The organism is Halodesulfovibrio aestuarii DSM 17919 = ATCC 29578, from assembly GCF_000384815.1.
GTDB classification, from domain to species: Bacteria; Desulfobacterota; Desulfovibrionia; order Desulfovibrionales; family Desulfovibrionaceae; genus Halodesulfovibrio; species Halodesulfovibrio aestuarii.
On the sequence record NZ_ARQF01000021.1, the window covers coordinates 1,091,941 to 1,149,611 of the forward strand.

A 57,671-nucleotide genomic window follows, 5' to 3' on the forward strand; every position below is an offset into this window, starting at 1 on the left:
GTATTTTTTTCGGCCTGCTCACTGTGGAATTGTTTTTTGCCTGCATTTCCTCTGTCTGTCGAGCTGCATCCTGTATAAACCGGCCGGTAATACCGAACTCTTTCAGCCCCTCAATAAGGTCTTGCAATCCTGCCTGCTTACGCGGAATAGAAAGGATATCCTGCGTTCCTCCGGGATATCCTTCAATAACTTCTAGACCATGTGCCCTGAATTTTTCCGCCAGCCCCATACCCCGCTGCGTCAACTTCTGCATACTGGGAATAAGACACGGGTAACTTGAAACTCCGCGCTGCTTCAACTGCCGTTCGCATTCACGCGTAATACCGCACTGCTCGCGCATCGGGTCGTCATCCCAGAATGATGTTCTGCCATGCGGGATACCGAGCGGCGAATCTATGGAAACAACATCCGCTCCGGCAGAAAGTGCCACTGCAATCATCTCTTCATCCGTTTTAACACGGGATGTTATAGCCGCATTGCCATGCAGAATGCAGAAGCCTGATTCCCGTTTTTCAGAAGCCACAAGGTCAATCCCGACAACGCACACATCATCAAGCGGTCTTTCCGCTTGCAGTGTACCATATGTCACAGCAGACGCCTGTTCACTCTTATACGCAGAGACGGTAATGCCGGAACGGGGTAACGCATCTTTCGTTTTTGCCCATCTGATTACACTTAATGAATCAGCAAAACGGACAGAAGACTGTACAGCATCGGGAATGGAAGCCTTGGCATACATGCGGCGAATACAGGCGTCCAACAACACTTTCTGCGCTTCAACATCCGCATGGTTATAGGTGATCATCCGCCGCAACGCAGAGTTGTTCCCGCGGCGATACCTGTGCCATAGCACTGATGCGGTCTCCGAAGTAGTCAGACGAACCAGCCCCGCAGCCTGTTCGATGGCACTTCTGCCACCGGAAAAACCTGCACGCTTTGCACTGTATCGCAGATCAATATGCACAACGGGTAAAACCAGTTCCGGAAAATGCTTCTGTATAAATTTGCAGTCATGCTGCGTGCCATTAAAGGTCACAAGAACCTTTGCGCGCTGTACAGCCTCCACAAAAGGAGCTGGATCCTCCCCTTCAACATACACGCCGTAGGAACTGCCAAACGACCAGCCAACCATGGTCAGAGAATCATAATACAGGCTGGTTCCTGTTGTTTCGGCACACAGAAACATCACATCATCAGGAAATCCCAAGGCAATTCTATACAATTCCGTCCCCGGCAGAGAACGCGCGAAAAAGTTCACGTTTCCCGTGCGCAGTGCATGGAAAGAATTCTGCAATGCCGGCACACGAGACTTCGGCGCTACGTTTTCATACAGCGCCCAGTCCGTTATCCCCTGTTCCCATAGGGATTGCTCCTGCCGTTTGCTGATTCCTTTAATATGAAGGAAGGTGTGTGTGATCATCGTAGTTGTGTTCGGTACGCCTATATCAGGTTAGGTGACGAAAGTTTTTTCAACGCAATAAAGATTATACAGGAAAAAACGGCCAAAATTGATGCGAGCACCACTGCCCTGTCAAATTCTCCGCTGAACACGGCATTGTAAATTTCAAGGGACAGCGTATTGGTTTTGCCAATAATATTTCCCCCCAGCATAAGGGTAATACCCACTTCACCCAATCCTCTACCGAGGGCAAGAAACCAGCCGGTAGCAATACTGCGCCGGATGTTGGGAAGAAGTACCAGCCAAAAGGTTTCCCAGTCGCTTTTACCCAGCACATGGGCTAGTTCCGCCAAACGGCGAACATCCCCCCGCAATGCTGTTTCAACAGATTTTACCATAAGCGGCAGCCCCGCAACAAATGATGCGATGACCACACCTGTAAAACTGAAGACTATATCCACAGGAAGCGCATGACCGATAAGGCCGGAACGCCCAAGCAGCATCAGCAGCACAAATCCCGTGGCAATAGGTGGAAACACCAGTGGCAGCGTCACAAGAAAATCCACAACAGAGCGCATCATGCTTTTTTTACTGGTAAGATAATAGCCAAGCAAAACGCCGCTTACTAAGTGCAGCAAACCAACAAGCCCCAGAGTCTTAACAGTAAGATACAAAGGAGCCGTGGTTTGCTGCTCTGATAAAATTGCAACAAAGTCCATACAGACTACAGTCCATGTTTACGAACGATAGCCTGTGCTTCCGGCGTGTTGAGGAACTGTAAAAAGTCCTGCTGCTCTTTTTTCTGCGATGCATTGGCAAGCACACCTACAACGATAGAAATCGGGGAATACAGTGAGTCATCCACCAACACATATCCGCCGAGCTTATCAGCAACATTCAACGCGTGAGTAAGGTTCAGGAACCCCATATCAACCTCGTTGGTTGCAATGTAGGAAAATACCTGAGGAACGGTGGAAACTTCCAGCAGTTTAGGCTGAATAGAAGGGAGCCTGCCACTGGACTGCAAAAATTCACGTGCAGCTTTTCCGTAAATAGCCTTTTTTGCATCAGGCAGAGCAATGCGACTTACGTGCGGGTTATCCAGATCTGCAACGGTTGATGCCTTTACAGATTTTGAAAATGCCAGCACAAGTTTTCCGCGACCGAGTTCCTGTGCAGATTGCATCGGAAGATGTGCTCTTTCCAAAAAGCTGCTGTCACCTAGAACCAGACCGACTTTATCTTTCTGTTTCGCCAACGTGGTCACACGGGCCATATTACCGAAAATAAGGTCAACAGTATGCCCAGTCTTCTGCGTATACGCAGAAGTAAGTGCAGTTACCATTTTTTTATATCCGGCACCGGAAGCCAGAACAACAGTATCTGCCCAGCCTGTTGTTACAGATGAAACAAGCAGGAACACGCCCAAGATCGCAATCCGAAGTAAATTCATAGTATTTGTCCTTAGATAGATACAAAAAAAATGACGGTATACTGATCATTTTCTATGTAAGGACAACCATGAAGACAACGGAGTCACGTAAACAATAAAAAACGTGACATTACTCTTACGACGGTTACTACAGGCAAATAGTACGACACAAAAGAATTTCTTCCCTTCTGTTTCTTCCCCCACAAAACTAAATGCCGCCTCCACTATATGAGGAGGCGGCAAAGGGCTGCAGGAGGAAAAAACAAGCAGCCGGTACGGAACAATTAGCCACATAAGTTGCATATGCCTCTTTCTGCCACAAGAGGCTCATGCAGTTACGTGTCCGAGGTAAATTTGTAATCTGCTTCTGTGTCAAAGAGACACGCGGAGCAGGTTCCGCTGTGGTATTTTTTTATAGGTTACTTGAGTAGATAGAACTTCTTTGAACTCACAACAAAAGCCTATAAAAATAGGCTCATAATGTAATCGAGCACGAACCAGCACGCACCTAGCAAGGCAAACAGCAAGACAACTTTACCAATTGCATTCTGCGGTTTTACCAGTTCAATCAGCTGCTTTTCGTCATCAATAGACTGCACGGTGTAATAGCGCGGCTTTTCGGACTTCATTGCAAACACAACAAGCCCACCCTTTACAACCTGAGACTCAGACAGCACCATATGGTCAAATTTCCGCTGCTCATTTGCGTCTACATCCATAAATGTGTAGGCGCTATACTGCATATTCTCCTGAGAAAGAGTATCCAGTTCTTCTACAGTCTCACATTCTTCTGCTGCTACACTTACGCTCATTGGGCCTGCTCCTTTACGATAAGTACGGGACACGCACTGCTATATACAAGTTTATGTACTACCCCGCCCACAAGAAGGTGGGAAAGCTTACTGCGTGAACACGCCCCTATGACAATCAACCCTGCATCACTCTTCTGAGCCTCTTCTACAAGAACCTCGTGCGGAGGATTGCCGTAGCGCACTGCCACATCAAAGTCTCTCACATCAGCAGAAGCAACGATATTTTTTATAGACTCCACGGCCAGTTCTGTTTTCTCGACAGCGGCACTTTCTACAACCGGAGATAGGCTGAACGCCTCCATATCCATTTCGTAAGCGATTCCAGCCGTCAGCCGTGAGCCATACCGTTCTGCCAGAGCACAAGCCTGACGTGCGGCAATGCCAGCTTCTGCACTTCCGTCATACGCTAAGAAAATGTTCTGCACTGACAATTCCTTGTCTCCGGTAATGATCAGCAGATCAATATCCGAATGACGCACAACCGTACCGGCAACTGAGCCGATCACAACAGAATGTAACAGCTGGGAAGAGTGTGTACCAAGGGCAACTATGTCACTGCCAAGAGCTTCTATCTGCTCTGCAAGCACATCCGCAGGGTTGCCCGTTAAAAAATGTCCCCGCACCTGCACACCATCTGCTTTGCACATGGCGACAGCATCATTAAGAGCGTTACGAATGCTGTCGTACATTTCGTACAACACACTTGCATCGCCTTGGATACGCAAATTCCCCTGATATTCCGGACAAACCGTAACAATATCAACTATGGAGTTTTCAGAACGTGCAAAGCGTGCTGCCTGCCGAACTATGTCCATTGAGGATTCTGCGCCGTCGAAGGCCACAAGCATTTTTTTATACATTCGTAACGCCCTTCTATACTTAGATGAGATCAAGCTTTATACGTTGGTACCAGCAGCCATTGCCATCTGACGTTCTTTTCTGCGTCCTACAATCATTGCTTTAAGAATGATGAATGCACCAACACCGAGAGCAAAACACATAAGACCGAAGCTGGTTTTACTCATGCTGGAGATAAGAGTTGCATCCCAGTTAATAGCTTCAAGTTGCTTGAGATATTTAGGAATTGCAAGACCGCGGCTGAAAGCAACGATTAACATAATGGTCGCCATTACGTATTTGATTACATAGTCTTTTACGTACGTAGTACCGATAGCACCAAGCTGTACGCCGAAGAGAGAACCTGCGAGGATGATGAGGGTAAGGCGAATATCTACCATTCCGTAGAATGCCCAGATAAGTGTACCGCCGAGTCCCATAACAAACGCTACAACAAGTTCGGTTGCGGATGCCATAAGGCTGGACATACCGATGATGTAAATCATACCCGGTACACCTGCGAAACCGCCAACAGCGATGGTTGCTGCAAGCAGACCAGCGGCAAGGCCAACCGGTGCGGTAAACCAGAATGAAATGCGGATGTTGCTGCCTTTAAAGTTTACCATCGGCCACAGTTCAATGCTCTGCAATTTCTTAGCAATGTTGGTTACTTTTTCTTCGCCACCATTACGTTTAGTGGTGATAGCATCTTTCATAACAAAGCTGCCCACTGTAACCAGAACAAATACAAACGCTAAGGAAACATACAGGTTTGAACCGGCAGGGCCCCATAGTTCCAGAATAAGCTTCTGGATCTGGATACCAATCTGAACACCGACTTCAGCAGAAACGCCGACAATCAGTCCCAATTTGATATCTACCTGCCCGTATTTGTAGCGTTTTAATGCACCTACAAGAGCTTTAGGAAATTTATGACACATGTTACTTGCTACAGCTACAGGTCCCGGAACACCGAGACTCATCATACCCGGAGTAAGAACAAATGCACCACCGGAGCCGATAAAGCCACTTACCAGTCCGCCAACAAATCCAACGAAGAACAAGAACAGCACACCCACCAGAGACAGGTCTACAAAGCGTGCGCCATCTAATAATAAATCATGCATGGTATATCTCCTGACTACTTGCCACTAAGCATTAACGGTGGCGCGGGTGCGGGTCTCTTTACGAGGGGTTGCTTCTGCAGCCTTAGTCTTTCTGCCTGCACTTGAAGAAGCTTCAATGCCAAGGGCTGTCCAGACGTTGCTGGCAAAGTTGCCATGAACATAGGAGAACAAAAATACGGTAGCAACAGGCAGCAGACAGTATGCGCCACCTTTTGCGTACAATTCTACCATTGGATCTGCATAGTAAAACGCAGCAGAGTATAAAGCGACACTTACTGCGCCAAATAACAAGGCATTAATTTTAGCTTTTTTCTTTCTATCATGAGCGGTATTCATAACTTCTCCTTCAGTACTACCTGCGCTATGGTATTACGCACGCATTTGGGGTCTTTTTCTTGCGTTCTCTGAAGCCTGTTTTTTCGATGTTGCTTTCTTTCTTTTCTGCTCGTTGACGATAAGACTTGCCATCTCACTATCGCCACTCTCAGCAAATACGACTGCTACAAATAATCTTTCTAGCGTCTTAAACAGATTCACAACGCCCTCCTTTTTCTAAAGCGTAGGTCTCTGTATTACTCAGCAGTTCCGTTCTGCTAAGTATTCGTCATAAAAAAATAGGGCACATCTATGTGTAATTGAGCCGGTTTGCATTCCTCGCATCTTAGAATAACAAACTCTACTTCTCTCGTTTCATTGCAAATATTTCGCACTGCCTCGTTAAAGCTCGAAAACACAACAACCTGCCTAGCATGTATGGTTGCTATTGAATTTGGTAATTTCGCGACCTCCTCGCTGAAAATTCGTTTAAAAGAACGGTTCGAAGATTCAAGAAACTGTTTGCCCAGCTGCTCTGCTTTTGCTTTACCCTGCACGCATGCAAACAAAAGTTCGCACTGCAAACGTGCTGCAATTGGCAACGCAGCCTGAATAACCTGCCGTTCGGCTGGCTCTCCGTCATAGGCGACGATAATCTTTTTCTGCTTATCATCGGCCTTCATCATGTCCAAAGCCGTATCCCACTCGCCTGCTTCTGCAAAAGCGGCTGCTGTGGTTATGGACTCCAACATTTTCATTATCTTCATGAATTATCTCACCATTCTCCTCGTGGGTATTGCTCACTAGTTAGCAGCATTCATGCCAACTAATAATATACTGTTTTATTTAACTTTATTCTAAAGGTGCGTTTTTGCAGCATCAAAAACTGTTACAAATTACAGCAAACACAACTCTTCCGCTGTAATTTGCAGCATTTCGTTTGCAACATTGGATGATTTCATAGAATCATTGCTGCAATTTACAGCAACAGAATGCGTAGATTTACAAATATCAACCTGATATACATAGATAAACAAAAGGCGGGAAAGATGAGATTTTTTAGCAAACCAGAGGATGTAGCTCCTGTACCGGAACCGACACTGACCATGCAGGAAGAGCTGCGTATCGCCGTCGAGAAGTCAAAGCTTCCTGAAAACGTACGGCATATAGCACTCGAAGAACTCACCAAGCTGGACAGAACAGATTCTTCCTTTGCTGAATTCGGGCTGGGCGTAACCTATGTAGAATTGCTACTCTCTCTTCCGTGGAATATTTCCTCGCAGGATAATCTGGAACTTGAGCACGCCGTCACAGTTCTCAATCAGGAGCACTTCGGCCTGAATGGCGTTAAGCAGCGCATTCTGGAATATCTGGCTTCCAACATCACATGCCATATCAAAAAAAGCACTGTGCTTGTTGTGGATGATGAACAAATTTCCCGCGACAATATGGCCTATTCCCTCGACAAACTTTCCTGCGAAGTGCTTACGGCATCAAATGGTCTGGAAGCTGTGGACATTCTGGAAGAACGCAATGTGGACTGCATTGTAACCGACCTCAAAATGCAGAAGATGGACGGGCTGGAACTGCTCAACTATGTTCAGGAAAAATGGCCGGACACTAAACTTATTATCGTTACGGGGTACGCAACCGTTGATAACGCCATCGGTGCGCTTAAAAAAGGCGCGTTGCACTACCTTCCTAAACCCATCAATTTAGAAATTCTTCGCAATGCCGTTCAGGAAATTCTTGAACAGCAAAAGCAAGCGTGCTCCGTTTCCGGCCCTATCCTCTGCTTCACAGGCCCTCCGGGAACCGGAAAGACATCCATCGGCAAATCCGTTGCAAATGCTCTCTCCAGAAAATTCATCAGGTTGTCTCTTGCGGGCATGCGTGATGAAGCCGAGCTTCGCGGGCACAGGCGTACGTACGTAGGCGCAATGGCAGGTCGCATCATCAGCGAACTGAACAAATGCGGCGTGAATAACCCGGTATTTATGCTGGATGAAATAGATAAGATAGGTCAGGACTTCAGGGGGGATCCCGCCTCTGTCCTGCTGGAAATTCTTGACCCTGAACAGAACAGACACTTTTTAGACTACTATCTTGATACTCCGTTCGATCTTTCAAAGGTAATGTTTATTACAACGGCAAACATGGTGGACAATCTTCCGGCACCATTGCGCGACAGAATGGAGATTATTCCCTTCTCCTGCTACACACTGAACGAAAAAAAACAGATCGGGCTGGATTATCTTGCCCCGCGTCAACTGCGCACACTCGGATACTCCCAAAACGAAATCGCTTTCACACCGGAGGCCATGTCCACCCTCATTTCCGGCTACACCAGAGATGCGGGACTGCGCAGCGTGAACAGGGAAATAGGTAATGTCTGCCGCAAGATCAATTTACAGATTCTGCAACAGCTCAAAAAGCCGCCAATCACTATTTCAAGCGAAGACATTGTCTCCCTGCTCGGATATGAACGATATACATTTGAGGCCGCTACTGCGCAGCCGCTTATCGGTGTCACAACGGGACTGGTGTGGAGTGAATACGGCGGGCAGCTTATCTACATTGAGACAGCCAAAATGAAAGGCAGCGGTCGATTGATTATGACCGGCTCACTGGGAGAAGTTCTGAAAGAATCCGCCCAGACTGCACTCAGTTTTCTGCGGAGTAATGCCACAAAATTCTCAATAGATGAAAATCTGTTCGAGCAAAGGGATATTCATGTGCACATCCCTGCCGGTGACATCTCGAAAGATGGCGCATCAGCAGGGGTAACAATCGTCATGGCATTATTGTCACTGCTTACCAAACGGCCGGCAAGAAGGGATGTTGCGCTGACAGGGGAATTCACCCTGAGCGGAAGGATATTACCTGTAGGCGGACTGCGTGAGAAAATTCTGGCAGCACAACAGGCCGGTGTACGTGTAATTCTGCTGCCGGAACGCAATAAAAAGGAAGTTCAGGTAATGAATGATGAGGTGCGTAATGCAGCGGAACTGCACTTTGTATCGTCCATCAACGAAATAGTTGAGCACGTGTTGCTGCCATCGGCAGACTAGCTTTCAAGCCCGAGCCGCTTCATTTTTCTCCACAGGGAACCTCTGTTCAGACCCAGCAGTTCTGCTGCACGGCTTTTGTTGCCGTCTGTCTGTTCCAGTACCCAGCTAAGGTAGCGGCGTTCATTGTCCTCCAATGACACTATATCATCAAATTCAACAGGAGCTTTAGGTACTGCTGCCGGAATCAGATGGTCTCCCCACAAATCGGGAGGTAACTGCGCAACGCGAATAACCCTTCCGTTACAGAGCACAACTGCGCGTTCCATCATATTTTCCAGTTCCCGTACGTTACCGGGAAACGCATAGTCACTCAGGATATTGAGCACGTCATCGTCAATATCGGTAATGTTTTTCTTGAACACGGACGCAAACTTGTTCACAAAAAAACTGGCCAGCAGCGGGATATCGTCTTTGCGCTTACGAAGCGGAGGAACCTCCAGCGTTATTACGTTAAGCCTGTAATACAGGTCTCGACGGAACGTCCCATGCTCTACCATGCTCAGCAAATCTCTGTTTGTTGCGGCAATAATGCGCACATCTACCGGCACCTCAATTGTGCCGCCTACCCTGAGCAGTTTTCTGGTTTCCAGAACCCTCAGCAGGTTTGCCTGCATACTCAGCGGCATATCCCCTACTTCATCCAGAAAAAAAGTACCATGATCCGCAGATTCAAGAAGCCCTTTCTTGGCACTGTTCGCGCCTGTAAAGGCTGATTTTTCATGCCCGAACAGTTCATTTGCCAGCAATTCTTCATTAAATGACGCGCAGTTAATGGCAAAAAACAAGTTGTTTCGTCTAGGACTTCCCATATGCAGGGCTTTAGCCACCAGTTCTTTGCCTGTTCCCGTTTCCCCTTGAATAAGCACAGTACATCCAACAGCCGCAACCTGATCAATCTGATGCTTCAGCTGAATAATAGGAGCACTGTTGCCGATTATCCTGTCGGAACCGGATGCCTCAAGCTGAGTCCTCAACATGGCGACTTCTTCTTTCAGTCTCTTTTTTTCCAATGCCTTCTGGGTCAGCAACGTAACTTCATCCAGACGTACAGGCTTTGCCAGATATTGAAATGCCCCACTCCCCATAGCCTGCACGGCGCTATCCACAGTGGCATATCCTGTTAATATAATAACCTCTGTGTCCGGCGATGTTACCTTGATAAACTGAAGCAACTCAAGCCCGCTGATATCGGGCATACGCATATCGGTTAAAACAACATCGAACTGCTCTTTTTCGATAGCCGCCTGAGCCTGTGCCCCGTTCTCGACAGCGGTTACAGTCGCTCCCTGCTGAGTTAACACATGCGCCAAATTTTCCCGAGCAATCAGCTCGTCTTCAGCAATCAATATCTTTGCATCAATCATAACGCCCTACAGTTACTTTTGAGCCGAATGCCACCAAACATAATGACGACTAACAGCCCAGCGTGAATGACTCTTTCAGGCAACACTCTAATCGTGGTGTCTCAATGGTAAATCTATATAAAATCTGGAGCCGGCACCGAGTGTACTTTCAACACGGATTTCGCCGTCAAACTCTTCGATGATGCCATACGCAACAGAAAGTCCAAGCCCTGTACCTTCTCCCACATCCTTGCTGGTAAAGAACGGGTCAAATACTTTAGGCAAATCCTCTTCAGGTATGCCTTCGCCGGAATCGGACACAACAAGTGTGACAAAGTCCTCAACCTGCTCTTTGAGAACAGAAATAGAAATGAAACCTGAAGTCTGTTCTTTCATAGCCTGCGTGGCGTTGATAATAAGATTAATCAGCACCTCGCCCATTCTCTGCGGATCAAGGTGCACAAAAATATTGTCCGGTACGTTGACCTCAAGAGTAACACCCGAGGGTATCTGCGAAGAAACAAGTTGAACCGCGTTATCCACAACGTTCTTTAATGAAACAGTACGCAGCGACAACTCTGTGCATCGTGCAAATTCCAATAAGCCGCGTACAATATCCCGTGCGCGTGCTGTCTCTGTTTCAATATTATCAAGGAGCTTTTTGGCGAAGGGATTAATGGATTCCTTCAGTTCGCCCTGAAGGATTTGTGCTGAAGTGGAAATATTATTGAGCGGGTTGTTTACCTGATGTGCGATTCCCGCACTCAAGGTACCGATAGAGGACATTTTCTGCGCCTGTACTAACTGCGCCTGTCGATGCTCCAGCTCGGAAACCATACGGTTAAAGGCAATCTGTACCTTGGATATTTCATCAGACATATTTTTCACATCTACATGGGCAAAATTCCCTTGCGCAATTTGCGTTGTGGTTTCTTCAATAACCTTCAGCGGCCCCACAATGCGTTTAGTGATAAAATACAGGGTACACAGAAATAAAAATGTCACTGCCAAAATAGAGAACAGCAGCTGCTTACGCAATTGTCTGTTAATTTTAAGAATATTAGCACGTTCCAAGTCCGCAATACTTTGCGCTTTAAAAACAAGCTCCTGCCCTATTTCACGCAGCTTTCCAACTTCGTCATCAAGATTACGTTTCTGCTTGGTTGCAGCTGCATACATGGCAACAATACGGTCTCGATACTCGGAAATAGTTTTTTTCAACTCAATGATGCTGTCCGTCATAGCTTCATCAAAATTCAAATCAGCATGTCCACCCAGCAATTCAAGCGTCTCTTCTATTTCACTCAATGCAAGCTGGTAACTGCTCTTTTCTCCATACAGCAGATAGTTCTTTTCCTGCCGACGAAAATTCAAAATAGAGCTTTCGACATCATCAATAAATTCAACAGAGTATGTTTTATCTTCAACAAGCAGCAACTGTTTGTAGGAAAAGAGTGTCTGCCCCCCTAAACAAATCGAGAGGATGAGAAAACCTGCGATAATCCGCTGTCTAACATTAAGTCTCAACATCCACCCTCCTCTTGAAAGTCATACAAGACATTGAATTTATTATATCAGAATAAAAAAGACTATATTGTGATTTTTAGCACAAAGTCAAGTTTCACAACAACAATTTATGACTGTTTGCAATCAAAAATACAGCTGTCTGCACACCGTATACACAGCCCTTCCTCCAAGTAAGCAAGATTGTACAATACGGTAAAGCACACCGCAGCTACCTTTAAAAAAAACACTAAGGAGAATATCAATGAATGTTTCTACTATTGCAAACAATACTGTATACTTTTCACATGGTTCAAAAGATCTTACTGACGTGGCGTGGGTTGACCATCCCAAGTTCAAAGGGGTTCAACTGAAACTTTTGCTCTCCGGTGCGGACACTGGCAACACCTTCAGCTCTCACCTTATAAAAGTTGACCCCTTATGCGGTCTGGAAACACACTGCCATGAAGACCAGAAAGAGTTGCATGAAATTGTAGACGGGCACGGAGAATGTGTTTTAACCGGAAAAACAATCTGTTATACTTCAGGAGTTATGACGGTTATCGACAAAGGTGAACTCCATCAGGTGAAGGCTGGCTCTGACGGACTTCTCATGCTGGCAAAATTTTTTCCACCGGCTGCTTAATGATGTACGTGGGCAAGGATGGCGAAAGAGAAAAGCGAAATACGCACTATCAACCTTTCTGAAGAGTTAGGGATTGAGGCAATATTCGGCAAGCGGATACGCAACACCTTTCAACGCCACATCCACGCAACATACCTCTTTGGTCTTGTTGAGAAAGGAACGCGTGACATCACATGCGGCGGCTGTACAGAATCCGTTTCTGAACAGGAATCGTTTGTGCTGCAACCTGCACAGGTTCACACATGTACATGCAGTGCCGATCATTGCTACAGCATTCTCAGCATTAAGCCGGAATTTGTGGAAGCACTTGCAGTGCAGCTCTTTGGAATCGGGCATCCACCACCTTTCTTTCCATATGTCTGCTGCAGGGACAAACTGCTTTCTAAACAACTTCAGGCTATCTTTACCCTTATAAAAAAACAGGGCATGAGCGATCATGCCCTTGCTTCAATACAACGCTATATCTCTACCCTGCTACAGCATCAGCCGCCGATACCGCACAAAATCACACAACAGGATGAATCTGTTGTAGACAGCACCTGTGAGTTCCTTCAAAAGAACCATGCACAAAAGCTGCCTCTTTCGTCCCTTGCGGAACACGCCTGCCTAAGTCCGTTCCATCTCCAACGGCTTTTCACAAAACGCATGGGAATAAGCCCTAACGATTACCTGCAAGCCCACCGTGTTGCCGAAGCACGGCAACGATTACGCATGAACATTCCGCTAAGCGAACTTGCACTCTCGTTAGGCTTTTACGATCAAAGCCACTTCACGCGCACATTCCGGAAAGTAATGGGCGTATCCCCGGGAAGTTATCGTAAAACTAATTCCAACTAGTACGTATCCAAGAGAAAAGCTCCCCCGACCGGTACACGGCTGAAGGAGCTTTTTGTTTTTATATCAAAACGGGTAGAAACGACACGTCTACACCTTCACACACAGTGTTTTGAAATAGGTCTTGCCGCCCTTTTTGAACCGTTCAACACCATGTATGTCACTCTCGTAGCCCGGGAACGTGTTTTCAAATGCTTCCCGAGTCCTCAGGTATTCCAGAATCGGCTGTGCGGCGCTGTCCACAGTTTCCCCGCCCATAAGAATCGGGATACCCGGAGGATACGGAACAAGCATAACGGCTGCCACACGGTTATGAAGATCTTTGAGTGCAACATATTCCACATTCTTTTTAACCACTTCCTGATAGGCATCAGACGGCTTCATAACTTGGTGCGGTATAATCTCAAACGCATCATGCATTTTTCCCAGCAGGTCATGTTCTTTGTAATAGGCATGGATTGCGTCACAATGCTCCCGCAATCCCAGATGCTGATACGATTCCGGATACTGCTTTACAAGATCCGGGAAAACATCCTGCATCGGCATGTTCTTATCGTAGCATTCTTTAAACTTCAGTAATGCCGTCAGTAACGTTCCCTGCTTGGCCTTTGTCGTACCTATGGAATTAAGCAGCAGGAACGAATAATAATCTGTCTTTTCACACACAATACCGTGCCTGATTAAATAGTCTGTCACGATCATAGCCGGTATGCCTGACGACTGGTACGACCCGTCTAAATTCAATCCCGGTGTGGTAATTGTCAACTTGATGGGATCGAGCATAACGAAATTGTCTTCAATATCAGTAAATCCATGCCAGTTATTTCCAGCATCAAGCACCCACGGTTCCTGCGTCGTGCTCAGATACGTTGCCGGAACCTTTGTGAACGGAACAAGCGCATGCTCAAACTCTACGTCCTCCGGTTGCCACATGGAAAAGAACCAACTGCCTTTCTCTTTCATTTCCGCCGCAATACCGGCAATTTTCTGCCTCAGCACCACCGCAGCATAAATACAATCAGAAAGAAGAATTGTGCCGCTGTCTTCCATTATCTTTGTGGCAACATCCAATGATGCAATCATACTGTACTGAGGAGATGTAGAGCCATGCATCATATATGATTCGTTCATTTCAGCCTGATCGATCTTCGTATGGCTGCCGTGTTTTACATGCAGCATGGACGACTGGGAAAATGCTGTAAGAAGCTTGTGCGTTGACTGAGAGCAGAAGATCGGCGGGTGTTTTTCATGCGGCGTTTCCGCCATTCCAAAATGATTTGCATATATTGGATGAAACTTTGCGTACGCATACCATGCTTCGTCAAAATGCATGTTTTTAACGTTCTTCTCCAACTGCTCCTTGATAGTCGAAACATTGTAGCAGAGACCATCATACGTCGAGTTTGTAAGGGCAGACATAACAGGCTCGGCACGCTTTTTCGCATCCGGAATAATCGGGCTTTTTTTGATGTTCTGCTGAATTGTCTCTTTGCTGAACTCTTTGAGCCTGCACGGGCCTATTATTCCGAGCTGGTTGCGCCGCGGCTGCATGTAGACAGGATAAATATCTGTGATAACCATGGAGTAATTCAGAGATTTATGACAGTTTCTGTCCACAACGGCTATGTCATCACGCACCGCCTGCGAACGCCATATTATCTGATTTGCATTCGAGGTACCGTTAAGCACATAAAACGTTAAATCTGCCCCGAATACTTTTGCAGACTTTTGTTCTGCATCTCCTACCACTCCGCTATGATCGAGCAGCGACCCAAGCTCCGGTACGGAGATGGAGAGGTCTGCCCTGAAAACATTTTCCCCGAAAAACTTATACATCCCGACTCCGGCCGGACTTTTCAAAAAGCCCTCGCCGCCCATATGCCCCGGAGTATGCCATGCATACTTATATGCCTCGGCGTATTGAACCAGCGTCGAAAAAAAGACAGGGTTAATCTGTTTAATATATTCAAGCAGCAGGGTTTCAATCCTTCCTGCCAGAAAATCAACAGTATCCGCGTGCTTCCATAGCAACTCATCAAGCATTGCCAATAGGTCAGTTGCAATACTGTGCCGCCCTGCACTGTCCGTCAGCAGACAAACCGGAATACTCTTGTTTCGTGCCCGAATCTCTTTCAGCAACGTCTCCGGTCTTCCACACTGAATTTTTGTTTCATTCCCGATTTCCCAGTCGATAACAATCACACCCAGATCCGCACGATTATGCACGATACTGGCAGCATCGTCATAACAATACGCCCGAATCACGCTGCAATTCTGCTCTGTAATAAGAGCATGTTCCAACTCGCGCATTCTGTTACCTGCATCATTATTTGCATCAAACAGGCTGGATACAATAAGCACCGGCCAATCTACTTTTGTAAGTTTCATTCAGCTCTCCTGTCTTTCAACAACGTCTATCGTATCCAAATTATTTTGATTTTGCGGCAAAAACTACAACATACCCCGCAAGGGCGATCATTACACATGCAATTACAAGCCATAATTCTGCAAAATTTGCTGACTCAAATGCAGAGAGGATGAAGATTGAAGAAAGCGTAACTATTGTAATGTCAAAATATGAATGTTTTCCTGTCTCAAACCCTTTTTTAACAAGAGCAATTCCAGACCAGAAATACGGAAACAGCACAAGAAGTACGGAGATAGTCACGGTCAGATTAAACGCCGCAGCAATATTACTGCCTAAAAACATAAGACCAAGCTCAACAGCAGTCATGATGGCTGCGTTGAGTAACAGCCCGCGGCTGCCGACATTATATTTGTTGGTATAGGAATACAGTTTAGGCAAAAAACCGTTATCAGCACTTGTTTTCGCAGCGCTGACCACAGAAAGGTTCCACACAAGGAAACTGGAAAGGCACGCAACAGCCATAACCAATGATGAAATCTGGCCGAGCAGTTTAGATCCGAAAATATGGGAAATAGAGAGTGAGAACGTCGCCGGTTGATTCTGTATAACCTTTGCGGTGAACATTCCCTCAAGTACCGTGGTTGAGACAATGTATAGAATCGCGACGATAACGAATCCCACGATGGTCGCAATGGGCACATTCCGTTTAGGATTATTCACGAGTTCATAGTTGTTGGCGACGGCTTCAACGCCCACATAGGAAAAAAGCAGTACCGCAAAACCGGAAAGGACAGCTTTGCCCGGAGGCAGGCTGGTGACATTCCAGTTCTGTTCAAACAGATGCACATCAAATGAAAACCAGCCAAGTAAGGCTGTCAGAAATACGGATATAAGAAGAAGAGTAACGGAACAGGAGACAACAAGCGTAACAAACTTGGCTCCGCGTAGCGCAAGGAGGGTAAACACCCATATCAGGGAAATAACAACCAGTCCCAATACCATGGGATGATTCAATGAAGGGACAAAGTACGTGAGGTAGCCGAGTCCGGCTATGAGGATAGATACATTAGAGATAAGGTTTGAATACACATAGAACAAACCGCTTTTCGCACCGAGAATCGGGTTCACGTATGCGGAAAGACCGGTCGGGCTGGGGTCATCAAACAGTGCCCCTGCTCTTACGTATACTAAAGTCAGGCATAACGCTCCTCCCGTTACAAGCAGAAACGAAAACAGCGTTATTGAACCAATTGCCGCCAGTTGCTGCGGCAAGGCAATTACGCCGCTGCCTGCAAGGCTTGCAACAATAAAGAATGTTGCCCCGACAAGTCCGAGCTTGTGTTTTGATGCTTCCATGGCCAGCCCTTTGTGGGTTAGAAATCAATCTACAGATTTCTAATCCTACGGCACCATGGGAATTACATCCTTTATTACTGAATCTTACTGGGCTGCTGTTCTCTGAATACCAAAAGCTCTCGCGTCGATTACGCGAAAGAACTCACAGCCCATACATCACGGGCATCCCGTAACTATGCAGGAGAGCCTGCCACCTCAAGCGTTCGTTACTACTAACTCAAGCGCTCAATATCTATGAAGTCAGGAGTGATCGTATGCACCCTGAACTGGTGTCCTTTAATCGTGATTATCGGAGTTCCAAGAGGTACGGATACGGGCTTCCTGCTCATTACACGGGGTCTGCTACCGCCTTTGAGTGTTCTGACTTCAAACAACACGGACATACCTTCCTTCTTCACAAATTTGATTACATAATGTGTTTCGGATTCAGGCACCACTTTACTTCTCGTAATGCGCCTGAAGGATACATCGGCAGGTTTCACTGTCACCGGAATCTTTTTGTATACTCCGGAGCTGACTGTCGGCCTGTAGACTTCTTTTACAAGGTGGCCTTCTTTATCGAGTGCAGCAAACACAGTATCCAGCAGTATTACACCGTCAGAAATTGATGAGGATAACACCTCATATGTGACATTTGAGTACCCGAAGATAGTTACGCCCTTATCAGAAGAGGATGAAGACGGGGTGCTCAGTGTGATGGTAAAATCTTTAGAGGCACTCATTTTAGGTAACTCGAGCACTTCTTCATTATAGCGGAGTATCCGTAAGACATCACCGCCTGCAACGACGGTTTTACGTTCCCCGATCTCCATTGTCTGAGTTCTTGTTTTGCGGATACGGTCTTTTTGCGGCCCTTGCGCCAGATCAACACGCATTGCCACTTCATCCGCAGCAAGAGCTGGAGCCGGAGGAGCAACAGGTGTAATTGTCCTCTTTTGCAGGCCGGCACACCCTGTTACAAAACATGAGCACGCTATAAAAACGCATGCGTACAGCATGTGCCGCCCAAAATTATGAACCAAAATTTTCCATTGCATACTGTACCCGTTGTGTTTCAGATTGCAAATTATGGTGAACCGCCTCGACCTTGTCTAACCTGCTTTGCAAACCTGTCTTGTTCGCAACCTGAATAGCCAGTCCGGGACGGGCGTTCAGTTCCAGAATCAACGGGCCAAGATCTTTATCAAGCACGATATCAACACCAAGATAGCCCAGACCGGTAACTGAATACCCTAACGATGCCTGCCGGAGCAATTCTTCCCATCCGGGAATTTGAACACCGGAAACAGGCTGCAAAGTATCAGGATGCATCTCGTGATTTTCATTTTTCCATACGGCATGGGTGGTCTTTCCGGTGCATATATCAATACCGCACCCCATAGCTCCCTGATGCAGGTTTGCTTTACCGTCTGATTCACGGGTCGGCAGCCGCAACATCGCCATAGTCGGAACACCCTTGTATACGATAATACGTATGTCTGGAACACCCTGATATGCGATACCGTTAAAGACCGGATCGAATTTAACACAATATTCAATCAGGGCCTTGTCCGGCATTCCACCGAGACTGTACATCCCGCTCAGAATATTTGAAATATGAAAATGAATTTCCTCTGTTGAAACAAAGGAGTCATCCGGTTTCAGAAAATGAGAACCGAGCTTTCCTGTAATTACCAGAATCCCGTTGCCACCGGCACCGCGTGCCGGCTTAATCACAAAAGAATCATGCTTTTCAAGCAGGTCAGGCAAGAGTTTTGTTTCGTGTTGTGCGCGGATAACTCCGTACATCTCCGGAACATTCAATCCGGCATCCTGAGTAAGACGCTTGGTAGTCTCTTTGTCGTCCACAAGAGGATACAGCCTGCGAGGGTTATTAGGCAGCACATATGCGGCATTGCGTCCGTTCATTCCCACAACGCCCTGCTCTTTTAATTTAGAAAACCAACCGAACATGGCCTAACCTCGAATAAAGGTGCGGAAACGAACCAGATCTAACAGACGATACCCGGTGTATCGACCCATCATAACGGTAAGCGCCAGCAGCACCAAAAAGAGTTCCGGAAATACAAAGAACAGATGTTCTACGTATGTGTTTGTCATTACAAGATACGCAAGCACTGAAACAGCCATGGTACCCACAGCCTGCTGAATAGCCTTGCCGGCACCAAGTTCGTCCCACATCACGGAAATGCGCTCAATAGTCATACTCATGATGACCATCGGGAACAGGCTGACGGACACACCACGCGGAATGCCCAGCTTGAAGCAGACAACACTGATTCCTGCCATAAGCAAAACAACAGAGATTAAAACACAGGCAAGACGCGGAACAAGCAGCAACTTCAAGTGCTCCAGATACAACCGCACGCCAAGGCCGAGGGCAATCACTATGGAAAATAACCCTACGCCCCAGAGCAACTGAGTTTCCCTGAAAGAAAGAGCGATCAGAACGGGCATAAATGTTCCGAACGTGCTGAATCCGACAACGTTTCTCAGGAATACCAGAAGGATGGCACCGATCGGGATAAGAAGAATGACTCTATACGTTGCCTGTGCCTGAACCGGAAGGCTGAATAAAGAATAGTCAAAAAATGTCGGGTGCGTTGCAGCAATGCGGTCTACAACATTCTTCATCGCATCAATTGCATCAGGCACTACAGAAAGTGAGACTTGCAAGTGTTTACCGCCGGTAAGTTCTGCTAACGGTGCCTCACCACGCCACCATGGCACAAAGTTTACCGGAGTACTGAAAACTCCTTTAGCAACATTAAACATGTGCCAGGAATCGTTCTGGTACAACTCAAGCCAATGGCTGATACGGGCATCACTGGCTGTACCGAGCGTAATACCATGTACAGACTGTGCCGGAATGCCGGAAAGGTGCAGCAACCGTACGGCGACATTAACGACCCCGCGGCTGTTTTTTGCATTGCGCAACAGGAACGCGGCATTGGAATTCTTTTCCGAATGCTGCAATTCCTGCATGAGAAGAGGAACAAAGGACTCCATATCCGCAGATTCTTTACCAATTCTGGAAAGAAGTGCATTAGCGGCAACGGCTTCTGCCTCTGAGAATTGCGGATCACGAAGTTCCGGAATGTTTTGCGGCGGACTCCATTTCGGCATTTCGCCTGCGGATTCAGGACGAAGCACCGCAGAATATATGAGATCCTGTTTGCCGTCAGCCAATCGCTTGGACCAGATAACAACGGAGTTTTGATCATATGCTTCGTTGGTTATCTGCTCGTCGGTAATCCGCTGGCTTACGCGCTGGCGCCCATACCCGGCTCCAATGAAAAATTCATCCGTTACCGCAAATCCTGAGACACGGTTAAGTGTCTGCAGCACTACTTTTACGGGACTGTTTTTTCCATCAAAAGCAACATGAGCTTCCACATTCCATGCAGATGTCTTTTCTGAAGGAACAAGCGGAAATCCTAACACACTAACTTTGTAACTAAATACGCCGAGCCCAATTGCCAGCAATATGCCGACAAGCAGCTTAAACTGTAATTTATTCATTAAATTTGATCCGAAGAAGAATAGTTAGCAAGCAGGCATTAAAAAAACTGCCATGCTAGGGGGATACAGGCTTGCCAAGCCGATAGCGTTGTGAAGGATCGATCAACAAGCCGTTTCGAAGCTCTTTGCGACCGATGAGAAGTTTATATGAGAAATGTGTTCTGTCCGTCAGATTTACTTCTGCTTCAAACACTTGTGAAGCAATGCGGATTTGTGCCGCAATAACAGGTCGTTGAGAAGATCCTGAGGGACGTTTTTTAACCCGCATTATACGCTTATAAGGACAGGTTATACGTTGCATTCCACCGTTACTGTTTACGGTGGTGAAGGTAACTTTTTTATGTTTTTTATCAATAACAATATCAGTAGCATGAAACGAGGTGCTGTCTGCACCTGTATCAAGTTTTGCATCAACTTCAATAGGGAGCGCCTGTCCACAAATACTGATAGAAGATTTTTCCAAGTATCCGGCAATAAGCTTATTTTCTGATGTTTTTTCTATAGCAGCCGGGGCTGCGGCCTGAGAACACTCACTGTAGGAAGTGTCTGAGGATACGTTTTGTCGGGACTGCGCAAAGGTAGCTGTGGTGTTGAATATAAGCAGTATTGCTAACCACCATGTATAATACATAATTATTTCCTGTAGAAGATTATTGCTCTACGCGAAGTGGTGTATATTAACAGTAAAATTTATTGTTTTTTCATAGTATTTAGAAAAAATGCAATACGCATTGTTTGATGCGCATTTTTCGCTAAATACTCGCTGCTTCACTTTTCGTCAAACCTCGCCCCGCAAAACAATTTTGTAAATACCCTCCACGCCCTATCATAGAGACACCCTATCTCTCACAATATTCTAACAACCTATTTATCCTCTACGCTAAAAACATCCATCAATGTCTTCAAAAAAGTCTTTCTGCGGGCCATCTGGCATAGTTCAGCAATCGGCCATTTGCCATTGGCATTTGTTAATTACGATTCGCCCAATACATTTGGCAGATCCTGTTCCAACATCGTCGTAGTCCCTACACCGACACTCCCCAATCATTCAAGTACTCAGTTGACGTATACTTAAACAAATTGAGTCCCACTGAGGGCTACCGCAGGGGGACTCAAATCGTTACGTGTCCAAAATTAGAGCAGACACATTCGAGCACTGCAAAAATATTTTAATAACAGTTAGATACCATGTAGTTTTTTTAAAAAAAACTCACAAGCTCAACACATATGCATTGTAAAACTGCAATACAACACATTCATATATACAGTGGCACGTTGATCGTATTCATAAGACTGTACCATACACAGAATCTTCTACATATTTAGTGTGTTGAATAAACAATAACCATCCTAACTCTAATTTAATACAGGTTATAACACCACATCATGTTCCCAAAGCATAAAAATATGTCTATAAAATAACCATCGACAGGTCTATTCAATGCTTGTTGTAAAACACTTTGTTAACAAGGAGAACACCATGCTTAGTTCCATTAAAGAATTTATAACTGATGAACGTGGTGCAAGTGCTGTTGAATATGGACTTTTGATTGCGCTTATCGCTGTAGCGATCATCGGGGGTGCTACACTCCTGGGCACAAACCTCAACGAAAAATTCAATGAAGTAGCTGACGAGGTAGGCGGAGCAGAAGCTCAACCGTAACGGTCAGAAACATGTTAGTACACCGGTGGCTCGGTATGGAGCCACCGGAAACACCTTAACACTCCGTGAACATACTCCTTTATAGGAAGAGTTGTATCCCTACGTCTGCTGCGATGTGTGGTCACTGATTGATCCTGCATTGAAAATGTAAACACCAAGGGATACCAGAAGGTATCTATCTTATTGCCATATCGAAAGGCAACAGGAGCCGCATATGCTTAGTGCTGTTAAACGATTTATTACTGAAGAACGCGGTGCGAGTGCAGTTGAATATGCACTTTTGATTGCGCTAATCGCTATGGCTATCATTGGTGGTGCGACACTGCTGGGTACAACCCTTGATGAAAAGTACAATGATGTTGCTGGGCAGGTTGAAGAAGCAGGAGCTCAACCCGGAGGCCAGTAACAAACACCGATCAGGTGAACGAAAGACGCCGAAGATATTGTATGGGCACCGTGAACATCCTTCTTACCGGAAGCGTGGTGCACTGTGCCCTTTTATACTGTGTGGTCATACATTGATCAAACAACTGAAACCGCGAGCCAACAAGTTTCTACCTCATGCGGGTCAAAACCTTCAGAACTTGCACCAGTAACTGCCCTGACAACGTCAGGGCTTCAGTTTTCAAAAACCGCTCCTCTCCCCTGCATTATACACGCGACACCTCCAACCATTCCTTTCCATATCCAGTTATCCGGAACCATCCCTTCCTGTTCATCCCTCGAGTTATACGAATGTCATTCGGGCAAATAACAGTCCATCTCAAGCAACATTTATACTCGTTATCAACAATAGAACATATTCACAAAAGTCAAAAACATGTACTATGCAATAACTATTGACAATTTTGCCCTGCGGGCTTGTTGCAAAAAAGCAATATCTGTCAATAAGGAGCCCTCAATGGTTAATGCGATTAAAAAATTTACAATGCAAAAACGCGGTGCAAGCGCAGTTGAATATGGAATTTTAATTGCTCTTGTTGCTGTCGCGTTCATTGGTGGTGCAAATCTCCTAGCCTCGCATCTGGACAGCAAGTTCAGTGCAGTAGCTAACGAACTTAGCACCACCCAATCGGATAACGGCAGCGACGCTGCAACCGCAACAGATAATGCGGCAAATAACAACTCCGGCAACTCAGACAAGAAGAATAAGAAAGGTAAAAAAGATAAATGACCGGCGACAGCCAGCAACAACTAACTGTTTCGGTAGTGCATTATGGAATACCTCAAGGACACCATGGACATACTTCTTATTGGAATCGTTGTAATCTGCGCGTTGTTTGATCTGCGATCGCAAATAATACCAAACGTAATTGTACTTCCTGCGATTCTTATATTTTGGGGAGCACATTATGCTTTTGATGGAATGTCCGGCCTTAACGCCTCCATGACCGGTACGGGGCTGGCATTTTTATTTTTCTTCATTCCCTACAAGCTCGGTGTGCTCGGGGCTGGAGATGTAAAACTGTTTATGGCTGTCGGGGCATGTCTTGGCCCCAAAGGTACTGTCACAACATTCTTATTCACCAGTTTAGCCGGAGGGTTGTATGCGTTAATTGTGCTCATTCGCCATAAAAATGCATTACGCAGGTTCTTTAATAAACTGTTCGGCTGGGCTGTTGTGTCACTGGGCACTCGCAAGCTCAACCTGTTCCCTGAAGACGCGGAGTATCAAATGCCGATGCTTTGCTACGGCGTGGCCATTGCGGCAGGTACACTGACAACTGTTATGCTGTCACACCTTTACCCTAATCTCTTGATCTTAAACATTTTAGAGGGATTATCATGAACACCAGACGGTTAGTGATACAACTTTCCATAGCCATCGCGCTCGCTGTGATTACCGGATACCTTACCATCAACTGGATGCAATCCCTTCCCCGCGGGGATGTTACTAAAGCGCCAACAGGTGAAACGGTTCCTGTAGTTGTTGCAAAAACCACTATCGCCCCCGGAACAGTGATCAATGAAAACATGATCACCGTTAAAAATTTTTTAGAGAACAACAAGCCTAAAAGCGCTTTTGGCTCAGCCGAAGATGTGAGCGGGCGCGTAGCCATCTACACCATCCACACAAGCGAGATCATCACAGATACCCTGCTCGCCTCTCGTGATGTCGACGTCGGCGGTGTAGGTGCGTTGATTCCTCATGGAAAGAGAGCAATGGCAGTACAAGGAAACAAGGTACTTGGCCTTTCAGGACTCATTCGCCCGGGGGACATCGTTGATGTTCTTGTTTCCTTCAGGATGAAAGACAAAAGCATAACCAAAGTAGTGCTTGAAAACCTGAAAGTTCTCGCCACGGGTAAAGAACTTGTTGCAAGCGCGGACGGCAAAAAATCCTCTCCTATTGATGTATACACCCTTGAAGTAACACCGGATGAAAGCGAAATTCTGGCTCTTGCCGCGACCAACGGTACTCTTCATTTTGCACTACGCCACAGATCAGATGGAGAAACCGTATTGACCGAAGGTGCAGATGCGAAAAAAACCCTGTCTTCGTACAGGGGGAGCAAACCCAAAAATAAAGAAGAGGCCGTCACTATCACTTCAGACGAACCCCAGTATAGTATTGAGATTCTCAGGGGTAACATACGCAACACCATTCGTGTGAAGTAACCACAAAACAAAGGAATCCCCCGTGACAAAGCAGACAAATTTTCAAAACATCCTTATAGGTGCAATAATCTGTTTTCTGACACTTGCGCTGGCCACACAAGCATCAGCGCGAAAAGATAAGTTCTTACTGCTGAAAGATATAGGCCGCATTGAAACTACGGCCGGTAAGTCTGTCATTCTGCAGAGTGAACAAAACATTCGCCGAATAAGCATTGCCAATCCGGACATTGCGGATGTGACTCTGCTCTCCCGAAATCAAGTGTACCTGAACGGCAAAAAAATCGGCACTACCACTCTTTCCTTATGGGGAGCTAACGAAGGCTTACTGCACGTCTTCGACGTAGTTGTCACACGTGATGTAACAGGGCTTAAACGCCTTATCAGACAAGTGCTTCCTAACGAATCAGATATCAGAATCAATGCAGCCAGCGGCTCACTTTCACTGTCCGGTGCAGTCAAAGATCCGGAAAGTGTAACCACGTCTATTGCTCTGGCAGAAGCCTACGCTCCCGGAAAAGTCATCAACCTTATGAAGGTGTGCGGCGTACAGCAGGTTATGCTTGAAGTTCGCGTTGCTGAAGTATCTAAGAGCGTTCTGAAACGATTAGGGCTTAACCTTGCCTACATCAAAAGCGGCCAACTGCTGGATGGTGAAGTATTCTACACGTTCCTGAACTCCCTTACCGGTTTTAATGATCAGGGTAATTTCAGTTTAGCTGAGAACATCGACTCCGCATTTACATTTAAGGCCGGGGGCGCAAGCTGGAGTGGCTTTGTAGACGCGCTCAAACAAAACGGTCTGCTTAAAGTTCTCGCTGAGCCGAATGTCGTCTGCCAAAGCGGACAGAGCGGCAGCTTCCTTGCCGGTGGTGAGATTCCGATTCCTGTTCCGCAAGGTCTTGGCACCGTTGGTATTGAATACCGCGAATTCGGCGTAAGCCTCGAGTTTAAGCCAACTGTCCTCGGTAATGGCAGAATCAATGTGAAAGTACGTCCTGAAGTATCTGAACTTGATTACAACAACGGCACAACCATATCCGGCACCAGAGTTCCAGCGCTTACAACCCGCAGGGTTGAAACCACTGTAGAACTGGCAGAAGGTCAAAGCTTCGCCATTGGCGGGCTTATTAAAGACACCATGCGGGAAACATTAGATAAATTCCCACTACTGGGTGATGTGCCTGTTCTTGGCATGCTGTTCCGCAGCTCTGAATTCCAGAAAAACCTGTCCGAACTCGTCGTTATTGTCACGCCTCATCTGGTTGAGCCTCTTGACGGTTCAAAAATAAGCCTGCCGACAGATAAAATTATAGAACCCAATGACGTAGAATTTTATCTGCTGGGCAAAATGCAGGGAAAACAACCTAATACACCAACCACTACTGCAACAGCTGGAACAAACGCACGGAACATTAATATAGGTGAACACAAAGGTTTTGACGGTGAAGTTGGTCACACCATGTCAGCCCAGTAGATCAGGAGCAACGTATGAAAATGTTACAATGTATAATGGCAGCGGTGTTTCTGGTTACCCTTGCGGGCGGCTGCAAACAGATGGAAGCCTGGGACAGACATCACATGGACCCTATGGGTGAATCGGTTCGGCAGGCTTCGAACATGCAGCAAATGGAATATCCACCATGCGCCGGGCCTGAAGTAATGGATGGTCAAAAGCAAGCTAAAATCAACACTAATTATGTAAAAGACAACGCCAAAGGACTTCCTAAAAAGGCGTCTACAACGTCAACAGACGTCTTTACGATGAGCAACACGCAATAGGAGAAGGTAATGCGTAGCAGCCGGGCTCTTTTTCGTCACGAGCAAGGTGCATCAGCCCTTGAAATGGCGCTCATCCTTCCTCTCTTATTAGTACTCCTCTTCGGGATTATTGATATGGGCAGGTATTACTGGGCAGAACACTCGGTGGCGCATGCCGCGAATGAAGCGGCCCGAATGGCTATTCTGGAAGGCGTGACCTCTGATGAAATCAACGAGGTGATCGCGTTCCATCTTAGGGACTGGGACAACACGCCTCCTGCTCTGCAAATAGTCGAGAACCCGGGCGGATCAGGATCTCCTGCATCGGTGACGGTAACGGTATCCATTCCTTTTAGTTTTTTGGTTATCCCGACTTTTGTAACAGGAATATTTGAACCAATAACAATTCGTCACTCTGTGACTATGCACTTAGAGCGGTAAAAAACGATTATCCGCAACTTGGCTGGAGGCTAAGTATGAAGTTGATACATTGCAACAAGGGCGCAGTCGCGGTTGAGTTCGCTCTGGTATTGGCCTTTATCCTACTGCCGCTTTTTCTGGGGCTGGTAGATGCAGGCAGACTGATGAACGCTCAGGTAGTGATCAACCGTGCTGCCCGGGAAGGAGCAGTATCCGTCATGCGTGGAGAACCATATATTAACGCCGTGGAACGAGTTATAACCGATGCCGGTTTTGATGCCGGAGACCTTTCCACTTCTATAGAAGTCTCCACCGACGAAAGCGGGGCTACGACTCGTATCCTGATGCTTTCGTATACTCTTCCCAACTTCCCGATATTCCATCTTCCGGGGCTGTCTTTTCCGGATACTGTGACAGCACAAGCAACGTATCAACTGCCATGAGGTCAATATGAGAGCACTATATAAATTGATTCGAAGCGAACGCGGCGCAGTGGGAGTAATAATGGCTCTCACATTAGTCGTCGTAATAGGATTTGTTGCCTTTGGTGTTGATGTTGGCAACTTGCGAGCAAAACGAGGCTTCCTGCAGAAAGCTGCCGATATTGCAGCACTTGCTGGCGGCCATGGCTTAATTGAGTTTGGCACAGATCTGGATCTTGTAACACAGGAGGCCGTTTCATATGGACGTGCCAATTTAAAAACCGACGACGTGCCCGCTTCGGCCCTGCAGGACACGGATGTCTCCTACTATCTTAACGGTGCTCCGAATACAGAGACGCCGAATCAGGTAGAAGTTGTCATCTCCCGCACCACAGGGCGGGGCAATCCGTTGCCGACCTTTTTTGGTCCGGTTCTCAATGTGGACGACTTTGATGTTACAGCCACATCGCGTGTACAAGTAGGAACAGTATGCTCAACAAAATGCCTCAAACCTTTTGTCGCTCCGGACAAATTTACCTTTACGGATCTTGATGGCGACGGTGTGCTCTCTACCCGCAATCAGGCAGAAATGGATAGCATAGTTGTAATAGGGTACTCAGATACCGACTTTGGTACACAGGTCGCACTAAAAATTGGTAACGCTCAAGACACTATCGTTCCCGGCCAGTTTAACGCCGTTGATCTGCCACCGTTAAATAAAGCGACTCCTGTGCCGGGAGCATCTATCTACAGAGAAAATATTGCAGGTTGCTCAGGAAGCAATGCTGATCTTGCTGTTGAAATTGGTGATGAATTGCAACTTGAACCGGGAAACATGGTCGGTCCGACCAGACAGGGGCTTGCAGACCTTGTCGCACAGGATCCCGGTGCATCCTGGGACACAGCAACAGGACGAATTATCAACAGTGCTTATCCCGACGCCATAAACAGCCCACGAGTAGCGATTATTGCCTTTTATGATCCGACCAGACCTCCACAGTCCGGTAGAAACACCGTGTTTGTTAACTATCTCGCAGCGGTATTTGTTGAAGACGTACAGGGGCAGGATGTCACCGGCCGCTTTATACGTGCAATGGCTGTTGAGCCCGGCTCTGGAGGAACTAGCGGAGACTGTCTGATATACGTTTTAAACTTTGTTAGAGATTCTAGCAGATAAAAACAAAAAAAGGGCATTATGAACACTAAAGAAACAACTATCGGAGTCTCCATTCTTGTAACGGACTCCAAGCTATCGCAGGAGTTACGAAGTGCTGTGAATGCCACCCCCGGCTTCAAACTTATTGACGAGCCGACTGAAGATCAGCATTCCGTTGTTCTTATTGAAGCAAACGGAAGTCAGGAACAAGTCCTGAAAGAAGTTTCTGTTTTAAAAAATAAAGGATACGTGGGTGGAGTATTCATGACAGCCAGCAACTACCAGCAGGATTTGCTGCTGAGCTGCATACAGATGGGTGTGGATGAATTTCTTCCATCGCCACTGGCTCCTGAAAATTTCATCGCCGCTCTGCAACGGTACCAGACCAAGCATCTTTCTACACTCAAGCCGGCCTCCTCCGGAAAAACCATTGCCGTTTTAGGTGCCAGAGGTGGAGTTGGAACAACAACAGTTGCCGCGGGAATGGCCACGCATTTTTGGAATGAAGGCAAAACTGTTGCCTTGCTGGACTTCTCCAGACCGTTTGGAGATATCAGCCTTTTTATGGACTTTGAATATGAATACAGCTGGAAAGACGCCGTAACCAACCTCACACGGCTGGACTCCACCTTCCTCAGAAGTCTGATGTATCCGTACAGTGATACACTGCAAATACTATCCTCTCCGGTGTCCTCTCATGAAAGGAACGATTTACGCTCCAAGGGGATTCAAGATGTCCTGTTCACAGCAGCAGAGTCCTTTGACGTGGTCATAATCGATGCGGGTTCGGTACACGACAATGCCGCATTGACTATTCTCGAACATGTTAATGAGCCGATAATAGTCTCTTTAATGAGTCTGACCAGCCTTTCCAGCGCTAACTACATTTTGGGACTATGCAAACAGGTTTCCCCTGTACTCGCGAATAAAATCAAACTGATAATCAATCGATATTCATCCAAAGCGATCATTGAAAATAGTGAAATTCAACAAATCACACATAAAGAAATTTTCGCAGAAATAGCAGAAGACCACGATAAACCCTTAGCCGCCATCAATCGAGGCCTTCCATTGATGCAAGCGTACCCCAATTGTTCCTCTTCGAAAGATATTCGTGCGCTGGCACGAAGGCTTACAGAAAAGGATCATGCAACGAAAAAAGGGTTTTTCGGCATACTATAATGCCTGATTACGTAACAGAATAGGGGATGCACAATGGCACTTAGTAGCAGGTTCAATAAATTACTTGAGAGAAAGGTACCCGTTGAAGAACGGCCAATAGAAAAAGATGAAATGCCGGTTGCACCGACAAGTAATAACAACTACCACGTCATCAAATTACAATTGCACGACGCTTTGGTCGAAGCTTTTGACTTGAATGTGCTGGAACGGATGTCGCCGGAAGTGCTGACCCAACAGCTCTCTCGTCATATTGAAAAGATTCTCTCTGAACAGTTTGCCCATGCGCCCTTAAACGCCCTTGAGCGAAAGCTCCTGATCAAAGAGGTACAGGATGAAATTTTAGGGCTTGGCCCGTTAGAGCCTTATTTAAAAGATCCAACAGTGAATGATGTTTTGGTAAACTCATTCAAACAACTCTATGTAGAACGTCGCGGCCTGCTCGAACTGACCGATAGCCGCTTTAAAGACGAAGAACACCTGCGCAAAATTATTGATCGAATCGTCGCTCGAGTCGGACGACGAATTGATGAATCTAATCCTATGGTAGATGCCAGATTGGAGGACGGTAGCCGTGTTAATGCTATCATCCCCCCTCTTGCCCTTGACGGAAGTGCCCTATCCATTCGTAAATTTTCAGCAGACCCTCTGGAAATGAGAGACCTTATACACTTCGGTTCCCTACCGGCCGAGGGTATTCCGGATCTGCTCAAAGGCCTTCTTAAGGCACGTCTCAATATACTTATCTCCGGCGGTACAGGTAGTGGTAAAACAACTCTGCTCAACGTGCTGTCACGCTTTATTCCTGAACAGGAACGAATCATTACAATTGAAGATGCCGCCGAGCTTCAGATGAAGCAGATTCATCTGGTGCGTCTGGAAACACGCCCTGCGAACATTGAAGGAACCGGCGAGATTACTCAGCGTGATCTGGTTAAAAACGCGCTGCGTATGCGTCCGGACAGAATCATTGTCGGTGAGGTTCGCGGCGGTGAAGCTCTTGATATGCTGCAAGCCATGAACACCGGACACGATGGTTCCCTGACAACCATCCATGCAAACACTCCTCGGGATGCCCTGATGCGACTTGAGACTATGGTTGCCATGGCAGGCGTTGCAATTGATCCCATGTCCACCAGACGATTCATCAGTTCCGCCATTGATGTTCTTATCCAGATAGCCCGCCTTTCAGACGGAACTCGTAAGATTGTCAGTCTGCAGGAAATTACCGGCATGGAGCAGGAAATTATTACCATGCAGGAAATTTTTAAATTTTCACAGGAAGGCGTGGATAAGGGCGGTAAAATTGTCGGGCACTTCAAGATGATGGGCATAAGACCCATGTTCCTTGAAAAACTGGAATCCCATGGGGTTGATATTGATCCGGCTATCTTCAGCCGCACCTCTTTTGGCGGGAGTGAGCAATGAATATAGACCTTCCTCCAATTGCACTGACGGCGGGGCTGTCCGCATTTTTCCTGGCTCTCAGTATCATGGGCGTTATCGGATTTCTCATGCGAAAGTATGGCAAAATCGGCACCCGTATCCAAAAAGCAAGCACGGGAGAACGTTCCTCTGATGTAAACCTCTTTCGCCAAGAGCAGTTATCTGAAATCGACTGGATGAACTCACTGCTGAAACGTCTGCCCTTTGTTCGTTCTGTTCACAGGCTGCTGTTACAAGCCAGTGTGCCTTTTTCGGTAAATATATTCTTCATACTATGTATTGCCGCTCCCATTTGCAGTTACCTTATTTTAAAAGAACTGATTTCATATCCATGGATTGTGGCCTGCTGCTCCGCCGGTGTAGCTGCTATTCCGTGGATATGGGTAACAATGAGAAAGGACGCCCGAAGGACTAAATTTCTTCAGCAACTACCGGATGCTCTTGATGCATTGGCCCGCGCATTACGCGCAGGTCATGCCCTCAACTCAGGGCTGCGCATTCTTGCCGATGAATACGGCAAGCCATTAGGGGAAGAATTCAAAATTACTCTGCAAGAAATCAACTTAGGCATGAGTATGGAAAGGGCATTAACCAACCTGATGGAACGTGTGGACTTGCCCTCCCTGCGCTTTTTCGCCGTTTCGCTCATTATTCAGCGAGAAGTTGGTGGTAACCTTGCAGAAATAGTTGAGACAATTTCTTATTTGGTCCGCGAGCATTACAAGCTCATTGGCCGAGTCCGCGTACTCTCAGCGGAGGGTAGATTTTCCGCCATAGTTTTTATTCTTCTTCCGATAGCTATCGCCGGAGCTATTTTCTACCTGAACCCGACGTATCTGAATCTGCTCGTCACTCACCCGCAAGGAAATATCGTGCTCAAAGTCGGATTGTTCCTGATGGTTTGTGGGGTTTTTACCATGTACAGAATGATTAAAATCAAGGTGTAGTGTACAATGTATGAAATCCTGGTTCCAGTTCTGATTGGCTTTACAATTTTGGTGGGCTCACTCCTTTTGATGATCCATGCTTCACGCAACAGTCCCAAGGAGCATGTGCACAATCGCATCAAGCGATACTCAGGAGAGTCTGACACTGAATTCGACATTGAAAAGCCATCCAGAAGACTTACTGAGTCCCAGAACGGGAGCACCAGCAGCACACGCTTAAAATTGCTGAAAGCCGGCTGGCGGGCACGCTGGGCTCCGGCAGCCCTTTGGGTTGCCCGTGGGGTAATGGCTCTGCTCGGAGTCTTGAGTATCTTTTTATTCAGCTTGAGTTACCCGGGCTTGTTTTCAACAAGAGCGTTGCAGCTGGCGCAGCTTCTCTTTGCCGGTCTTGGGTTCCTTATTCCGACATTTATTGTGGACTACAGAATCAAAAGCCGGAGACAAGCCATCACATGGGAACTGCCGGAAGTGCTTGACCTGCTTGTTGTCTGTGTCGAGGCCGGAATGGGGCTGGAACAAGGCATCGCACGGGTAACACAGGAAATGTCATTAAGTTGTCCGGTTCTTCATTCTGAGTTTAAACAGATGTCACTTGAGCTACTCGCCGGTAAAGGACGGTCTGAAGCGCTCAAACGACTTGCTGCAAGGATTGATGTTCCGGATCTGGACAGCCTTGTAACTATGCTTATTCAGGCAAACACTCTGGGTACAAGCATTTCGCAAACGCTGCGCGTATTTGCTGATTCACTCAGGTCAAAACGCTTTCTGCGAGCAGAAGAAATGGCCGGAAAACTTCCGGTAAAACTGCTTATCCCTCTCATTTTATTTATTTTCCCAATGCTGCTTATTATTATATTAGGACCGGCTATAATTCGTATTGCCGAAATGTTTCAAAAGTAACGTCAATTCTGGAGAGTATGATGAAAAACTTGTTGAGCATTCTTATCGTTGCACTGTGTTTCGGACTTCTGCTGGGTGGATGTAAAAAGAACATAGAAAATACAAACTTATCCGAATGGGTTGACGAACACGATAAAGATAAAAAGACATTTGAAGGATTAGAACGCGAAGGCGATAAATTCTCCTCACAAAACAATTTAGAGCAGGCATACTTACTGTACAGCAAGGCCCTCCAACTTAAGCCGAAAAACGTTGATCTGCGTGTAAAACGCGGGAATATTCTGTTCCGAAAAAAATTGATGGAAAAAGCATTGGCCGAATATCAGGCAGCCGAGAAAAAAGAACCTGCGCGTCGTGATGTCAATCTGGGCCTTGGCAAAGTCTACTTTGCCGTCAGTGACCGCAATCTGGCATATCAATATCTGCAAAAAGCACAAACCGACGGATGTGGATATTGGGAAGCAGACGCCCTGCTCGGCATCATCCATGACTTGCGGGGAGACCCCTTGAAAGGAGAAGAGCTGTTCAAAAAAGCACGCGAATGCGCGCCTAATAATGGAGACATACTGAACAATTTGGGAACAAGCTATCTGCTGCAAGGACGATATGAAGATGCTGTTGATTCATTCCTTGCCGCCATCAAGGCAGGAAATACCAAGAAAAGAGTGTACAACAATCTTGGTCTCGCTTTGGTAAAAACAAAGCATTATCAGGATGCGTTTGAGGCATTCAAAATGGCATCAGATGAAGCCCGTGCCTTTAACAACATCGGTCACGCATACTACCTGCAGCAGGATTATAAAAAAGCCATTGCCTGTTTTGAAAAAGCCCTGACACTGCATCCAGCCTACTACCCTGAAGCCGGTGAAAACCTGAAACGAGCCAAGGCTGCATTGTTCTCCAAAGGTGCTGATGAAGGAGGCCCAGCTCTCTGGAACGAAAGCACTCAACTCCTTCTTTCTGGAAACTAAACAAAAAAAATGAGTTCAAAAGACGTACAGCACGTCTTTTGAACTCATTTACATTTGAACAACTGAACCGGAACAACAGTATTCGGACAACAAGCGACAAAAAACGCTTTTCACAGGTCTCTTACCAACACGAAAGAAACGTAATCGCTAACCGCCAACCGTTACATGTGCCACATATTTGTCGGCAACATCCTTCATGCTATACACTATCATTTTATCGTGAGGTTCAACTCCGAGCAGCGGATAGGTACGATCCAATTGTTCCCACTTAGGTTCGCCAAGCCTGTGATATGGCAGAATATCAAGGGATTCAACAGCTGAACCAAGTGAAGCTACAAACTTTGCCGTTTCCTCAATATTTTCCGCAGAATCATTACAACCGGGAATCAGCGGCACTCTGATACGCAGAGTCTTGCCCATCGCCGCAGCAGTGGCAATATTTTCCAGAATCTGCTCATTAGGTGCTCCCGTCAGCAACTTGTGCTGCCGGGAATCCATATGCTTAATATCAGTCAGCACAAGATCCGTATGCTCCAATACATTCCGGAACACCTCAGGCGTAGTCATCGCACAAGTTTCAATGGCAGTGTGCAATCCTCTACGATGGGCTTCATGCAGGCATTCAATCAAAAACTCAGACTGCATTGTCGGTTCACCACCGGAAAATGTGACGCCTCCATTTGACGTCTCATAAAAATGCCGGTCGCGCTCCACTTCGTCCATAACTTCATCCACAGTCATGTAACGACCAACAATGGTCATAGAACCAGCGTAACAATGTGCAACACACTCTCCACAGTATGTGCAGTTCTCACGCTTAATGACAAACGTTCCCGAATCATCAACAGACAGGGCTTTTTCAGGACATTTTTCAATACATTTACCGCACCCGATACATAAATGAGGAAGACGCATTAACTCCGGCTTCGGGCTCATTGATTCCGGATTCTGACACCACATGCAATGCAGCGGGCATCCTTTCAGAAAAACCAATGTCCGGATTCCATTACCGTCATGAACAGAAAATCGTTGAATATCAAAAACAGTTCCTGTCAGTGCAGCGTTATCTTTATCCGACAACCGAAAGGAGTGTTGGCGTTCTTTCCACGTCATACGCTAATCCTTTGTAACGCGGAGCCGGATAATCCGGCTCCGCTGCGTTGCTTAGAATGTCTGTTCGGTACGGGCAATGATGTCGTCCTGAAGCGATTTATCCAACGCTGTAAAGAATGCACTGTAGCCGGCAACGCGGACTACCAGTCCTTTATAGTCATCCGGATTTTCCTGAGCTTCTTCCAATGTCTGGCGGCTGATTACGTTGTATTGAACGTGGAAACCGCCATTCTGGAAGTACGTTTCAGTTACCGCTTTCAGGTTCTCCAGTCCGTTCTCACCCTCAAGTGCCGACGGGTGGAACTTCTGGTTAAGCAATGTGCCGTTTGATGCGATTTCGTGGTCAAGCTTAGCAACAGACAGTACAGAAGCTGTAGGGCCGCAACTGTCATAGCCTGAGATAGGGGAGACGCCATCTGCAAGCGGAGTCCACGCCATACGGCCGTCAGGAGTAGCAGTTACTACAGAACCAAGCGGTACGTTTGCGGAAGCTGGATACAAGCCCGGCTGGAATTTACCACCACGCGGGTTTGTGTACCGGTTAACTTCTCTGCAGTAGATACCTGCTGCTTCTTTAGCCACGGCATCAGCAAAGTCATTATCATTACCATATTTAGGAGCGCGGTTTACCAACATAAGGCGTAAATCTTCCTGCCCTTCAAAATTACTATGCAAGGCATCCTGCAATTCTTTGGCAGTAATCAACTTATCTTCAAAGACAAGTTTTTTGATTGCAGCGAGGGAGTCTCCGGCGTTCGCAACTCCTACACCTTGAGGGCCGGTAAAGTTGTAAATAGCGCCTCCTTCCTGAAGAGACATTCCGCGGCCGATGCAGTCTTCTACCAGTCCGGAAAGGAATGGCAGAGGACAATGTTTGCCATGAGTCATATCTACAGCGTTATCCGCCGCAGCCATAAGTTTTACAAAATAACTGGTCTGAGCTTCATACGACTTCATCACCTCGTCAAAGCTTGTAAAGTCTTCCAGTTTACCACTCTTAGGTCCTATCTGTTTACCTGTGCGCTTATCCACACCGTCATTCAGGCAAAGTTCGATGACCTTGGACATGTTGAAGAATGCAGCGTCATGCCAGCCCTCTGTTTTGCCGCCAACCTGTGGTTCTACACAGCCGATAATACCGTAGTCCCGAGCATCTTCCCTGCTCAGACCTCGTGCAAGCAGTGCCGGAATGATCACACGGTCATTGTAGTATGCAGGGTATCCTAAACCTAAACGGCTTACTTCTGCTGCACGTTTGTAGAGAACATCAGGGGTGCCTTCATGAATACGGATAGACAGGGAAGGTGCGTACAGTTTGGTGTTGGCACTGGCCTGCAACACGAGGAAGGACATAGCATTAGTGGCATCAGCGCCGTCACGGGTCTGTCCGCCGACGATAAGGTTCATGAACATCGGGTAGCCGGCAAAAGCCATGGTGGAAGCTTCGTCACGAACCTTGTTCAGTTCAGAGAATTTAATCCACAGCATGTCGAGCAGTTCCTGTGCCCTTTCAACAGAAGTGGAGCCTTCCTGCAGGAACGGATTCATATACTGGTCAAAGCGCATAGGGGAAATTGAATGACCGTTAGACTCAATCTGTACAACCAGATGTACAAACCAGAACGCCTGCAATGCTTCTTGCAACGTTTCAGCAGGATGTGCAGGAACCTTGCGGCAGATACGCGCAATCTCTAACAACTCTTCTTTGCGTCCTTTATCAGCCGTAGCAGCTTTTTCTTCTGCAAGTGCAGCAAAGCGTTCTGCAAAAGCGATAACAGCTTTGTTTGCAGTAACAACAGACTCGAGGAAATGACGTTTGTTCTGAGCCTCTGCATCCGTGAAATCTAACTTTTCGATTGCTTCTTCAGCAGATGCAATAACTGAGAGGAGACCTTCAGTGAGTACTTTATTGTAGTCAGGAGAAATATGACCTACGCCGTTGTAGAAATAGTTACCCACTGTGTAGACAACATCATTGTGGGCTTCCAGAGATTCAGGAGGCATGAATGCCGCAGCGATTTCGTTAGTGGTTCTGCCATCCCAGTATGAAAATGCGCTGCGAAGCTTGTCTTTAGTCTCTTCAGAGATAAGAAATACATCAGCAGTTCTTTTTTCCAGACGATCAAGCTCTTCTTCTACCCATTTACAAGAAAATTCCGGAAAAATAGGGGCAGAACGCGGCATACTGCACTGGTTACCGACAAGAAGTTCTCCGTCCTGAATAAAAATGGACATGTTTGCCAGCACGTTTTCCAATGCTTTTGCACGGCGGTTCGCAATCGGCTGTCCTTCGGTTGCCTTATATGACTCGGTTAAAAGAACAGCACGCTCTGCGCAAATTGCAGGTGCAGTCTTTACAAAACGGTCAAGCGCCTGTGATACGCGGTCAGTTGGTCCATACAGTTTTGGAATCACCAGTTTCGGGGGATTAGTAGTCATTAATTTCTCCTTACATCTTCCCAGTTAACAATACGCACTCAAGCCGGCATTGGCACAAGCGACATCCTGTTCCACACTTCCGCCACTCACGCCAATTCCGCCGATAATCACGCCATCGTGCGCTACAGGGAGCCCACCACCGAAGATCACAAAACGACCCTGTTTATCAGTCTGAATTCCATATAAGCTCTGGCCGGGCTGCGCGAGTTCTCCAAGAACCTCTGTAGAAACCTTCACCGCCACTGCGGTGTAGGCTTTATTCAAGGCAAGATCGATACTGGCCAACAGCGCGTCATCCTGACGAACCTGAGCAATCAGGTTGCCTCCCCTGTCAACCACAGCGATAACCATCGGTACGCCGATCTCATTTGCCTTATCTTCAGCAGCTGCGATCATCCGTAATGCTGTATCTTTTGATATATACATCCGAACTCCCTTTACTTTTGTCCTGAACGTCTCAGCAGCGCGTATACAGAAACACTTTCATCAAACCGGAAAAACGTATCTGTACCAAAGCTCTGCCGGACAAAACATCATAACAACCAAGAGCGTGTCCCTTTGCGTATAGGAAGTTTTATTCCAACTATAAAATATCATTATTTTTCAAAATGTTATCGTAAAAAACTAACTCATTGCTCAATAAAAGCGCTACGTTTTGTAAACCACAGTTGACAGACCTTCCCACTATCTGGTTCTATCCGCGTATAACTTCGCTAACCATCAATGTTGCCATGCTATGTTTGTTTGGTTGACATATGGTTTACACGCTTACGTAGCCGGAGGGATGTATGCCCGCAGATGCCGTACAGAATAATGATGTTCTCCTGTCGTTACATGAGGAAATCTCTTCCCTTCAGGGACGCATTACACTGCTTGAAGCAGAGGAAGCACTGTGGAAAAACCTCGGCCAGTCCTGCGAATTCCCTCCTGACTCGAACACACCACCCGCCGAAGAAATTCATTTTAATTTTGAAAATATTTTTGATCTGGCTGCAATCCAGCAAATTCAGGATGCCTTTGCGGAGGCCACCAATGTGGCTTCAATCATTACAGATCCGGACGGCAGGCCTATCACAAAGCCAAGCGGCTTTTGCAGCCTTTGTAATGACGTGATTCGTAAAACTGAGATGGGATTAAAAAACTGTATGCGTTCAGACGCGGCCTTCGGGACGCTTAACCCGCTTGAACCGGTCATGCGTCCATGCCTGAGCAGCGGGCTTCTCGATGGCGGAACAAGCATTTATGTGGGTAAACGCCATATCGCAAACTGGATTATTGGACAGCGGCGAATATCTTCTGAACCGGATAAAAAGATTATTGCATACGCTAAAGCTATCGGGGCGGATGAAGATGCATACCGGACGGCGTATGAAAATGTGCCCATCATGTCCAAAGAGCAGTTCCACAAAGTCTGCAATGCACTTTGTCTTATCGCCAATCAGCTTTCCACTCTTGCACAGCAAAACTACCGTCAGGCACAGGCCATTGCCAGAAGGCAGCAGGCGGAGCTGGCACTGCGGGAAAGTGAAGAACGCTTCAGACAACTTTCTGATTCTACGTTTGAGGCAATTCTCATCCACAATAGAGGAACCATTCTGGAAGCGAACAAGGCCGCAATCACTCTGTTCGGGTTCACTTGGAAAGAGTTGATCGGTAGAAAAATAAACTCTCTCGCAACTCCTGAATTCAGAGAAGCGATTCACAATTATTCTGAACAAAGTGGTCGCTTATGGTTTCAGGGAGAGTTCCAATGTAATGACGAACGCCGAATTATCTGCGAAGTACAGGATCGAAACATCATGTTTCAAGGCAGGGAAGTACGAGTATGCGCCATCCGCGATATTACTCAGCGCATCCAGTCAGAATACGAAGCAAAAGAAAAAGAACAGCAGCTTATTCAGGCAGACAAAATGGTTTCTCTCGGTGTGCTTGTTTCGGGTGTCGCGCATGAAATCAACAACCCTAACAGCTTTATGACCATGAACCTGCCCTTCATCAATGAAGTCTGGCAAAGCATTACGCCGATTCTGGAAGGCTATTATGAAGAAAACGGGGATTTTCTGGCTGGCGGGCTTGAATACTCATCCTTACGGGAAGAATTACCGAACCTGCTTTCGCGAATGCAGGATGGAGCGTCGCGGATTAAAGGTATTGTTAACAATTTAAAAGACTATTCCCGCGTTGAACCAAGTGAATTAATGTGGAATGTTGACATAAACGACATGATTCGCAGTTCCCTGCCACTGCTGGAAAAACTTATTTCCATGCATACAAACCACTTTACAACCGATCTTTCAAAGGCGCTTCCTCCGGTGCAGGGAAACAGGCAACGTCTCTCTCAGGTTTTTATCAACCTGTTAGTTAACGCCTGCGAGGCTCTCACCAGCAAGGACAACAGTGTCACCGTCACATCCCGATACCTTGCAACCACCCACATGGTAGAAATAACCGTATCCGACACAGGAAGCGGCATTCCCGAAGAGTTAGTATCAAAAATTACCGATCCGTTTTTCACCACCAAACGGGACTCAGGCGGCACCGGACTCGGATTATCCGTCTCGTCAGCAATTGTGCAGGAACACGCTGGCACGTTGCAGTTCCTCCCTCATCCCGAAGGCGGTACTATAGCGCAACTCCATCTACCAGTAGCGCATCATGGAGAAAAACATGCCCAATAATTACCCACGGCAGCCTATTTTACTTGTTGATGATGAAGATTCATGGCTCGTCAGCTTCAAAACAACACTGCGCTCCAAAGGCATTGGCAATGTTGTAACAGAAAACGACAGCAGCAAGCTTCTTGCCCTACTGGATTCACGACAATTCTGTGCTGTTGCGATTGATCTTATGATGCCTAACTTTTCCGGTGAAGAGCTTATCCCGCAAATCGCCGCCCGGCATCCTAATATTCCAATTCTTGTTATTTCAGGCCTGAATCAGGTGAAGAGTGCAGTCAACTGTATGCGTCTTGGTGCTTTCGATTTTATCGTTAAAACAGAAGAACGGGACACACTCATTGCGGCAGTCCGCCACGCCATAGAATTGTTTGAACTACGGCAGGAAAACACCTCTCTTCGGGAACGTTTCTTCAAAAAAGAGTTGGACCATCCTGAGTATTTTGGAAATATCATCACTGAAAACAAAGAAATGCGTTCAATATTCCAATATATTGAAGTCATTGCAGAAACTTCCCGACCTGTGCTCATCACAGGTGAAAGCGGCGTCGGAAAAGAGCTGGTAGCCAGAGCTGTACATAACGCCAGCGGTCGCACTGGAGAATTTGTCGCCCTCAATATTGCGGGACTGGACGATAACGTTGTTGCAGACACACTTTTCGGGCACACGAAAGGTGCCTATACAGGAGCGACCAATGCCCGTGTCGGGCTGGTTGAAAAAGCAAAAAACGGGACGTTATTTCTTGATGAAATCGGCGACCTGAGCTCCACATCACAGACCAAGCTGCTGCGTCTTCTCCAAGAGCACGAGTATCTCCCGCTTGGTTCAGATATGGCAAAACGCTCTTCTGCACGAATTGTGGCCGCTACCCATCAAAATCTCAATGAATTACAAGAATGCGGGCAATTCAGGCGGGATTTGTTCTACAGACTTCGGGGACATTTGCTACACATCCCTCCCCTTCGGGAACGCAGGGAAGACATCGCACCACTTATCACACACTTTCTGCAAGAAGCAGAAATCAGTTTTGAAAAAAAATTCTCAGCAAATGCACCGGAGCTTGCTGACTATCTTTCACAATATCCGTTCCCCGGCAACATACGTGAACTGCAAAACATCATACTGGATTGCGCCGGAACCTGTACGGATGGAATTATGGACACAGCCCGCGTCCAGCGGCTTCTTACCCATTCGTACGATTACCAGCCGGAATCATTCGAGACACCACTACCGGATGCCTCTGTAACATTCGGTGCTACCCTTCCGACGCTGAAAGAAGTTCGTGCAGCTCTTATAGATGAGGCTCTCACACGTACCAACAACAACCAGTCCAGCGCCGCACAGCTTGTGGGCGTAACACGGCAGGCAATAAGCAAGTACGTGCGGGAGAAATGATGTTCTCAGCCTAGCCTTTCATAACAAGCACCGGGGCAAAGTGATCAATGACATCCACGAGAATGCCGTCCTGCCGTGCGATGACTTCATCTATCTTTTTATACGCATCCGGAGCTTCATCGAGCAACGCTCCGCCATTGAGGGACGGATAGACAATACCTTTCATCTGTTCCTTCACATCACTGGAAGAGATAAGCTCTTTCGCTGCTGTACGGCTGAGCTTGCGTCCGGCACCATGCGAAGCGGAGCAAAGAAATTCTTCGTTGCCGAGTCCTCTTGTTATCCATACGCCGTCCCGCATGTTGGCGGGTATTATACCGAGCTGTCCTTTTTGGGCAGGGGTTGCCCCTTTTCGATGGAGAACACCTTTCGAGGTGATTATTGCGTGGTTGTGGGTCTCATTAATGATGTCTTCCTGCAAAGCCGGAGGGAGTCCCAATGCCGCCAGACAGGCTTGCAGCATTTTTAAGCGGTTATCCAAGGCAAACTGAAGACACCACTTCATATCTTTCAGGTAGGCTTTGCCAAGCTTGCTGGAGAGCGGTACGGGGCCTTTTGTAAGGCGCATATAAAAGTCACCCACAAGCCAACCGGAACGGCGGGAACCTGAATGGACAGTGACACCTACTATGTCTTCCTTGTTCACCCCGATCTCAATGAAATGATTGCCGCTACCGAGGGTGCCGAGTTGTTTTACTGCATGGCACATTACGGAGTCGGTCAGCGCTGCAAAGCGGGATGCACTGACAAAAGGTTTTACATCTGTTGCCGGAGTTTTGAGCCCATGAAACCCCACAGGAACAGCATTGGAAAGAGACTGGAAAAGTTCTTGCAAATCAGGAAGTTCTGAACGCTTCATCCCTGTTTTGACATGACACATGCCACAGCCGATATCATACCCCACGGCGCCGGGCCACACATGGTCATCGAGCAGGGCTACGCCACCAATGGGCAGATCATAGCCGCTGTGAACGTCCGGCATGATAGCGAGCAGTTTTAAGCATGGAAGCTTCAACGCTGCTTCGATTTGTTCCAATGCAGCGGGATCAATCTCTTCGATCGGTAATGTCAGTCTCAGCCGTGGATCCATGCCCATCCCCTTTGGTGACTATAAATACAATGCTAATACCCTGCTGCATAGTATAGAGGCAGGGTATTGATTTTTCAGGCTGCCATCCGGCATGTTCAACTACCAGTTTGGAAAATGAGACCTCGCACACATACCGCATGATAGCCCAAAAAAAAGGACAGCTCATAAAAGCTGTCCACTTTTTTTAGTGAGCTATGCAAGTAGCGACTGTAACTCGGCTGGAGCATCCAGCACTATGCTTGCACCGGCGGCTTTAAGCTCTTCAGCGCCTCTAAAGCCCCATGCAGCACCAACCGGAATCATACCGGAGTTACGTGCAGTCTGGATATCTACGTCTGAGTCACCCACAAAGATAATTTGCGCGGGGTCAAGATTCATCATTGCAGCAATAGCTAATGCGCTGTCCGGCACCGGTTTAAGCGGCACATCGGCAAGACCGCCCTGTACAGCAAGAAAGTCTACTCCCGGCAACAGCTTTGCCACGGTATTTTTTGTCAGCTCATCCGGCTTATTGGATAAGATTGCAAGCTGCTTACCTGCAGCAGAAAACGCCGCAAGCATTTCTAACACCCCATCATACGGACGGGCCAGCGTATTCAAAACGCGCTCGAACTCTTCAATAAGAACAGTGTACAAAGCTTCCTGAGTTTCCGGACACTGTTTCTCTTCCGGAAGTGCTCTCCAAGCCAGTTTTTTCGCTCCACCGCCTACAAAACGGCAGTATGCACTGACAGGATGTTCAGGGTATCCCAACCGGGCAAGGGCTCCGTTGGTTGCCGCTGCTATTTCTTCCAGCGTATACAGCAAGGTTCCATCCAAATCGAAAATAGCTGCGGAAAACTCCAAAGAATTACTCATCGATAATGCCTTTATTCGACCACAGGCTGAGCTGCGGCATGTTTGCTTCAGAATACTGCTAATCCCATCGATTCAGGCAGTAAATATACGGCACTATAAAAGTCACCATAGAGAATGACAACACCCAACTACCCCGCTCACTGAATTTTGAGAAAACAAAGCCTCATGCGGCTAGACCTGCGTATGCTTATTTCGTCGTACTTTTTAGCAACCACTTGCATCAGGCATACCTCTATGAGATACAAAATATTGTAATTTTAGAACAAAAGGAGATTGAATATGCAGCGAAGGTTTTCACTTTTCCTTTGCATGTTGGCCCTGTTTGTCATTTGTGGTTGCGCTGCTCATCAGAACCATCAGGGACGTCAGGATAAGCACAATATTCGCGTTCAAACCGCCAGCGTCAACGGTGTGCACCTTGGGTACCGTGTTACCGGCAGCGGCCCTCCGCTCTTGTTGATCATGGGATATGCCGGAACTATGGACGTATGGGATCCATCCATGGTGGCAGAATTGGCAAAAGAAAGAACCGTCATTCTCTTTGACAACCGCGGCATGGGATATTCAAGCATTAACAACGCCCCGCTGAGCATAGAGTTGATGGCCTCGGATGCAGTAGCCTTGTTAAATGCACTCGGAATTAAACGCGCTGATATCATGGGATGGTCCATGGGGTCGGTCATTGCGCAGGAAATAGCGCTTAACCATCCCGATAAGGTGGATAAGCTCGTGCTCTATGCAACGGCTGTGGACTTGGCTCCAGTAAAAGCCGCACTGGACAGGATGGGGGCTCTGAGTCAGAAGCAGTTTATGGCTCAACTGTTTCCCGATACATGGAAAAATCTGCATCCTGACATTTTTTCAAAGCTTCCTGTACCTGCGATTGCACCATCACCTGAAGTTATCCAGCGACAATACAAAGCTGTAACCAACTGGCGTGGAACCAGAGACCAACTTGCTTCTCTGAATACGGATACACTTGTTATTGTCGGGCAGGCTGACCGGATTACGCCTCCTGATCAAGCCTTGGCTGCCGTCAATCTCATCAAAGGGGCATGGCTTGTCCGGTTCAAGGGGGCAGGCCACTGGTTAATGTATCAGGCCGGAGAGGATATGGCTTTGACGATTGAGCGCTTTCTTGATGCACAGGAAAATCTGTTGTCCAATTTCTGATAATTAGCTGTACTTTCAGTTGTATTTTCATCAGACACTCCCCCCGCCAGCCGACGAGGGGAGGCCAGAACTCTAAGGCTCCGAAAAGCCTGCCGGTGTATGCGTCTCATCAATCAATGGAGGACATTTTGGCAATGAAAAGGAAGAGGTTCGCAAACCGTTTATCCATGGAGTCAAAAATTTCTTGAGCATGAGCGCTACCGCATGGCATATATACCATTGTCATATCATAGTTCTCAAACGCATCCTGAATCATATCTGCAAGTATCTTGCTTCGTTCCTTGCGTGAAAGAGCTGGATCGAAAGATTCTGTTCTTTGGCTAGCAAAATCTGGTGAGATGACGGGATAAACAGTATCCAAATGACGCTCATATATCACTCTGGTTTGATTAGGAGCTAAAACAGGCGGGTCTAACAATATTGCACGGGTTACTTCCTGATCAACGTGATCCATGTGAGATTCACCCAAAAAAATAACTACATATGGCTTCTTCTGTTTTTGCAGCATATCAGGGAGTACTTTATTAAGATAAGTAATACTCTTTTCTGCACTGCTTTTCACACTTGCCATATCCAACTGAGAATACGTACCGTTATTAGGCATAATTACCTCGCTATGTTTTTCTAGTCTCATTTTTTAGAACTGGTACTCGGCATCTCCCTTCTACAAATTACTGAAACTTTTTTCCAGTAACTGCAAGGCCACAGAAGTTGCCTTTCCCACTACTGCCAGCAATAGATCCATTATTTTTTGCGAGTAGCTATTCCCATTCACGTTGCAGGAGCTACCTGCACTCTATGAATGTTGCCTACGATTTTAACATGCCTGTTTCCCTACCAATACCCCCAAATTGTCCTTTTTCCTAAAATATTCCTGCAACAGAAGATTGCAAAAAACAACTCAAGCTTCTTTAAAAGACACAAGTCAAAAACACTCCATATAAGGAAGAAGCTCGGCAAGGCATCTTCTCTTATCCTGGAGTATTTTTTATAACAACAAACGGCGACATGTATCGCTGGGATACGTGTCGCCGAATCAGTTTAAATCAAAATATGGGTGCAAACCTCACATGAGGAATCTACTATTTGTATAGTATTTCATAGAATAGACTCATACCTCCTCAAAGGAAGGTAGTAATGAAGATATCAGCCCTTTTGTTTTTTCACGCACCTGTCTTAAATCCTCAGAGTTTGGACGCCCTTCGATGTTACCAAGACGGCCGGAGGTATTGTAATGCCACATTTTTTCAGGAACAAATGCTCCGGGGATACTCCACTCATCCGCGACAGTAATCCCGTGATGAGCAAAGAGCTGCCCCATATATTTAATGGCAGGCACAGCTTCATCCACTCCCGTATGCGGGCCGGCATAGGTACAATATACGCAAGCGAATTTTCCATGAATCATTGGCGAACCCGGAAGAATCAGGTCATTTTGGCGGGCATAACTCATTTGATTCTCTATCCAGCTCAGCATAGCCTTCCCCGGAAGCCATGTATAAACACCGGAACCAATAAATGTTAGATCGTACGCAAGCAGGTCAATTACCGCTCCATTCTTTTTAACGTTAACAGTTGTAACAGCATGACCGCCTTCGGTCACCGCTTTCTCAATTTCAACAGCAACCTTTTCGGTCTGTCCATTCAATGATGCATACAAATTAAGAATATTCATTTTGTAACCTTACTTTTGCTTAGTAAACCGAATCAAATAATTACCTTCGAGATCAATATACAAATCTTCACGAAATCCTAACGGAGCTACGACTGTTTTGATCTCTTCAGGCGAAATACGCGAACGCAACGAAGGACCAAAATCAGCTTCCACTTTTTTGCACTCCAGAACTGCAACCTGTCCCGAAGGTTTCAAAATACGCCGAACTTCCTTAAAAACATCTGCTCCACGCTCTTTCAGATTTATGCAATGCAGGGACATACTTATAAAACAAAAATCCACGCTGTTATCTTCAAAAGGAAGTGTTTCAGTTAGATCACTGTTGATTATTTTAATATTAGTAAAACCGCTGACAGCGCACTCTTCATCAATCTCGTTAAGCATGTGAATATTGCTGTCCAAAGCAAAAACAATTCCGGTAGAACCGACACATCGGGCTGCGTGAAAAGCGTACTCACCGGGACCACATCCCATATCAAGAAATACGTTTCCCTCCTTCAAGGCTAGTCTCTCAAACACCAAATCGGAATCATGCATTCTGTAACTTGTAGGTCCGCGTCTAGGCGCACTATGCCTGCCGTTACAGTCAATTTCTCTTTTACAATGCACACCCATGTAATTCTCCAACACGTAAAAATTGTAGATTCACGAATCAATCTCACGTCTGCCGCTCTCGTTCACTAGTCACATTCGTCTTTACTCCGCACTTTTAGTTAAGAAGCTTAACCATTGAAGTAAAAATAAAGGCGAATAAAGCATATCCGCCGAAAGCTCCCTGCAAGCAAAAACTAACTATTATGTATCATTAAGCTTTTCACCAAACAATTCCGCCATACGCTCATCAACAACTGTCTCAACAACAGCCATAATCGCAGACGCTGTCGCTATCTGAGGATCAGAAAACTCCTCAAGTCTGCTGAGCAGATTATTCATATGCCGCTCATGAAATTCCTGATGAATTTTAAAGGCATCCCAACCGGACTCTGTTAGAAATGCCAGTAGTTCCTTATCATTATCCGGAGCACGATCTTTACGGACAAACCCGCGTTTTTCAAGTTTGCCTACCATCTGGGAAATGGCGCTCTTACTTACCCCTAGGATAGAGGCGATAGACTTAAGGTTAGCACCCTCATTTTGTCCTATGGTCTGCAGGCAATGAATTTCCCGTGCTGTAACTTCAACACCTTCACTTATAGGAATAGGCAGTTCCTCAATACGATAATGCTTGTTTATTATCCTAAGGAGCCGTCCCGTCATATGCTGAATTGTTTCTTCCTTGCTATTCATACATACTTAGTAAAGCAGCTTAACCATCCTCGTCAAGCAATTTTGAAAACTGAAACGCAAAGGAATATAGATAGCGGAATTACCTGCCGTAATCCCCCCTCCCAATATATCATTACATAATCTCAAAACACTAATACGATAAAGGGGCACATAGAGGTTGGCTAAGGCTGTTGTTAAATTTCAACCTTCAACGACATAACAATCTAAAATAAGGAAGAAAAACATGACAACAATAACAAAAGAACGTCCCCCAAGATTAGACCACCCTGATATCGGCAAAGCAATGCCTTTGTCGGATGAAGACACCCTGCTCATTGAACAGACAAGAAAAGAAAACGAAGCACTGTCAGAAGATGAAAGACGAGCACGCTTCGACAACATCATTAGCAAATCAGGAAGATGCGGATTTGCCAGTAGCGGCCAGTATGACTACATTTTGAACACAAACCCACGAAAAACCTACACTGTAACAATTAACACAGATTGGCGTCGTGGAGTTGAACACGGGTTTTATACCGACACATACACAGCACCGGCTGGCGGAAAAGTAATGCTCGGCTGTACCCAAACTAACAATATCCCCGTTACTAAGTACATTCGTAAAGTTGTTGGTGAAGTGTAGAAGGTAATCACCATGAAAACTTACGACAAAAAGCCCCTTACCTTAGTAAGGGGCTTCATATTTAGACGAAAACAAACCAGCATACCATGCTACAATACTAAATAAAAAAGGAAGCTGTTCTAACAGCTTCCTTTTTTGTTAGGCAGTCCCCACCCTCCCCATCTCTTTCACTATTGCTTCAACATTAGTTTTAGCAAAATGTTGTGTGATGATAAGAACGTCCTTCGTCTTATCACTGTCGCTTGTGTGCTCGATTACATAATCTAACATGTTTTCAAGCTGACAAATACAAGTGATCGCTTTTTCAAGGGCAGTTGTTGCTGCTGCTGGGCTTTTCATGCGAACCTCTAAATCCGTATATAAATAACAAATGAAGAGAAGAACTTATCAAATCTGCTTGCAGACTCAACTACTTTTTTCTACAACGCACGCCGAAACGCATAAAATCTAATGCCCTGTGCTCAGTAGATAGAGCGTTAACGAATGTTAACGTCCCTAAACCACAGCTTCACCTTCAACACTGGTCACACCACCACTGGCAGTCATAGTATGAGTTGCTTTGGTAACGCTCCATTCGCCATCAATACCGGTACGGAACTGTTTTAGAATCAGACGGGACTCTGCGACCAGATCGGGCGTAAAAGGTAATGACAAAGAAAGAGTCGCCTTGCCACGTGCAAAAGCTTTCAGCTGTTTCTGCACTGCGGTGGTTGCAGCTGCCATATCATTATACATGCATTTCAAACGATAGACAGGATCTCCAGTTCCTGCGGTTACTTCAATATCAGCAGATGCAGCGGTATCTCTAAAAATTGCCGTTACGCTTTTATATGCCTCACGCTGGGAGAGTTTAACAGAACCGCTCGTTACTTGATTCTTTGTAAGTGTAATAGTTGGCATTTGCTGCCCACGAATATTCTTCCCCTCACCGCGTTCCACAAACAGAAGTTTTCCGCCGTTAGCCTTGGCTATGGCATCATGATCTTTTGCTATGCGGGTAAGCACGTTCATGTCTGATTCATCGAGCTGATCAATATGCGGCAATGCGACTTGCACTAAGCTTGGAGCCACCGCCGCAACCAGACCGTGGTCATTGGCGATGGTGGCTACCAAGTCGCTGATAGTACCAGCGGGAAACGAACGGGACTTTTGCGACTGCAGCGGAGTAAGGCCGAATTTACTTTCATCAAACGGTGCAGCATTGGCAGAAATCGTCAGACTATCTGGTGGAAAGTTTATTGCCACCTCATCTACCACATATTTGCCCATGAGCCGTAAGTTATCCTTGTAGCCCATGTATACTGCCAATTCTGCACCGGCATCCGGCAACGTAAAACCTGCATCACTCAGGGTAATACTCAGCTTGTCAGACTTATATCCGGCCTCATCGGTAATGGTAATTTGGCTATTTTCTCCTTTGAGCAACGCTGAAATATCCTGCCCGTTTGCCTCTACTCGATAATCAAGCGAGTATTCTACCATAGAGTTATACCCTCTTTCGGGCGAGGCTTCGGCAAATCTGGAAGGGCAATGCCAAGTCCTGCCGGAAGCACTGGATCGTACTTAGCTAGCCCTCTGTTTGCTTCCAGTACCTGTTCAAGTGTTCCTTCCTGCCCTTCGTAATACTTGAAAACAACAGCATCCAGCACATCGCCTTGTTTTGTTCTGTACAGTACACTCATATCTTTTCACCAAAAAATTTGAGTTCAAGCGTGAATTCTATTTTCTGCGGAATACCGGCAGGAAGGAAATCACTTCTTTTTTCTTTAATAGACGTAATACACCAATAACCGAGAGCATTTTGATTAACGTCTATTAAGCCACACAAGTCAGTCAACATAAGGGGCGTCCCCTTTTCTGCTTCCCTGCGCATAGCCTCAACCTGCCCAAGTCCTCCCTTGAATGTTGGGAAAATTATTCCCGGAAGGCTTAATGTATCTGCCCCCTTTCCTGTATACTGTAACGCGGGATTTGTCCCTATACGCGCCTGTTCCGTCCAGCCATACGAACTGGAACGGCTGGAGCTTTGATACGCCGCAGTATTGAGAGAAAAGGTATATGCGCCTAGTTTCATCATTGGTTCTGGCATAATGCCTCCGAAAAAGTAGAATTACGCATACGCATGGTCATACAATGCGGCTGAATCATCGTTGAACTTGGCATGCACTACCTCTCCAATCTCATGTGAGTTTTGACCTTCTGCCCCATACACGTTGATAGTCACATTTCGATTATCTGTGATCTGTTTTGATTCAACTGAAGCCGAAGAAGAAAGCGGAACTTTATTCAACGGCACTGGCTGGGTATATACGTTATCAGCAGGACGTACTTTCTGACTTGTTGGGAGACCTTCCGGCAGGGTTCCCTTTGAAACGGCTTGCTGCTGAACTGGCTGTGACTGTGCATAGGCACTACCAACAGAACTCGTTTTTGGACTTTTTGCAGGGATAGAAGGTGCGGTTTTCTTTTCTTTTTCCTCGTCATCCCCACCAACCCCAAAAAATTTTCCTAACGCACCGAGCACACCACCCGACTTGAATGCCTTGCACAACTCATCCCACATAAAAATAAGTCGTCCTACAGCAATCACAGCCAGACCGATAGCTGCGCCAATAGGGTTCGCCATCACGGCAAGTCCCACAGCCCTAATTCCACCAATAAGAGCCGGAAACACACTGGACACAATCGGCGCAATTGCCTGTCCGACAGACCACATGGTTTGCACCATGCTAATACCGGAATACACAAATTTGGCGCCCATAATACCACCAACAATTGCGGCTACATTTCCGAACCCACCAACGGCGTCAGCAACCCATGCAATCATACTGCCTACGTTGCTCAATACGTTAAGCATACCAAAAGCAAACTCGCCTATTTTCGGTAAAGCTTCACCCAAGCCTGCGCCGAAAGCTTTGATATCGTCTCTATGTTCTTCAAACAACGCGGCAATCCTCGGCCCTATCTCCTGAATGTACGGAGCCAACGCGCCACCGATCAGGCCGGAGAACTCGGCAGTCGCATTTGACAAAACACCGCTCACTCTTCCCATAGCCTGCGCGTATACAAGGGATCCTTCACGCCCCTCATCAGACAACACATTAAGCTTATTCTGCTGATCCAAAAGCTCATCTACGCTCTCTTTACGGCTACGAAGGAAGCTGAAAAGCTTGCCAGAATCACCGCCCATAAGGGTATTGGCCGCAGACTGCGCCGCCTGTGCATCGTCCAAATTTTTAATGGCGGAAGCGACGGTTTTAAACTTCTGCTCTGGAGAAAGGTTCTCAAGATCTTTAAACGAAAGTCCAATTGTCTTGAGAGAGTTAGTTACAGCCGAGTTATCCCCGAGTTTTAGAGGTTTTCCGAGGTTGGTGTTCATCTTTTTCATGAGGTCACCAACAGTATTGGCCTTACACCCGGCCTCGTTGGCCAACCCGCCCCATGCCCCGAATGCTTCGCCCGAAACGCCTAACACTTTTGCAAGTCTCACCTGTTCGGCGGTCTGCGCATTAGCCTTGGTTATAACTGAAGCAAAAGCTGATGCCGCGCCCCACACACTCGACGCCATGTGCTTTGCCTGTTGACCGGTTTTGACAAAGGTATCGCCCACGTTCTTCATAGCGGGACTTGACGTTAGCTGCTCCTGCTTTTTTTTAACATCACGAATGGAGTCTCCTATTTTTAAGAAGCCACCCTTTACAATCTGCGTTGCAGACGTAAACGAGGACGCAACAGCGCCCCCGATTTTTATCATTGTACTAACTGCCATCCTGCCTCCTGATCTCATGCACCCACATGGCAAGCTCTTCGCATGTCATATCCATTAGCGCGTTGTATTCCCACCCTGTAAAATGAGAGAGATATAACACGTAATTTCGCGCCACCTCGGGTGTTAGGCTAAAAAACCCTGATATGCCTGTTGCAACTGGTAGTAGTCCGCCACTTCAAGCTCTTCAATTACATCTCTGGACACTTCACAGAGATTAGAAAACAGCACGAGTTCAACATCTGCGTTATCGCTTGCACTCTTTTGCGCGATAATCTGGTCACGCACCTTGGCAGAACGCACGGTTAATTCTTTATATTCATGACCAGCAACGGTAACAGGGTATTTCAATTTAATCTGTTCAGTTCGCATATCTTTTCCTTTCAAAATTTCGTATTAAGAGAAATCGGTGTGATCAGCAGCGCAAGGAAAAGTCAGGGCTAAACGTATCTGCAAATACATGGGCGTCTGACTTTTCCTCGGCACCACCTTTCAACCGTAGGCAACATTAGAGCCGTACGGACACATTGCGACCTACTACTCCGCAATATGCATTATCATTCTGCTACAGTCCGAGGTTAGCGCGGTGCTGAGCAAGCTGATCCACACCGTTAATGATGCGTTTCATGTTCAGCACATCAATTTCGTGCACTTCTTTGCCATTCTGCGTGTATTTGTAGAAACTCAGGTTTACTGTGTACTCGGTTGAAGACTCGCCGCCTTCTGACCACGCACCGGGAGCAATTTTAGTCACTTTGCCTGTCATGTTTACAGTTACGGGAGTAATCGTACCGTCGTAGCTTTCAAGGCTGCCTTTTGCTGTAAGCCGCACGCCACTGTCTTTGTTGACGCCGAACAGATTGAGTGTTTCCACACAATTTTTTGTTGTGGAGAAGGTTACAACAAGCTCTTCCATGCCTTTATCGAGCGAAATCGGTGCATCCATGCCACCGGCACGGAACTGTTCAAGTTTTAAGCTTAATTCAGGCAGTTTTACTTCTTTGAGGTTACCCGCAAAACCATACCCATCAACAAACAGGTTAGCACTTTTCAACACATTTTCTGCTACTGCCATTACTGAAATACCTCCTCAACGTAGCCATTAGTCATACGGCTGCGGAATGTTACACGCTCTGCGGTGTATGCAGGAGTAAAGTCGAAATCAAAGTAGGTATGGCCCTGTTCAATTTCGCTTGCACTGTTAATTTCTGCATCAACCCAGCATTTACCACCAAGAATAGCGCCCTTCTGCTCCATAGTGCGAAGGAACTGGTTTACAGATTCCTGCACCGCTTCAAAATAGATACGCCCTACAGGTCTATCCACTGCCCACATGTGTGCCTGCTGGATAGATTCGTTAATCATATCCGCAATACGACGGGTAGAAAGGAAGGACCAACGAGCATCGCTTGATGTAGTACGGTTACCCCACAGTCTGTAGCCATCTTCACAAATAATGGTGGCAACTTTGTTTTCGTTCAGCACGTTTGCTTCACTTGCAGTATCGCCAAGCTCAAACGGAATAGGTCGCGCAGTGCCGGAAATTCCCAGAATCTCCTGGTTAGAAGGAGACCACCAGAAACCTTTATCCGCGTCAGTTTTGGCAATAAGGCCGGCAACACGCGCGGAAGCAGGTTCATCCTCAAACACGCCATTGCGGTATACAGTTACGAATGGCGCAACAATGTAAACGCGGGCAGAGCCGAACAGTTTGGCATCCTGCATTGCTGCTTCAGAATCTGAACTACAGCCATCTTTAATAGCAATTGCGTTAAGTCTGTCTGCAATAGTTTCCAATTCAGCAGCAACAGGGTTTTTAAGGTAGGTTCCTGCATTGTCAGGATCTTCATAACGCTGATGCGTGAAGCCCGGAGCGAGCAGGAGTTTCGGTTTAACAGCGCACTTGGATTTTGCACCAAGGAATGCATGCACACCCTTCATACCTGTAACGTCAGTACCACCGACAACATTTGTCATAGTGGCTTTTTCGTCTGCACCTTCTGCAACACGTACAACAACCACAAGGCCGTGATGCTGATCAAAAATCGCATCCATTGCATTCGGGAGTGTACCGGCACGATTGCCTGTTGTGTCCAGTTTAGCTGCCTTAAGCGGGCTGCCATAAATCAATACCGGAGTATCAAGCGGAAATTCTGTTTCGTCCGCATCCGGAGCGGTACCGACAATACCGATCACTGAAGAGCGGACTACCTTAACTGGACGGCCACCTTCGTCGATCTCAATAAATTCGACACCATGTAAAAAATCTGTACTCATGTGTTACAATCCTCACTATGTATCTTGGGTTAAACATTCATCTAATTTTATATTGAGCGCTGCGAGTTCTTCCCGCAACGCTTCTGCCTGATCTTCAAGCTCTTCAAGCCGCGCCTCGTCCTCTTCTGTTGCTCTACCTGCAACTTTTGCGCGTAATGGACGCACAGAAGCGAGGTCGTTAGCGGTGAGCAGCTGTTGGATTTCGGTAATACGTTGTTGTGTAAGTTCACATTCTGTTGGCAATGATGGCGGATTTTGCGCATCCCACTCATCAACTTCATAATAACCATCTGGCTTTACTTCCCAAACTTCTGGATTCCCTTCAGGGCTTACATATATAGGCATAATTTTTACCTTAAATATTCTTTGATAACGATAAGTCCATTGCCTCCATGACCAGAGCGAGTTAACGTTGCATGCATATCTCTACCAGCACCGCCACCACCATTGTGACCGTCCAGAATTGTAGGTAATGGCGTCCCCACGGAGTTTACTCCAACACCATTGCCTCCCCAATATGAAGCTCCTCCAGCACCGCCGTAGCCTTCGTTGCTACCAAAATCACCGCCGCCACCATACAAGTTTATATCACCACCACTAGCACCATCCCCCTTACCACCACTGTTAGCCATTACAGGGCGATTACCGCCGTAACCATATTGATATTTAAAACTGCTGTTCCCGCCATTACTCCCTTCTCCAGAAGTCCCAATCCCTCCGGCACCAACTACAATGGTTTCACTACCTCCTAAATCGGAGGCCAAATATGCTTTGATTGATGTACCACCAGCACCGCCACCGCCCGCACCAGTACTAAATAATAGTCCCCCACTTCCTCCACCTCCTGTCACAGTTACTTCGGCTGCGATGAGGTTTGCAGGCTTCGTATATGTTCCGGAGCTAGTAAAAGTTACAATATTTATGGACTGGGTACCGGAAGCAGGTAGCCAACTTTGACCAGCTTCGTTTTTAGTAAGCACCTCTCCAACAGATCCCCCTGTTGGCACGTGCACGGCAGTATCTCCGGTATGTGCCACAATCTTCTTGTACACCGCATTCACAGCTTTCGACGTTGCGATCTTAACTGTACTGGTAGACGTACACGCACTGCTCATTACTGACTTGAGTAATTCCCATACACCTATTGGAGTACAAGCAAGATCACTTGCCGTTTTAGCTGTATGCTCTTCTACTGTTGCAAGACGCACAAAACCTGTTTGTGCTGTGGTTGCAAATCGATGCGCTTCCGGATCTGCATTGTGGTCAAGCACATCCTGCTTGGTTGCCAAAGCTACAGCAGTATCAATGACAAGACTCACATCATCCGCATTCTCAAAATGCAGGGGCAGACGAACCACCAGATCACGCACGGAGCCATTTACGGCAACGGGCTTTTCGGTATCAGGGAAATTGCCGACGCAGAACAGCTTGCCGCTTTCATCCAACAAGCCCACTTCTCGAATAGTGAAGCCGCCTGTATCTGCTGGAATGGCAAATTCAAAAATGAAGGTATTAGGATCGTCAGAATCAACTTTGATTCCAGCAACTTCTCCTCGCCACACTTCGTTAACAAGGGTTGTCATGCCCTTGTTAGGGATAACAGCAAGACCATTCCCATCACCGACAACGGCGTGTGTCAGGGAAAAGCTCTGGCCTTGCGTGGAAGCAAGCCCCAAGGCTTGGAGTCCTGTATCCGTAACTACGGTATAAAAATCAGGCATATTCTCTCCAGATTTATGACAACTCAGCACCACACATCACCACAGTACCAAGCTGTATTTACACTGCTTTTTTCGATAAAATTTCAATCAAACTTAAAACGGGTAGCAACAGTAAGCCCCCACCACACGGAACACTGCCACAAATTTTGTCAACACTGTCAGGGAAAGATAAACGATCATCTGCGACGTCGGTTAGTTCTTCGGCTTTTTCAACCATTGACACTTTTTCAAAAATGACAGCTTTGTGGAGCCCTTCGTTGACGCACTCTGGCCTTCTGGTGATTCCGGCTTGGCAAATCTTGCGCCTTCTGGAATCTGCCCTTCAACTGCCGTTATTTCGTGTTCAGAACCGTCCGGCATGTAGTATTTTGTTCCACGCATATCCTGCACATAATCCCACGCTTCACCGTTCCACTTAGGATAGAACCCTTCGCGTTGTTCCGGAGCTTCACGAGTTGCATTCAACGGTGGAAAATTGTCAGGATTCGCATAGCCGGAATACGAGTAGTACCCGTGTTCATTAAAATAATGATTTTGCATAATCACACTCCAAGTGGCGGAAGATAGATTGCAGGGATGAAGCCATAGTTTTTTGGGCGATTTTCGTGAGAGGTTGGAACGATGCGTGATACGTCCAAGCCCAAACCGCTTCTCAAGATAGTACTAGTGCCAGTTGCACCAGATAAACTTTCTCCTGTCGCAAAAAGTGCTCCATTTTCATAGTCATTTTTTGTTTCGCCATGCTGCATCAGCATTTGACCTGTTATGTTACGTATTGCATCTCCCTGCGTACTACCAACAGACCGACTCCCCCCATCAACAAAGCGTGGAAAATACCCGTCTCCATTTTCATCAAAGACATTCGGCATAAACACATGTGTTTCATTTTCGATTACACGATGCGCTGCCTTGTATGCTGCACTCATAGAGAGCAGCGTCTTACCTGCATCTGAAGTTTTAAGCAGCCCTTCACCGTTCGGTACATAGTGGTGTGGTGGCAGCTCGTCTGGAGGAAAAGGAACCGGATAAATGTGTCCGGCTGGCATAGTCCAACAGGCATCAATGATACGCTGAGTCAATGCATCCATCCCATTCTTCACGTCCTGCTTAGTGGCAATTGCCACAGCGGTATCAATGACAAGACTCACATCATCCGCATTCTCAAAATGCAGGGGCAGACGAACCACCAGATCACGTACAGAGCCATTGACGGCAACAGGCTTACCTGTCTCTGGGAAATTGCCGATGCAGAACAGCTTGCCGCTTTCATCCAGCAAACCGACTTCTCGAATCGTAAAGCCGCCAACATCTGCTGGAATGGCAAATTCAAAAGTGAAGGTGTTAGAATCGTCCGAATCAACTTTGACTCCAGCAACCTCTCCGCGCCATACTTCGTTAACCAGAGCTGTCATGCCTTTGTTTGGAATAACGGCAAGACCGTTCCCGTCACCGACAACGGCATGCGTCAGGGAAAAGCTCTGGCCTTGCGCGGAAGCAAGCCCCAAGGCTTGAAGTCCTGTATCCGTAACTACG

General features: G+C 46.7%; 60 protein-coding genes (2 of these 60 only partly in view). 22 read left to right on the forward strand and 38 right to left on the reverse strand.

Annotated elements, in window-relative coordinates; all coding sequences use genetic code 11:
* The 9 genes from F461_RS0115970 to F461_RS0116010 form a co-directional block, all read right to left on the reverse strand.
* Window positions 1-1,420: the 5' portion of a ribonuclease H-like domain-containing protein gene (locus tag F461_RS0115970; RefSeq protein WP_020002163.1), read on the reverse strand. 254 nt of this gene lie to the left of the window's left edge; only the first 1,420 of its 1,674 coding nucleotides appear in the window; the start codon lies at window positions 1,418-1,420; its stop codon lies beyond the left edge, outside the window.
* A 20-nt stretch (window positions 1,421-1,440) separates the two neighbouring features.
* Window positions 1,441-2,118 carry a molybdate ABC transporter permease subunit gene (locus F461_RS0115975; RefSeq protein WP_020002164.1) on the reverse strand — a complete coding sequence of 226 codons (678 nt, stop codon included), beginning with the start codon at window positions 2,116-2,118 and terminating at the stop codon, window positions 1,441-1,443.
* 5 nt (window positions 2,119-2,123) lie between these two features.
* Entirely contained in the window at window positions 2,124-2,852 is a 729-nt protein-coding gene (gene modA / locus F461_RS0115980) for a molybdate ABC transporter substrate-binding protein (RefSeq protein ID WP_020002165.1), read from the reverse strand.
* A gap of 440 nt (window positions 2,853-3,292) precedes the next feature.
* Window positions 3,293-3,643, reverse strand: a complete 351-nt coding sequence (locus F461_RS0115985) for a hypothetical protein (RefSeq protein WP_020002166.1) — start codon at window positions 3,641-3,643, stop codon at window positions 3,293-3,295.
* The gene (locus F461_RS0115990; protein ID WP_020002167.1) at window positions 3,640-4,503 is read right to left on the reverse strand and encodes a universal stress protein; all 864 of its coding nucleotides are present in this window, start codon (window positions 4,501-4,503) and stop codon (window positions 3,640-3,642) included. The genes F461_RS0115985 and F461_RS0115990 overlap by 4 nt, the downstream gene beginning before the upstream one ends.
* A gap of 36 nt (window positions 4,504-4,539) precedes the next feature.
* Complete coding sequence (locus tag F461_RS0115995) at window positions 4,540-5,607, reverse strand: sulfite exporter TauE/SafE family protein (protein WP_020002168.1); 1,068 nt, start codon at window positions 5,605-5,607, stop codon at window positions 4,540-4,542.
* Between the two features lie 24 nt (window positions 5,608-5,631).
* On the reverse strand, window positions 5,632-5,943 hold the full coding sequence (locus F461_RS0116000; protein WP_020002169.1) for a hypothetical protein: 312 nt from the start codon (window positions 5,941-5,943) through the stop codon (window positions 5,632-5,634).
* A gap of 33 nt (window positions 5,944-5,976) precedes the next feature.
* Complete coding sequence (locus F461_RS19235; RefSeq protein ID WP_020002170.1) at window positions 5,977-6,144, reverse strand: hypothetical protein; 168 nt, start codon at window positions 6,142-6,144, stop codon at window positions 5,977-5,979.
* 56 nt (window positions 6,145-6,200) lie between these two features.
* Window positions 6,201-6,689 carry a hypothetical protein gene (locus tag F461_RS0116010; RefSeq protein ID WP_020002171.1) on the reverse strand — a complete coding sequence of 163 codons (489 nt, stop codon included), beginning with the start codon at window positions 6,687-6,689 and terminating at the stop codon, window positions 6,201-6,203.
* Between the two features lie 282 nt (window positions 6,690-6,971).
* Here F461_RS0116010 and F461_RS0116015 point away from each other — a divergent pair, with 282 nt between their 5' ends.
* A complete protein-coding gene (locus F461_RS0116015) occupies window positions 6,972-8,993 on the forward strand; it encodes a S16 family serine protease (protein ID WP_020002172.1) in 2,022 nt (673 codons plus the stop codon).
* Here F461_RS0116015 and F461_RS0116020 read toward each other — a convergent pair.
* Entirely contained in the window at window positions 8,990-10,357 is a 1,368-nt protein-coding gene (locus tag F461_RS0116020) for a sigma-54-dependent transcriptional regulator (protein WP_020002173.1), read from the reverse strand. The genes F461_RS0116015 and F461_RS0116020 overlap by 4 nt on opposite strands.
* Window positions 10,358-10,444: 87 nt before the next feature.
* Window positions 10,445-11,866: a sensor histidine kinase gene (locus F461_RS0116025; RefSeq protein ID WP_020002174.1), complete on the reverse strand. Its 1,422-nt coding sequence runs from the start codon at window positions 11,864-11,866 to the stop codon at window positions 10,445-10,447.
* A gap of 238 nt (window positions 11,867-12,104) precedes the next feature.
* On the opposite strand from F461_RS0116025, the gene F461_RS0116030 reads away from it, so the two are divergent.
* Together F461_RS0116030 and F461_RS18860 are read left to right on the forward strand one after the other, a co-directional pair.
* Window positions 12,105-12,485, forward strand: a complete 381-nt coding sequence (locus F461_RS0116030) for a cupin domain-containing protein (RefSeq protein ID WP_020002175.1) — start codon at window positions 12,105-12,107, stop codon at window positions 12,483-12,485.
* 18 nt (window positions 12,486-12,503) lie between these two features.
* Window positions 12,504-13,322 (forward strand): AraC family transcriptional regulator, encoded by an 819-nt coding sequence (locus tag F461_RS18860; protein ID WP_020002176.1) that lies wholly within the window; start codon window positions 12,504-12,506, stop codon window positions 13,320-13,322.
* 87 nt (window positions 13,323-13,409) lie between these two features.
* Here the strand turns inward: F461_RS18860 and F461_RS0116040 are convergent, their stop codons facing one another.
* The 6 genes from F461_RS0116040 to F461_RS0116065 all read right to left on the reverse strand — a co-directional run bounded on the left by F461_RS0116040 (window position 13,410) and on the right by F461_RS0116065 (window position 21,196).
* On the reverse strand, window positions 13,410-15,707 hold the full coding sequence (locus F461_RS0116040) for an Orn/Lys/Arg family decarboxylase (protein ID WP_020002177.1): 2,298 nt from the start codon (window positions 15,705-15,707) through the stop codon (window positions 13,410-13,412).
* 40 nt (window positions 15,708-15,747) lie between these two features.
* Complete coding sequence (locus tag F461_RS0116045; RefSeq protein ID WP_020002178.1) at window positions 15,748-17,043, reverse strand: amino acid permease; 1,296 nt, start codon at window positions 17,041-17,043, stop codon at window positions 15,748-15,750.
* A 212-nt stretch (window positions 17,044-17,255) separates the two neighbouring features.
* Window positions 17,256-18,080 (reverse strand): hypothetical protein, encoded by an 825-nt coding sequence (locus F461_RS0116050; protein ID WP_143154750.1) that lies wholly within the window; start codon window positions 18,078-18,080, stop codon window positions 17,256-17,258.
* On the reverse strand, window positions 18,055-18,996 hold the full coding sequence (locus F461_RS0116055; protein WP_020002180.1) for an alpha-L-glutamate ligase-like protein: 942 nt from the start codon (window positions 18,994-18,996) through the stop codon (window positions 18,055-18,057). The genes F461_RS0116050 and F461_RS0116055 overlap by 26 nt, the downstream gene beginning before the upstream one ends.
* Window positions 18,997-18,999: 3 nt before the next feature.
* Window positions 19,000-20,565 carry an inactive transglutaminase family protein gene (locus tag F461_RS0116060; RefSeq protein WP_020002181.1) on the reverse strand — a complete coding sequence of 522 codons (1,566 nt, stop codon included), beginning with the start codon at window positions 20,563-20,565 and terminating at the stop codon, window positions 19,000-19,002.
* A 55-nt stretch (window positions 20,566-20,620) separates the two neighbouring features.
* Window positions 20,621-21,196, reverse strand: coding sequence for an ATP-dependent zinc protease family protein (locus F461_RS0116065; protein ID WP_020002182.1), 576 nt, complete (start codon window positions 21,194-21,196; stop codon window positions 20,621-20,623).
* 849 nt (window positions 21,197-22,045) lie between these two features.
* On the opposite strand from F461_RS0116065, the gene F461_RS0116070 reads away from it, so the two are divergent.
* The 15 genes from F461_RS0116070 (at window position 22,046) to F461_RS18865 (ending at window position 34,046) form a co-directional block, all read left to right on the forward strand.
* Window positions 22,046-22,228: a Flp family type IVb pilin gene (locus tag F461_RS0116070; protein WP_020002183.1), complete on the forward strand. Its 183-nt coding sequence runs from the start codon at window positions 22,046-22,048 to the stop codon at window positions 22,226-22,228.
* A gap of 214 nt (window positions 22,229-22,442) precedes the next feature.
* Window positions 22,443-22,634 (forward strand): Flp family type IVb pilin, encoded by a 192-nt coding sequence (locus F461_RS0116075; RefSeq protein ID WP_020002184.1) that lies wholly within the window; start codon window positions 22,443-22,445, stop codon window positions 22,632-22,634.
* 495 nt (window positions 22,635-23,129) lie between these two features.
* On the forward strand, window positions 23,130-23,402 hold the full coding sequence (locus tag F461_RS18960; RefSeq protein WP_020002185.1) for a Flp family type IVb pilin: 273 nt from the start codon (window positions 23,130-23,132) through the stop codon (window positions 23,400-23,402).
* 42 nt (window positions 23,403-23,444) lie between these two features.
* Entirely contained in the window at window positions 23,445-24,017 is a 573-nt protein-coding gene (locus F461_RS18255; RefSeq protein ID WP_020002186.1) for an A24 family peptidase, read from the forward strand.
* Window positions 24,014-24,847 (forward strand): Flp pilus assembly protein CpaB, encoded by an 834-nt coding sequence (cpaB, locus tag F461_RS0116090; protein ID WP_020002187.1) that lies wholly within the window; start codon window positions 24,014-24,016, stop codon window positions 24,845-24,847. Before F461_RS18255 ends, cpaB begins: the two co-directional genes overlap by 4 nt.
* 22 nt (window positions 24,848-24,869) lie before the next feature.
* On the forward strand, window positions 24,870-26,321 hold the full coding sequence (locus tag F461_RS0116095; protein WP_020002188.1) for a type II and III secretion system protein family protein: 1,452 nt from the start codon (window positions 24,870-24,872) through the stop codon (window positions 26,319-26,321).
* 14 nt (window positions 26,322-26,335) lie between these two features.
* A complete protein-coding gene (locus F461_RS0116100) occupies window positions 26,336-26,626 on the forward strand; it encodes a hypothetical protein (protein ID WP_020002189.1) in 291 nt (96 codons plus the stop codon).
* Window positions 26,627-26,635: 9 nt separating this feature from the next.
* The gene (locus tag F461_RS18260) at window positions 26,636-27,046 is read left to right on the forward strand and encodes a TadE/TadG family type IV pilus assembly protein (RefSeq protein ID WP_020002190.1); all 411 of its coding nucleotides are present in this window, start codon (window positions 26,636-26,638) and stop codon (window positions 27,044-27,046) included.
* A 35-nt stretch (window positions 27,047-27,081) separates the two neighbouring features.
* Window positions 27,082-27,468 (forward strand): TadE family protein, encoded by a 387-nt coding sequence (locus tag F461_RS18265; RefSeq protein ID WP_020002191.1) that lies wholly within the window; start codon window positions 27,082-27,084, stop codon window positions 27,466-27,468.
* Between the two features lie 7 nt (window positions 27,469-27,475).
* Window positions 27,476-28,624, forward strand: a complete 1,149-nt coding sequence (locus tag F461_RS0116115) for a pilus assembly protein TadG-related protein (RefSeq protein WP_026364810.1) — start codon at window positions 27,476-27,478, stop codon at window positions 28,622-28,624.
* An 18-nt stretch (window positions 28,625-28,642) separates the two neighbouring features.
* Window positions 28,643-29,785, forward strand: coding sequence for a CpaE/TadZ family protein (locus F461_RS0116120; protein ID WP_020002193.1), 1,143 nt, complete (start codon window positions 28,643-28,645; stop codon window positions 29,783-29,785).
* A 33-nt stretch (window positions 29,786-29,818) separates the two neighbouring features.
* A complete protein-coding gene (locus F461_RS0116125) occupies window positions 29,819-31,210 on the forward strand; it encodes a TadA family conjugal transfer-associated ATPase (protein ID WP_020002194.1) in 1,392 nt (463 codons plus the stop codon).
* Complete coding sequence (locus F461_RS0116130; RefSeq protein ID WP_020002195.1) at window positions 31,207-32,175, forward strand: type II secretion system F family protein; 969 nt, start codon at window positions 31,207-31,209, stop codon at window positions 32,173-32,175. The genes F461_RS0116125 and F461_RS0116130 overlap by 4 nt, the downstream gene beginning before the upstream one ends.
* A gap of 6 nt (window positions 32,176-32,181) precedes the next feature.
* Window positions 32,182-33,075 (forward strand): type II secretion system F family protein, encoded by an 894-nt coding sequence (locus tag F461_RS18270; RefSeq protein WP_020002196.1) that lies wholly within the window; start codon window positions 32,182-32,184, stop codon window positions 33,073-33,075.
* Between the two features lie 20 nt (window positions 33,076-33,095).
* Window positions 33,096-34,046, forward strand: coding sequence for a tetratricopeptide repeat protein (locus F461_RS18865; protein WP_020002197.1), 951 nt, complete (start codon window positions 33,096-33,098; stop codon window positions 34,044-34,046).
* A gap of 147 nt (window positions 34,047-34,193) precedes the next feature.
* On the opposite strand, the gene F461_RS0116145 is transcribed toward F461_RS18865, so the two are convergent.
* The 3 genes from F461_RS0116145 to F461_RS0116155 are packed head-to-tail and all read right to left on the reverse strand — an operon-like array spanning window position 34,194 to window position 38,024.
* The gene (locus F461_RS0116145; RefSeq protein ID WP_020002198.1) at window positions 34,194-35,159 is read right to left on the reverse strand and encodes a glycyl-radical enzyme activating protein; all 966 of its coding nucleotides are present in this window, start codon (window positions 35,157-35,159) and stop codon (window positions 34,194-34,196) included.
* A gap of 51 nt (window positions 35,160-35,210) precedes the next feature.
* A complete protein-coding gene (locus F461_RS0116150; protein WP_020002199.1) occupies window positions 35,211-37,598 on the reverse strand; it encodes a glycyl radical protein in 2,388 nt (795 codons plus the stop codon).
* Between the two features lie 24 nt (window positions 37,599-37,622).
* On the reverse strand, window positions 37,623-38,024 hold the full coding sequence (locus F461_RS0116155) for a GlcG/HbpS family heme-binding protein (RefSeq protein ID WP_020002200.1): 402 nt from the start codon (window positions 38,022-38,024) through the stop codon (window positions 37,623-37,625).
* A 362-nt stretch (window positions 38,025-38,386) separates the two neighbouring features.
* On the opposite strand from F461_RS0116155, the gene F461_RS0116160 reads away from it, so the two are divergent.
* Together F461_RS0116160 and F461_RS0116165 are read left to right on the forward strand one after the other, a co-directional pair.
* Window positions 38,387-40,276, forward strand: coding sequence for a PocR ligand-binding domain-containing protein (locus F461_RS0116160; protein ID WP_020002201.1), 1,890 nt, complete (start codon window positions 38,387-38,389; stop codon window positions 40,274-40,276).
* The gene (locus F461_RS0116165) at window positions 40,266-41,669 is read left to right on the forward strand and encodes a sigma-54-dependent transcriptional regulator (protein WP_020002202.1); all 1,404 of its coding nucleotides are present in this window, start codon (window positions 40,266-40,268) and stop codon (window positions 41,667-41,669) included. The genes F461_RS0116160 and F461_RS0116165 overlap by 11 nt, the downstream gene beginning before the upstream one ends.
* A 10-nt stretch (window positions 41,670-41,679) precedes the next feature.
* Here the strand turns inward: F461_RS0116165 and F461_RS18280 are convergent, their stop codons facing one another.
* Window positions 41,680-42,759: an RtcB family protein gene (locus tag F461_RS18280; protein ID WP_020002203.1), complete on the reverse strand. Its 1,080-nt coding sequence runs from the start codon at window positions 42,757-42,759 to the stop codon at window positions 41,680-41,682.
* 192 nt (window positions 42,760-42,951) lie between these two features.
* Window positions 42,952-43,617 carry an HAD family hydrolase gene (locus F461_RS0116175; RefSeq protein WP_020002204.1) on the reverse strand — a complete coding sequence of 222 codons (666 nt, stop codon included), beginning with the start codon at window positions 43,615-43,617 and terminating at the stop codon, window positions 42,952-42,954.
* Between the two features lie 279 nt (window positions 43,618-43,896).
* On the opposite strand from F461_RS0116175, the gene F461_RS0116180 reads away from it, so the two are divergent.
* On the forward strand, window positions 43,897-44,790 hold the full coding sequence (locus F461_RS0116180) for an alpha/beta fold hydrolase (RefSeq protein WP_020002205.1): 894 nt from the start codon (window positions 43,897-43,899) through the stop codon (window positions 44,788-44,790).
* 109 nt (window positions 44,791-44,899) lie between these two features.
* Here the strand turns inward: F461_RS0116180 and F461_RS0116185 are convergent, their stop codons facing one another.
* The 4 genes from F461_RS0116185 to F461_RS0116205 form a co-directional block, all read right to left on the reverse strand.
* Complete coding sequence (locus tag F461_RS0116185) at window positions 44,900-45,394, reverse strand: hypothetical protein (protein ID WP_073020935.1); 495 nt, start codon at window positions 45,392-45,394, stop codon at window positions 44,900-44,902.
* A gap of 507 nt (window positions 45,395-45,901) precedes the next feature.
* On the reverse strand, window positions 45,902-46,465 hold the full coding sequence (locus tag F461_RS0116195; protein WP_020002208.1) for a flavodoxin domain-containing protein: 564 nt from the start codon (window positions 46,463-46,465) through the stop codon (window positions 45,902-45,904).
* 9 nt (window positions 46,466-46,474) lie between these two features.
* Window positions 46,475-47,080 carry a class I SAM-dependent methyltransferase gene (locus F461_RS0116200; RefSeq protein ID WP_020002209.1) on the reverse strand — a complete coding sequence of 202 codons (606 nt, stop codon included), beginning with the start codon at window positions 47,078-47,080 and terminating at the stop codon, window positions 46,475-46,477.
* A gap of 180 nt (window positions 47,081-47,260) precedes the next feature.
* A complete protein-coding gene (locus F461_RS0116205) occupies window positions 47,261-47,722 on the reverse strand; it encodes a MarR family transcriptional regulator (RefSeq protein WP_162139300.1) in 462 nt (153 codons plus the stop codon).
* A 253-nt stretch (window positions 47,723-47,975) separates the two neighbouring features.
* Here F461_RS0116205 and F461_RS0116210 point away from each other — a divergent pair, with 253 nt between their 5' ends.
* Window positions 47,976-48,374, forward strand: coding sequence for a hypothetical protein (locus F461_RS0116210; RefSeq protein WP_020002211.1), 399 nt, complete (start codon window positions 47,976-47,978; stop codon window positions 48,372-48,374).
* 138 nt (window positions 48,375-48,512) lie between these two features.
* On the opposite strand, the gene F461_RS0116215 is transcribed toward F461_RS0116210, so the two are convergent.
* The 12 genes from F461_RS0116215 to F461_RS18875 all read right to left on the reverse strand — a co-directional run.
* Window positions 48,513-48,713 carry a hypothetical protein gene (locus F461_RS0116215; RefSeq protein ID WP_020002212.1) on the reverse strand — a complete coding sequence of 67 codons (201 nt, stop codon included), beginning with the start codon at window positions 48,711-48,713 and terminating at the stop codon, window positions 48,513-48,515.
* A gap of 156 nt (window positions 48,714-48,869) precedes the next feature.
* On the reverse strand, window positions 48,870-49,856 hold the full coding sequence (locus F461_RS0116220; protein ID WP_020002213.1) for a contractile injection system protein, VgrG/Pvc8 family: 987 nt from the start codon (window positions 49,854-49,856) through the stop codon (window positions 48,870-48,872).
* Window positions 49,850-50,056 carry a tail protein X gene (locus F461_RS0116225; protein WP_020002214.1) on the reverse strand — a complete coding sequence of 69 codons (207 nt, stop codon included), beginning with the start codon at window positions 50,054-50,056 and terminating at the stop codon, window positions 49,850-49,852. Before F461_RS0116225 ends, F461_RS0116220 begins: the two co-directional genes overlap by 7 nt.
* Entirely contained in the window at window positions 50,053-50,463 is a 411-nt protein-coding gene (locus F461_RS0116230) for a phage tail protein (protein WP_020002215.1), read from the reverse strand. The genes F461_RS0116225 and F461_RS0116230 overlap by 4 nt, the downstream gene beginning before the upstream one ends.
* A gap of 21 nt (window positions 50,464-50,484) precedes the next feature.
* Window positions 50,485-52,143, reverse strand: a complete 1,659-nt coding sequence (locus tag F461_RS0116235; RefSeq protein WP_020002216.1) for a phage tail tape measure protein — start codon at window positions 52,141-52,143, stop codon at window positions 50,485-50,487.
* Window positions 52,144-52,266: 123 nt separating this feature from the next.
* Window positions 52,267-52,512 (reverse strand): phage tail assembly protein, encoded by a 246-nt coding sequence (locus tag F461_RS0116240; protein ID WP_020002217.1) that lies wholly within the window; start codon window positions 52,510-52,512, stop codon window positions 52,267-52,269.
* A gap of 193 nt (window positions 52,513-52,705) precedes the next feature.
* A complete protein-coding gene (locus tag F461_RS0116245; protein WP_020002218.1) occupies window positions 52,706-53,215 on the reverse strand; it encodes a phage major tail tube protein in 510 nt (169 codons plus the stop codon).
* A complete protein-coding gene (locus F461_RS0116250; protein ID WP_020002219.1) occupies window positions 53,215-54,417 on the reverse strand; it encodes a phage tail sheath C-terminal domain-containing protein in 1,203 nt (400 codons plus the stop codon). Before F461_RS0116250 ends, F461_RS0116245 begins: the two co-directional genes overlap by 1 nt.
* Before the next feature lie 15 nt (window positions 54,418-54,432).
* Window positions 54,433-54,762 carry a DUF5320 domain-containing protein gene (locus F461_RS0116255; RefSeq protein ID WP_020002220.1) on the reverse strand — a complete coding sequence of 110 codons (330 nt, stop codon included), beginning with the start codon at window positions 54,760-54,762 and terminating at the stop codon, window positions 54,433-54,435.
* A 5-nt stretch (window positions 54,763-54,767) separates the two neighbouring features.
* Window positions 54,768-56,138 carry a phage tail protein gene (locus F461_RS18870; protein ID WP_020002221.1) on the reverse strand — a complete coding sequence of 457 codons (1,371 nt, stop codon included), beginning with the start codon at window positions 56,136-56,138 and terminating at the stop codon, window positions 54,768-54,770.
* A 192-nt stretch (window positions 56,139-56,330) separates the two neighbouring features.
* A complete protein-coding gene (locus F461_RS0116265; protein WP_020002222.1) occupies window positions 56,331-56,678 on the reverse strand; it encodes a hypothetical protein in 348 nt (115 codons plus the stop codon).
* Between the two features lie 2 nt (window positions 56,679-56,680).
* On the reverse strand, window positions 56,681-57,671 hold the 3' portion of the coding sequence (locus F461_RS18875; RefSeq protein ID WP_020002223.1) for a phage tail protein. The gene runs 17 nt beyond the window's last position; 991 of the gene's 1,008 nt are visible here — the last part of the coding sequence; its start codon lies beyond the right edge, outside the window; it ends in the stop codon at window positions 56,681-56,683.

Coding starts and splice junctions, on each gene's coding strand:
- F461_RS0115975 (WP_020002164.1), bottom strand. CDS start 2,118: ATGGACTTTGTTGCAATTTTATCAGAGCAGCAAACCACGGCTCCTTTG.
- modA (WP_020002165.1), bottom strand. CDS start 2,852: ATGAATTTACTTCGGATTGCGATCTTGGGCGTGTTCCTGCTTGTTTCA.
- F461_RS0115985 (WP_020002166.1), bottom strand. CDS start 3,643: ATGAGCGTAAGTGTAGCAGCAGAAGAATGTGAGACTGTAGAAGAACTG.
- F461_RS0115990 (WP_020002167.1), bottom strand. CDS start 4,503: ATGTATAAAAAAATGCTTGTGGCCTTCGACGGCGCAGAATCCTCAATG.
- F461_RS0115995 (WP_020002168.1), bottom strand. CDS start 5,607: ATGCATGATTTATTATTAGATGGCGCACGCTTTGTAGACCTGTCTCTG.
- F461_RS0116000 (WP_020002169.1), bottom strand. CDS start 5,943: ATGAATACCGCTCATGATAGAAAGAAAAAAGCTAAAATTAATGCCTTG.
- F461_RS0116010 (WP_020002171.1), bottom strand. CDS start 6,689: ATGAAGATAATGAAAATGTTGGAGTCCATAACCACAGCAGCCGCTTTT.
- F461_RS0116015 (WP_020002172.1), top strand. CDS start 6,972: ATGAGATTTTTTAGCAAACCAGAGGATGTAGCTCCTGTACCGGAACCG.
- F461_RS0116020 (WP_020002173.1), bottom strand. CDS start 10,357: ATGATTGATGCAAAGATATTGATTGCTGAAGACGAGCTGATTGCTCGG.
- F461_RS0116025 (WP_020002174.1), bottom strand. CDS start 11,866: ATGTTGAGACTTAATGTTAGACAGCGGATTATCGCAGGTTTTCTCATC.
- F461_RS0116030 (WP_020002175.1), top strand. CDS start 12,105: ATGAATGTTTCTACTATTGCAAACAATACTGTATACTTTTCACATGGT.
- F461_RS18860 (WP_020002176.1), top strand. CDS start 12,504: ATGGCGAAAGAGAAAAGCGAAATACGCACTATCAACCTTTCTGAAGAG.
- F461_RS0116040 (WP_020002177.1), bottom strand. CDS start 15,707: ATGAAACTTACAAAAGTAGATTGGCCGGTGCTTATTGTATCCAGCCTG.
- F461_RS0116045 (WP_020002178.1), bottom strand. CDS start 17,043: ATGGAAGCATCAAAACACAAGCTCGGACTTGTCGGGGCAACATTCTTT.
- F461_RS0116050 (WP_143154750.1), bottom strand. CDS start 18,080: ATGCAATGGAAAATTTTGGTTCATAATTTTGGGCGGCACATGCTGTAC.
- F461_RS0116055 (WP_020002180.1), bottom strand. CDS start 18,996: ATGTTCGGTTGGTTTTCTAAATTAAAAGAGCAGGGCGTTGTGGGAATG.
- F461_RS0116060 (WP_020002181.1), bottom strand. CDS start 20,565: ATGAATAAATTACAGTTTAAGCTGCTTGTCGGCATATTGCTGGCAATT.
- F461_RS0116065 (WP_020002182.1), bottom strand. CDS start 21,196: ATGTATTATACATGGTGGTTAGCAATACTGCTTATATTCAACACCACA.
- F461_RS0116070 (WP_020002183.1), top strand. CDS start 22,046: ATGCTTAGTTCCATTAAAGAATTTATAACTGATGAACGTGGTGCAAGT.
- F461_RS0116075 (WP_020002184.1), top strand. CDS start 22,443: ATGCTTAGTGCTGTTAAACGATTTATTACTGAAGAACGCGGTGCGAGT.
- F461_RS18960 (WP_020002185.1), top strand. CDS start 23,130: ATGGTTAATGCGATTAAAAAATTTACAATGCAAAAACGCGGTGCAAGC.
- F461_RS18255 (WP_020002186.1), top strand. CDS start 23,445: ATGGAATACCTCAAGGACACCATGGACATACTTCTTATTGGAATCGTT.
- cpaB (WP_020002187.1), top strand. CDS start 24,014: ATGAACACCAGACGGTTAGTGATACAACTTTCCATAGCCATCGCGCTC.
- F461_RS0116100 (WP_020002189.1), top strand. CDS start 26,336: ATGAAAATGTTACAATGTATAATGGCAGCGGTGTTTCTGGTTACCCTT.
- F461_RS18260 (WP_020002190.1), top strand. CDS start 26,636: ATGCGTAGCAGCCGGGCTCTTTTTCGTCACGAGCAAGGTGCATCAGCC.
- F461_RS18265 (WP_020002191.1), top strand. CDS start 27,082: ATGAAGTTGATACATTGCAACAAGGGCGCAGTCGCGGTTGAGTTCGCT.
- F461_RS0116115 (WP_026364810.1), top strand. CDS start 27,476: ATGAGAGCACTATATAAATTGATTCGAAGCGAACGCGGCGCAGTGGGA.
- F461_RS0116120 (WP_020002193.1), top strand. CDS start 28,643: ATGAACACTAAAGAAACAACTATCGGAGTCTCCATTCTTGTAACGGAC.
- F461_RS0116125 (WP_020002194.1), top strand. CDS start 29,819: ATGGCACTTAGTAGCAGGTTCAATAAATTACTTGAGAGAAAGGTACCC.
- F461_RS0116130 (WP_020002195.1), top strand. CDS start 31,207: ATGAATATAGACCTTCCTCCAATTGCACTGACGGCGGGGCTGTCCGCA.
- F461_RS18270 (WP_020002196.1), top strand. CDS start 32,182: ATGTATGAAATCCTGGTTCCAGTTCTGATTGGCTTTACAATTTTGGTG.
- F461_RS18865 (WP_020002197.1), top strand. CDS start 33,096: ATGAAAAACTTGTTGAGCATTCTTATCGTTGCACTGTGTTTCGGACTT.
- F461_RS0116145 (WP_020002198.1), bottom strand. CDS start 35,159: ATGACGTGGAAAGAACGCCAACACTCCTTTCGGTTGTCGGATAAAGAT.
- F461_RS0116150 (WP_020002199.1), bottom strand. CDS start 37,598: ATGACTACTAATCCCCCGAAACTGGTGATTCCAAAACTGTATGGACCA.
- F461_RS0116155 (WP_020002200.1), bottom strand. CDS start 38,024: ATGTATATATCAAAAGATACAGCATTACGGATGATCGCAGCTGCTGAA.
- F461_RS0116160 (WP_020002201.1), top strand. CDS start 38,387: ATGCCCGCAGATGCCGTACAGAATAATGATGTTCTCCTGTCGTTACAT.
- F461_RS0116165 (WP_020002202.1), top strand. CDS start 40,266: ATGCCCAATAATTACCCACGGCAGCCTATTTTACTTGTTGATGATGAA.
- F461_RS18280 (WP_020002203.1), bottom strand. CDS start 42,759: ATGGATCCACGGCTGAGACTGACATTACCGATCGAAGAGATTGATCCC.
- F461_RS0116175 (WP_020002204.1), bottom strand. CDS start 43,617: ATGAGTAATTCTTTGGAGTTTTCCGCAGCTATTTTCGATTTGGATGGA.
- F461_RS0116180 (WP_020002205.1), top strand. CDS start 43,897: ATGCAGCGAAGGTTTTCACTTTTCCTTTGCATGTTGGCCCTGTTTGTC.
- F461_RS0116185 (WP_073020935.1), bottom strand. CDS start 45,394: ATGCCTAATAACGGTACGTATTCTCAGTTGGATATGGCAAGTGTGAAA.
- F461_RS0116195 (WP_020002208.1), bottom strand. CDS start 46,465: ATGAATATTCTTAATTTGTATGCATCATTGAATGGACAGACCGAAAAG.
- F461_RS0116200 (WP_020002209.1), bottom strand. CDS start 47,080: ATGGGTGTGCATTGTAAAAGAGAAATTGACTGTAACGGCAGGCATAGT.
- F461_RS0116205 (WP_162139300.1), bottom strand. CDS start 47,722: ATGACGGGACGGCTCCTTAGGATAATAAACAAGCATTATCGTATTGAG.
- F461_RS0116210 (WP_020002211.1), top strand. CDS start 47,976: ATGACAACAATAACAAAAGAACGTCCCCCAAGATTAGACCACCCTGAT.
- F461_RS0116215 (WP_020002212.1), bottom strand. CDS start 48,713: ATGAAAAGCCCAGCAGCAGCAACAACTGCCCTTGAAAAAGCGATCACT.
- F461_RS0116220 (WP_020002213.1), bottom strand. CDS start 49,856: ATGGTAGAATACTCGCTTGATTATCGAGTAGAGGCAAACGGGCAGGAT.
- F461_RS0116225 (WP_020002214.1), bottom strand. CDS start 50,056: ATGAGTGTACTGTACAGAACAAAACAAGGCGATGTGCTGGATGCTGTT.
- F461_RS0116230 (WP_020002215.1), bottom strand. CDS start 50,463: ATGCCAGAACCAATGATGAAACTAGGCGCATATACCTTTTCTCTCAAT.
- F461_RS0116235 (WP_020002216.1), bottom strand. CDS start 52,143: ATGGCAGTTAGTACAATGATAAAAATCGGGGGCGCTGTTGCGTCCTCG.
- F461_RS0116240 (WP_020002217.1), bottom strand. CDS start 52,512: ATGCGAACTGAACAGATTAAATTGAAATACCCTGTTACCGTTGCTGGT.
- F461_RS0116245 (WP_020002218.1), bottom strand. CDS start 53,215: ATGGCAGTAGCAGAAAATGTGTTGAAAAGTGCTAACCTGTTTGTTGAT.
- F461_RS0116250 (WP_020002219.1), bottom strand. CDS start 54,417: ATGAGTACAGATTTTTTACATGGTGTCGAATTTATTGAGATCGACGAA.
- F461_RS0116255 (WP_020002220.1), bottom strand. CDS start 54,762: ATGCCTATATATGTAAGCCCTGAAGGGAATCCAGAAGTTTGGGAAGTA.
- F461_RS18870 (WP_020002221.1), bottom strand. CDS start 56,138: ATGCCTGATTTTTATACCGTAGTTACGGATACAGGACTCCAAGCCTTG.
- F461_RS0116265 (WP_020002222.1), bottom strand. CDS start 56,678: ATGCAAAATCATTATTTTAATGAACACGGGTACTACTCGTATTCCGGC.